The organism is Allotabrizicola aquatica (SeqCode), assembly GCF_965194375.1.
Taxonomy (GTDB): Bacteria; Pseudomonadota; Alphaproteobacteria; order Rhodobacterales; family Rhodobacteraceae; genus Tabrizicola_A; species Tabrizicola_A aquatica.
In genome coordinates this window covers 54,978-97,614 of record NZ_CBDAEL010000009.1, presented here as the reverse complement: position 1 = coordinate 97,614, position 42,637 = coordinate 54,978, and the positions used below count along the sequence as shown (strand labels likewise).

At 62.7% G+C, this 42,637-nt stretch carries 40 protein-coding genes (1 of these 40 running past the window's edge); 22 read left to right on the top strand and 18 right to left on the bottom strand.

The features are described from left to right. Positions 1-435, top strand: a 435-nt coding sequence (locus AC72UB_RS11660; protein WP_505189936.1) for a transposase, incomplete at its 5' end; no start/stop codon positions are given. 36 nt (positions 436-471) lie between these two features. Here the strand turns inward: AC72UB_RS11660 and AC72UB_RS11655 are convergent. Then, positions 472-801: a hypothetical protein gene (locus tag AC72UB_RS11655; RefSeq protein ID WP_505189935.1), complete on the bottom strand. Its 330-nt coding sequence runs from the start codon at positions 799-801 to the stop codon at positions 472-474. Positions 802-918: 117 nt separating this feature from the next. Between AC72UB_RS11655 and AC72UB_RS11650 the strand changes: the two genes are divergently transcribed. From AC72UB_RS11650 to AC72UB_RS11640, 3 genes are all read left to right on the top strand, one after another. Next, the gene (locus AC72UB_RS11650; protein WP_505189934.1) at positions 919-1,224 is read left to right on the top strand and encodes a hypothetical protein; all 306 of its coding nucleotides are present in this window, start codon (positions 919-921) and stop codon (positions 1,222-1,224) included. A 72-nt stretch (positions 1,225-1,296) separates the two neighbouring features. Beyond that, positions 1,297-2,004, top strand: coding sequence for a HupE/UreJ family protein (locus AC72UB_RS11645; RefSeq protein ID WP_505189933.1), 708 nt, complete (start codon positions 1,297-1,299; stop codon positions 2,002-2,004). Positions 2,005-2,015: 11 nt separating this feature from the next. Next, entirely contained in the window at positions 2,016-2,879 is an 864-nt protein-coding gene (locus tag AC72UB_RS11640) for a hypothetical protein (RefSeq protein WP_505189932.1), read from the top strand. A 91-nt stretch (positions 2,880-2,970) separates the two neighbouring features. On the opposite strand, the gene ptsP is transcribed toward AC72UB_RS11640, so the two are convergent. Further along, entirely contained in the window at positions 2,971-5,232 is a 2,262-nt protein-coding gene (gene ptsP / locus AC72UB_RS11635; protein ID WP_505189931.1) for a phosphoenolpyruvate--protein phosphotransferase, read from the bottom strand. Positions 5,233-5,432: 200 nt separating this feature from the next. Here ptsP and AC72UB_RS11630 point away from each other — a divergent pair, with 200 nt between their 5' ends. Then, the gene (locus AC72UB_RS11630) at positions 5,433-6,188 is read left to right on the top strand and encodes an SDR family NAD(P)-dependent oxidoreductase (protein WP_505189930.1); all 756 of its coding nucleotides are present in this window, start codon (positions 5,433-5,435) and stop codon (positions 6,186-6,188) included. A gap of 76 nt (positions 6,189-6,264) precedes the next feature. Here the strand turns inward: AC72UB_RS11630 and AC72UB_RS11625 are convergent, their stop codons facing one another. Continuing rightward, positions 6,265-7,521, bottom strand: coding sequence for an aspartate kinase (locus AC72UB_RS11625; protein ID WP_463289770.1), 1,257 nt, complete (start codon positions 7,519-7,521; stop codon positions 6,265-6,267). 299 nt (positions 7,522-7,820) lie between these two features. Beyond that, positions 7,821-9,083: a phosphoribosylamine--glycine ligase gene (purD, locus tag AC72UB_RS11620; RefSeq protein WP_505189929.1), complete on the bottom strand. Its 1,263-nt coding sequence runs from the start codon at positions 9,081-9,083 to the stop codon at positions 7,821-7,823. Positions 9,084-9,148: 65 nt separating this feature from the next. On the opposite strand from purD, the gene xseA reads away from it, so the two are divergent. Then, the gene (gene xseA / locus AC72UB_RS11615) at positions 9,149-10,705 is read left to right on the top strand and encodes an exodeoxyribonuclease VII large subunit (RefSeq protein WP_505189928.1); all 1,557 of its coding nucleotides are present in this window, start codon (positions 9,149-9,151) and stop codon (positions 10,703-10,705) included. Positions 10,706-10,709: 4 nt separating this feature from the next. On the opposite strand, the gene AC72UB_RS11610 is transcribed toward xseA, so the two are convergent. Beyond that, positions 10,710-11,117, bottom strand: a complete 408-nt coding sequence (locus AC72UB_RS11610) for a hypothetical protein (RefSeq protein WP_505189927.1) — start codon at positions 11,115-11,117, stop codon at positions 10,710-10,712. Continuing rightward, positions 11,114-12,169 (bottom strand): alkane 1-monooxygenase, encoded by a 1,056-nt coding sequence (locus AC72UB_RS11605; RefSeq protein ID WP_505189926.1) that lies wholly within the window; start codon positions 12,167-12,169, stop codon positions 11,114-11,116. The genes AC72UB_RS11610 and AC72UB_RS11605 overlap by 4 nt, the downstream gene beginning before the upstream one ends. A 169-nt stretch (positions 12,170-12,338) precedes the next feature. Here AC72UB_RS11605 and ftsY point away from each other — a divergent pair, with 169 nt between their 5' ends. Together ftsY and AC72UB_RS11595 are read left to right on the top strand one after the other, a co-directional pair. Beyond that, on the top strand, positions 12,339-13,451 hold the full coding sequence (ftsY, locus tag AC72UB_RS11600) for a signal recognition particle-docking protein FtsY (RefSeq protein WP_505189925.1): 1,113 nt from the start codon (positions 12,339-12,341) through the stop codon (positions 13,449-13,451). A gap of 51 nt (positions 13,452-13,502) precedes the next feature. Beyond that, complete coding sequence (locus tag AC72UB_RS11595) at positions 13,503-14,114, top strand: inner membrane-spanning protein YciB (protein ID WP_463289764.1); 612 nt, start codon at positions 13,503-13,505, stop codon at positions 14,112-14,114. A 60-nt stretch (positions 14,115-14,174) separates the two neighbouring features. On the opposite strand, the gene AC72UB_RS11590 is transcribed toward AC72UB_RS11595, so the two are convergent. The 3 genes from AC72UB_RS11590 to AC72UB_RS11580 all read right to left on the bottom strand — a co-directional run bounded on the left by AC72UB_RS11590 (position 14,175) and on the right by AC72UB_RS11580 (position 16,370). Next, on the bottom strand, positions 14,175-14,930 hold the full coding sequence (locus AC72UB_RS11590) for an EcsC family protein (RefSeq protein ID WP_505189924.1): 756 nt from the start codon (positions 14,928-14,930) through the stop codon (positions 14,175-14,177). 76 nt (positions 14,931-15,006) lie between these two features. Continuing rightward, positions 15,007-15,498 (bottom strand): GNAT family N-acetyltransferase, encoded by a 492-nt coding sequence (locus AC72UB_RS11585; RefSeq protein WP_505189938.1) that lies wholly within the window; start codon positions 15,496-15,498, stop codon positions 15,007-15,009. 101 nt (positions 15,499-15,599) lie between these two features. After that, positions 15,600-16,370 carry a DeoR/GlpR family DNA-binding transcription regulator gene (locus AC72UB_RS11580; protein ID WP_463289762.1) on the bottom strand — a complete coding sequence of 257 codons (771 nt, stop codon included), beginning with the start codon at positions 16,368-16,370 and terminating at the stop codon, positions 15,600-15,602. 284 nt (positions 16,371-16,654) lie between these two features. Between AC72UB_RS11580 and glpD the strand changes: the two genes are divergently transcribed. The 8 genes from glpD to AC72UB_RS11540 all read left to right on the top strand — a co-directional run bounded on the left by glpD (position 16,655) and on the right by AC72UB_RS11540 (position 25,687). Further along, positions 16,655-18,250: a glycerol-3-phosphate dehydrogenase gene (gene glpD / locus AC72UB_RS11575; protein WP_505189923.1), complete on the top strand. Its 1,596-nt coding sequence runs from the start codon at positions 16,655-16,657 to the stop codon at positions 18,248-18,250. Between the two features lie 10 nt (positions 18,251-18,260). Then, positions 18,261-19,472 carry an ABC transporter ATP-binding protein gene (locus AC72UB_RS11570; RefSeq protein WP_505189922.1) on the top strand — a complete coding sequence of 404 codons (1,212 nt, stop codon included), beginning with the start codon at positions 18,261-18,263 and terminating at the stop codon, positions 19,470-19,472. Positions 19,473-19,653: 181 nt separating this feature from the next. After that, complete coding sequence (gene glpK / locus AC72UB_RS11565) at positions 19,654-21,138, top strand: glycerol kinase GlpK (protein WP_505189921.1); 1,485 nt, start codon at positions 19,654-19,656, stop codon at positions 21,136-21,138. Next, the gene (locus tag AC72UB_RS11560) at positions 21,135-22,280 is read left to right on the top strand and encodes an iron-containing alcohol dehydrogenase (protein WP_505189920.1); all 1,146 of its coding nucleotides are present in this window, start codon (positions 21,135-21,137) and stop codon (positions 22,278-22,280) included. Before glpK ends, AC72UB_RS11560 begins: the two co-directional genes overlap by 4 nt. A gap of 42 nt (positions 22,281-22,322) precedes the next feature. Then, on the top strand, positions 22,323-23,177 hold the full coding sequence (locus AC72UB_RS11555) for a carbohydrate ABC transporter permease (RefSeq protein ID WP_505189919.1): 855 nt from the start codon (positions 22,323-22,325) through the stop codon (positions 23,175-23,177). Continuing rightward, entirely contained in the window at positions 23,174-23,953 is a 780-nt protein-coding gene (locus AC72UB_RS11550; RefSeq protein WP_505189918.1) for a carbohydrate ABC transporter permease, read from the top strand. Before AC72UB_RS11555 ends, AC72UB_RS11550 begins: the two co-directional genes overlap by 4 nt. A 209-nt stretch (positions 23,954-24,162) precedes the next feature. Continuing rightward, complete coding sequence (locus AC72UB_RS11545) at positions 24,163-24,678, top strand: Hsp20/alpha crystallin family protein (RefSeq protein WP_505189917.1); 516 nt, start codon at positions 24,163-24,165, stop codon at positions 24,676-24,678. A gap of 295 nt (positions 24,679-24,973) precedes the next feature. Continuing rightward, complete coding sequence (locus AC72UB_RS11540; RefSeq protein WP_505189916.1) at positions 24,974-25,687, top strand: response regulator transcription factor; 714 nt, start codon at positions 24,974-24,976, stop codon at positions 25,685-25,687. On the opposite strand, the gene AC72UB_RS11535 is transcribed toward AC72UB_RS11540, so the two are convergent. Then, positions 25,662-27,410, bottom strand: coding sequence for an ATP-binding protein (locus tag AC72UB_RS11535; RefSeq protein ID WP_505189915.1), 1,749 nt, complete (start codon positions 27,408-27,410; stop codon positions 25,662-25,664). The two genes, AC72UB_RS11540 and AC72UB_RS11535, sit on opposite strands and share 26 nt — an antisense overlap. A gap of 463 nt (positions 27,411-27,873) precedes the next feature. Between AC72UB_RS11535 and AC72UB_RS11530 the strand changes: the two genes are divergently transcribed. Then, positions 27,874-28,716, top strand: coding sequence for a Crp/Fnr family transcriptional regulator (locus tag AC72UB_RS11530; RefSeq protein WP_505189914.1), 843 nt, complete (start codon positions 27,874-27,876; stop codon positions 28,714-28,716). A gap of 45 nt (positions 28,717-28,761) precedes the next feature. Here the strand turns inward: AC72UB_RS11530 and AC72UB_RS11525 are convergent, their stop codons facing one another. Next, the gene (locus AC72UB_RS11525) at positions 28,762-29,409 is read right to left on the bottom strand and encodes a host attachment protein (protein WP_505189913.1); all 648 of its coding nucleotides are present in this window, start codon (positions 29,407-29,409) and stop codon (positions 28,762-28,764) included. A 168-nt stretch (positions 29,410-29,577) separates the two neighbouring features. Here AC72UB_RS11525 and AC72UB_RS11520 point away from each other — a divergent pair, with 168 nt between their 5' ends. The 3 genes from AC72UB_RS11520 (at position 29,578) to AC72UB_RS11510 (ending at position 35,201) form a co-directional block, all read left to right on the top strand. Beyond that, on the top strand, positions 29,578-31,314 hold the full coding sequence (locus AC72UB_RS11520; protein WP_505189912.1) for a type I secretion system permease/ATPase: 1,737 nt from the start codon (positions 29,578-29,580) through the stop codon (positions 31,312-31,314). Next, positions 31,311-32,633 (top strand): HlyD family type I secretion periplasmic adaptor subunit, encoded by a 1,323-nt coding sequence (locus AC72UB_RS11515; protein WP_505189911.1) that lies wholly within the window; start codon positions 31,311-31,313, stop codon positions 32,631-32,633. The genes AC72UB_RS11520 and AC72UB_RS11515 overlap by 4 nt, the downstream gene beginning before the upstream one ends. Before the next feature lie 507 nt (positions 32,634-33,140). Further along, positions 33,141-35,201: a calcium-binding protein gene (locus tag AC72UB_RS11510; protein ID WP_505189910.1), complete on the top strand. Its 2,061-nt coding sequence runs from the start codon at positions 33,141-33,143 to the stop codon at positions 35,199-35,201. Between the two features lie 160 nt (positions 35,202-35,361). On the opposite strand, the gene AC72UB_RS11505 is transcribed toward AC72UB_RS11510, so the two are convergent. Next, entirely contained in the window at positions 35,362-36,285 is a 924-nt protein-coding gene (locus AC72UB_RS11505) for a helix-turn-helix transcriptional regulator (protein ID WP_505189909.1), read from the bottom strand. A 744-nt stretch (positions 36,286-37,029) separates the two neighbouring features. Here AC72UB_RS11505 and AC72UB_RS11500 point away from each other — a divergent pair. Then, on the top strand, positions 37,030-37,185 hold the full coding sequence (locus AC72UB_RS11500; RefSeq protein ID WP_505189908.1) for a DUF3309 domain-containing protein: 156 nt from the start codon (positions 37,030-37,032) through the stop codon (positions 37,183-37,185). 2 nt (positions 37,186-37,187) lie between these two features. Here the strand turns inward: AC72UB_RS11500 and AC72UB_RS11495 are convergent, their stop codons facing one another. Next, positions 37,188-37,424, bottom strand: a complete 237-nt coding sequence (locus tag AC72UB_RS11495; protein WP_505189907.1) for a hypothetical protein — start codon at positions 37,422-37,424, stop codon at positions 37,188-37,190. A gap of 178 nt (positions 37,425-37,602) precedes the next feature. Between AC72UB_RS11495 and AC72UB_RS11490 the strand changes: the two genes are divergently transcribed. Beyond that, a complete protein-coding gene (locus AC72UB_RS11490) occupies positions 37,603-38,355 on the top strand; it encodes a Crp/Fnr family transcriptional regulator (RefSeq protein WP_463289739.1) in 753 nt (250 codons plus the stop codon). A gap of 48 nt (positions 38,356-38,403) precedes the next feature. Here the strand turns inward: AC72UB_RS11490 and AC72UB_RS11485 are convergent, their stop codons facing one another. The 5 genes from AC72UB_RS11485 to AC72UB_RS11465 all read right to left on the bottom strand — a co-directional run. Beyond that, positions 38,404-38,592, bottom strand: a complete 189-nt coding sequence (locus tag AC72UB_RS11485; protein WP_505189906.1) for a hypothetical protein — start codon at positions 38,590-38,592, stop codon at positions 38,404-38,406. A gap of 231 nt (positions 38,593-38,823) precedes the next feature. Continuing rightward, positions 38,824-39,756, bottom strand: a complete 933-nt coding sequence (gene arcC / locus AC72UB_RS11480; RefSeq protein ID WP_505189905.1) for a carbamate kinase — start codon at positions 39,754-39,756, stop codon at positions 38,824-38,826. Then, positions 39,757-40,755 (bottom strand): ornithine carbamoyltransferase, encoded by a 999-nt coding sequence (argF, locus tag AC72UB_RS11475; protein ID WP_505189904.1) that lies wholly within the window; start codon positions 40,753-40,755, stop codon positions 39,757-39,759. It abuts the gene before it with no gap. Between the two features lie 12 nt (positions 40,756-40,767). Then, entirely contained in the window at positions 40,768-41,988 is a 1,221-nt protein-coding gene (locus AC72UB_RS11470; RefSeq protein WP_505189903.1) for an arginine deiminase, read from the bottom strand. 9 nt (positions 41,989-41,997) lie between these two features. Then, positions 41,998-42,637, bottom strand: partial view of a YfcC family protein gene (locus AC72UB_RS11465; protein WP_505189902.1) — the 3' portion only. It continues 776 nt past the right edge of the window; 640 of the gene's 1,416 nt are visible here — the last part of the coding sequence; its start codon lies off the right edge, out of view — the gene reads right to left on this strand; it ends in the stop codon at positions 41,998-42,000.

The following is a 42,637-nucleotide window of genomic DNA, read 5'->3' as shown; positions in this document are numbered from 1 at the left end:
ATCATGGACTGGTATACCCGCAAGGTGCTGGCCTGGCGGATATCCAACACGCTGGAAGCCGACTTCTGCGTGGAGGCTTTGAACGAGGCGATCCATAAGTTCGGCCCGCCCGAGATCATGAACACGGATCAGGGCAGCCAGTTCACGTCCTTCGTCTGGACTGACAGGCTGAAACGGGTTGGCACCCGGATCTCTATGGACGGCAAAGGGCGCTGCATCGACAACATCTTCATCGAGCGCCTGTGGCGGTCCCTGAAGTATGAATGCGTCTATCTGCACGCCTGGGAAACCGGATCGCAGGCACGGGTCGGCATCGGGCGCTGGATCACCTTCTACAACCACCAACGCCCTCACACTGCCCATGGCGGCCAACCGCCCGCCGTGGTCTACTTTAACCGCATTGAAACCGATCAGCAGGTGCAGGCAGTAGCTTAAACAACCCGGAAAGCTGTCCAAGAGTTGGGGAGTAGCTCAATTTGCCAGTATCGGCGCTGCCTCACCCCAGCCCAAGCCTTCGCTGGTCACGTCTGGTTGCCGTGCGATCTTCTGTCGCGACAGCCTGAAGCGGCGGCACATCTTGCCTGCCATGCGGGCCTCTTCGATTATTGTGGACAGTTCTGGGCGCGTCACATGGCGCAAGAGCGCCTTGCCCGCGCCAATGGAGCGCGCGTCAACCTGTAGCGAGCGGGCATCCATGACAGCTCCCGCATCCACCCCAGCCGAAAAGCGCAAGCGGGTCGTGCCACCCGTCACAGTGGCCCAGAACGGCTTGACGGAAACCGATGGCCGCGAGGCTTGCATGGTGGTGCGGTGCTGCCATAAACCTGCGACACTATCTCTTGGGGGATAGAACCAGATGGGGCGCAGGTTCACGCGCTGTGGGGGCAGATGGGCACGGCACGAGTCGTATTGGCGAGGATGGCAGCATTTGTGCTCTTTGGTGCGCTTTCTTTCGCGCCGCTCTTCTTGGCCATCAGTCATGGTCCCGGCCAGCTTGCGATGGACGCCGATCATGCGGCTTTGCACGTGGAACAGGGCGGGCATTGGCACCCGACAGATCACGACCATCACGATGCTGCCGACCACGACCACAGCCCAACCGTGCTCCTGCCGGTCGAGGGTGAGTTGCAACCACGAAGGGCATCCGAAAGCTGGACCGCGCAGGCCGGTCGGTTGTCCGGCACCATCCGCGACGGTCCGCGCCGCCCACCTCGCCTGAGCTGATCGATCCTTCGCTGCGGTGAGCCTGACGGAAGCGCACCGCATGTTCTGTCAGTCAATCAACGGAAACACCTCATGACATTCTTCCATCCGACGCAACCGCGCGTCTGGGCGGTGCTTGCCATCATTGCCGTATCGCTCCTTTGGGCGGGCGCGGCGCTGGCGCATGCCGTCACCCTTGGCGACAAGGGCTACATTCAAGAAATCATCGGACCGCACATCATCCCCTTTCTCTATCTGGGGGCGAAGCACATGGTCACAGGCTATGACCACATCCTCTTCCTCTTTGGGGTGATCTTCTTCCTTTACGGGATGAAGGAGATTGGCCTTTACGTCACCCTCTTCGCCGTGGGCCATTCTGCGACAATGATCCTTGGTGTCTGGTTCAACTTTGGCATCAACGCCTATATCATCGACGCAATCATCGGTTTCTCGGTGATCTACAAGGCGCTCGACAACCTTGGAGCCTTTCGCCTTTGGTTCGGGGTACAGCCGGATACGCGGGTGGCGACGCTGGTCTTTGGCTTCCTGCACGGCTTTGGCCTTGCCTCAAAAATCATCGAATACAACATCGCCGCTGAAGGGCTTTTGGTGAACCTCATTGCGTTCAATGTGGGTGTGGAACTGGGGCAGCTTACCGCGCTCGCGCTCATCTTGCTGTTCATGCAGCGCTGGCGCGCCTCACCCTCCTTTGGCCGTCAGGCCTATACCGCAAACGTTATCATGATCGGCCTTGGAGCCTACCTGATGGGCTTCCAGCTCATCGGTTTGGCACTGGCCTGAGGGAGACAGACATGAACACCAATTCCGACACAACCCACACGCCACAAACCCCGTTGCGGGCAGACCGCCGGGCGAACCACGATGGGGCGGGACGGCTCCGTGGGGTCGAGGCGACCTCAGGCGGCCTGATCCGCTCAACGCTCATTGCAAGCGGGGCGGCAGTGGCCGTGTTGACCGTGGTCTATTTGCCCGCGGAATACGGGATCGATCCGACAGGGTTCGGCGCGGTTCTGGGGCTTACAGAGATGGGGCAGATCAAGCAGCAACTCTACGCGGAAGCCGAAGCAGATGAGGCAGGCGCGCGCGCAGTCGCGACACTTGACCCCGCCACATTGGGCAGGCTGGACCGGATCGAGGCGCAGTTGGCCGCAATTGGCGCGGTGATCGGCGCGCCTGCGGCCCTGACCGAAGCCCCGGCTCAAACTGTAGAAGAAGTCGCGGCAGCGCCGGCACCCGAACCAGAACCCTTCCCTGTGCCTGACACGGCCCCCGAGCTGACGGCCGAACCTGCCCCCGGCGAAACGACGGAAGCAGTCGATGCCGCCACCGCCGAGGCTACTTCCGGCTGGCGCGACGAAGTCAGCTATAGCCTTGCCCCCGGCGAGGGCATCGAGGTGAAGCTGGTCATGCAGGAAGGCCAGACCGCCCGCTTTGAATGGACAGCGAACGGATCGGTGGTGAACTACGATACCCACGGCGACGGCAGCGGTCAGAAGATCAGCTATGAACAGGGTCGCGGTGTGCCAGATCAGGCGGGTGAGCTGACCGCCGCCTTCACCGGAAACCACGGCTGGTTCTGGCGCAATCGCACCGACGCGCCGGTCACCGTTACACTGCGAACGGCTGGTGACTATGCCGAGATGAAGGCGCCATGAAAACAGATTCTGGCGGCTCTAATGGGCCGCCAGATCGGCTTAGACCTGTGCAGGCTTGTGACGAAGGGCTGCGGCAAAGCGACGTCCCCCCTTACGGCGGCAGAAGCGGACCCTTGCTTTGCGGCAGGCTGGCCAGCCAGTCCATCAGCCTTGGCCGCGCCGACATCTCACCCGCCGCGCGGGCCTCTTCGATCACCGCCCGCGCTTCCGCGAGCTTGACCCGGCGCAGAAGGGCCTTGACTGGGCCGATGGAAGCCGGGCGCATCGACAGGCCGCGCAGCCCCATAGCGGCGAAGGCGAGGGCTTCAACCGGGCGGCCCGCGTCCTCGCCGCAGAACGACAGCCGGGTGTTTGACACCGCACAGCGCTGCACGATCTGTTCAAGGAACGACAGGAACGACAGGTTCAGGCTGTCATAGCGTTTGCGCACACGCTCATTCTCGCGGTCGGCGGCAAAGAAGAACTGCTTGAGGTCATTGCCCCCGATCGAAATGAAATCGGTCAACTCAAAGAAGGCTTGCGGGGCAAAGGCAAGGCTGGGGGTTTCCAGCATGGCGCCAATTTCCAGCGTTGAGGGCACCAGATGGCCCAAGGACCGCTCCCGATGGATCTCTCGCAGAACATGCGAACGGGCCTCTTGGAACTCGGCATGTTCGGTGATGAAGGGGAACATGATCGACAGCGGGCGGCCGTTGGCGGCACGGATCAGGGCTTGTACCTGCATCCGCAAGACGCCCGGCTTGTCCAAGCCCACCCGAATGGCACGCCAGCCCATGGCGGGGTTCGGCTCATCCTGCGGCTTCATATAGGGAAGCACCTTGTCCGACCCGATGTCGAGCGTGCGGAAAGCGACCGGGCGGCCTTTGGCGGCGTCCATCACACGTGTGTAAAGCTGTGCCAACTCGCCGCGCTGGGGCATCTTGTTGCGGATCAGGAATTGCAGCTCGGTTCGGAACAGGCCGACGCCTTCGGCGCCTGATCCTTCCAGGCTGGGCAGATCGGCCATAAGGCCTGCGTTCATGTGCAAGGTGAGAGACACCCCATCGCGGGTGGTGGCGGGCAGATCGCGCAAGCTCGCATAGCGCTTTTGCGCCTCGGCCTGCATGGCGACCTTGTCGCGGAAGCTGCGCGAGACGGTGTCTTCGGGGCGCAGATGCACGATACCTTGGTCGCCATCGACCAAGATGGCATCGCCGTTCAGCGCCTCGGAGGTGATGTTGCGGGCGTGGATCACCATGGGTATTGCCAGCGCGCGGGCGACGATGGCGGCGTGGGAGCCAACAGATCCCTCTTCCAGCACCACGCCCTTCAGCTTGCGCCCATAGTCCAGCAGCTCCGCAGGTCCAATGTTGCGCGCCACCAGCACCGGGTTGTCGGGCATCTGCGCGCCCGTGTCCTTGCCCTGCCCTGTCAGAATGCGCAGCAGGCGGTTGGACAGATCATCCAGATCATTCAGCCTTTCGCGCAGGTAAGCGTCTTCCACCTGCTCCAACCGATTGCGGGCCGTGGATTGTTCTTTCTCCACCGCCGCCTCGGCCGAAAGGCCACGCTGGATGTCTTCTTCCATCCGGCGCAGCCAGCCGCGCGAATGGGCAAACATGCGATAGGCCTCAAGCACGGCCTTTTGGTCTTTATCAAGGCTTTCGGCGGCCAGAAGATCATCGACCGAGACGCGCAACACGCCCACAGCCTCGCGGATGCGGTCGATCTCGGTCAGGGGGTCATCGGCCACGGGGTTGGTGACCACCACGCGCGGCTCGTGCAACCAGACCCGGCCCATGGCGGTGCCTTCCTGCCCGGTGCCGCCGCGAAACATCACCGGCTTTTTGTGGAGCGCCTGCACCCCGTCCCCGGCAAAGGCGCCAAGCTCGGTCATTTCGGCCAGCACCATGGCAACCACGTCCAGCGCGTCGATCTCGTCTTCGGAATAGCTGCGCGCGGTCTTGGACTGCACGACAAGAACGCCCAGTTTCTCGCCCACCCGCTGGATCGGCACACCAAGGAAGGAGGAATAAATCTCTTCCCCGGTTTCCGGCATAAAGCGGAAGCCCTTTTCCGATGGCGCATCGGCGGTGTTCACGGGCTGACCGGTGCGGGCCACGCGACCCACCAACCCCTCGCCCAGTTTCATCCGGGTCTGGTGAACGGCCTCGGGGCGCAGGCCCTCGGTGGCGCAAAGCTCCAGCGTTTCGGCATCGCGGAACAGATAGATCGAACAGACCTCGGTCTTCATGCTGTCGGCAATGAGGTGGGTGATGCGGTCAAGCCGCTCTTGCCCCTTGGCAGGGGTGGCAAGCACATCGCGCAAGCGCCGCAAGAGCTTGCGGCTGTCGCTTTCACTGCGGTCTGACATGGGTCAAGGGCTCCTCGACCCAGCTATAGGACCAATGCGTACCAAAGGGGAGTGACTTTTGGCCAAGTCTGCCGGCCAGATCGGGGTTTTCGCGCAGAATTTCGACATCTGCCCAAGATATGGGCAGTTCGCGCGCGAAACCTTGCCCTTGCGGGCAGGCTGCGTCAGATAGGGCGCACCCCAGACCAGCCGAGGCCATTATGACCCAAGAGTTCGCCATCTATCCCAGCCTGCGCGGCAAGACCGTGTATATCACCGGGGGGGCGCAAGGAATTGGGGCCGAGATCGTGCGGGCCTTTGCCGCGCAAGGCGCGCGCGTGGGCTTTTTGGACCGCGACGCAGAGGCCTCGCGCGCCTTGGCCGCGGAGGTGCCCGGCGTGGCCTTTGCCCTGTGCGACCTGCGCGACATTGCCGCGATGCAGGGCGCGCTGGTTGACCTGAAGGCTCAGATCGGGCCTGCGTCGGTCTTGGTCAACAATGCCGCGCGCGATGACCGCCATGGCTGGAAAGACGTGACGCCCGAGTATTGGGATGAACGCCAAGCCACCAATCTGCGCCACATGTTCTTTGCCATTCAGGCGGTTGCGCCTGACATGATTGCCGCCGGCGGCGGCTCGATCATCAACATGGGGTCGAATTCGTGGTTCGAGGCGGGCGGCGGCTTTCCCGCCTATGCCACGGCAAAGGCCGCCGTGCATGGGCTGACGCGCACCATGGCGCGCGATCTCGGTCGCCACCGCATCCGCGTCAATGCCGTGGTGCCGGGCTGGATCATGACCGAGCGGCAAAAGACGCTTTGGGCCACGCCCGAGACGTTGGAGGCGCACCGCAACCGCCAGTGCCTGCCAGATCTGATCGATCCAGTCTATGTGGCGCGGATGGTGCTGTTTTTGGCCTCGGACGATGCGGCGATGTGTTCGGCCTCGAATTACATGGTCGAGGCAGGGTCAATCTAACCCGCGACGCGGGTGCAAAGAAAACCCCCCGGTCGCAGCGCTGCGACCGGGGGTTTTCACTGCAAAGCGGCTGGCCTCAGGCCTTGTCCAACTCGAACACGTCATGCAGCGCCTGCACGGCAAGTTCCATATACTTACGGTCGATCAGAACCGATATCTTGATCTCCGAAGTGCTGATCACCTTGATGTTCACATTCTCAGCCGCCAAAGCGGCGAACATCTTGGCGGCCACCCCAACTTGGCTGCGCATACCAATGCCGACGACGGAAATCTTGGCCACATCCGTGTCGGTTACCAGCTTGCCATAGGTGAATTTGCCAGCCCCCTTGGCTTCTTCCATGGCCTTGCGCGCGCGCTCCACCTGATTGGTGGGCAGGCTGAAGGTCATGTCGGTATAGGCGCGCTTGTCGGAGGGGTCGTCCAACTCCGAGATGTTCTGGACAATCATGTCCACATTCACCCCAGCCTCGGCCAAGGGGCCGAAGATGGCCGCGGCGATGCCGGGGCGGTCTTCAACCTTAACCAGCGTCATCTTCGCCTCGTCGCGGCTGTAGGCGACGCCAGAAACAACTTTCGATTCCATGATTTCGTCCTCGTCGCAGACCAGAGTTCCAGAAGTCTCATCCGTATCCTCGAATGAGGACAGCACCCGCAGGCGCACCTTGTAGCGCATGGCAAGCTCGACCGATCGGGTCTGCAAGACCTTGGCACCCAGCGAGGCCAGCTCAAGCATCTCCTCGAAGGCGATCTTGTCCAGCTTGCGCGCCTTGTCGCAGATGCGCGGGTCGGTGGTATAGACACCGTCGACATCGGTGTAGATGTCGCAGCGCTCGGCGCCAAAGGCGGCGGCAAAGGCCACAGCGGTGGTGTCAGAACCACCCCGGCCCAACGTCGTGATGCGGCCCTCGGCCGAAAGGCCCTGAAAGCCCGCAACCACCGCCACCTTAAAGCCTTCGGCAAACTTGGCAGTGATGTTGTCAGCCGGGATCGACATGAAGCGGGCCGAGCCATGGGCGGAGGTGGTGTTGATCGGCACCTGCCAGCCCTGCCATGACCGCGCTGGAATGCCCATTTCCTGCAACCGCAGCGCCATCAGGCCCGCCGTCACATTCTCACCCGAGGCCACAACGGCATCATACTCGCGCGCATCATAGAGCGGCGAGGTCTTTTCGACCCAGCCCACCAGCTCGTTGGTCTTGCCCGACATGGCGCTGACGATGACGATCACGTCATAGCCGCGTTCCACCTCGCGCTGCACCTTCTGGGCGGCATTGGCGATGCGGTCGAGATCCGCCACCGAGGTGCCACCGAATTTCATCACCAATAACGGCATGGGTATCTCCCGCAGCCAGCAAATCCGGCGCTTCTTTAGGGCCCCCGCACGCCCCCTGCAAGAGGCCAAACCTGCCCATCTGCCACGCCTTGGGCCCTTTCTTTCCGGTGTTGCACCCTTTTACCGCCGGCGTAGGGGGGCTTTACCCCCCTCGCGCGTGCCGCGCTCACCCCCCAGAGTATTTCAAAAGGCGCAAATCAGGGGCTGAGCCGATCTTTGATTTGCGCCTTTCCAAATACTCTCGGGGGGTGAATGGCCGCAGGCCAGAGGGGGGCAGACGGCCCCCCTGCCCGGTCTGGTCAAAGGGCGCGCCACCCGATGTCCGAGCGGCAAAAGCCCTCGGGCCAGTCGAGGTGGTCGATCATGGCATAGGCGCGGTTGCGGGCTTCGGCCAGGCTGTCGCCGCGCGCGGTGACGTTCAGCACGCGGCCACCATTGGCACAGATGCGGCCGTCTTTCTCGGTGGTGCCAGCATGGAAAACCATATGGCGGCTGTCTTCGGGCAAGCGGGTCAGGCCGCGGATCTCACTGCCTTTCTGATAGGAACCGGGATAGCCCTTGGCGGCCATGACAACGGTGATCGCGTGATCGTCGGCCCAGTTCACCTGCGCCTGATCCAGACGGCCCTCGGCGCAGGCCAGCATCATATCCAGCGCCTGTGCGCCAAGGCGCATCATGAGGACTTGGGTTTCCGGATCGCCAAAGCGGGCATTGTATTCCACCAGCCGCCCTTGCCCGTCCTTGATCATCAGGCCAGCATAAAGGACGCCCTGATAGGGCGTGCCGCGCCGGGCCATTTCACGGATGGTGGGCAGCACGATTTCTGACATTGCGCGGGCTGCAATCGCATCGGTCAGCACCGGCGCAGGAGAATAGGCCCCCATTCCGCCGGTGTTCGGCCCGGTGTCGCCGTCGCCCACACGTTTGTGGTCTTGGGCGGTGCCGATGGGAAGGGCGTTTACGCCATCGGTGAGGATGAAGAATGACGCCTCTTCGCCGGTCATGAATTCCTCGATCACGACTTCGGCCCCGGCCGCGCCAAATTCGCCACCGAACATGTCGTCGATGGCGGCAAGCGCCTCGTCCAGAGTCATCGCCACGATCACGCCTTTGCCGGCGGCCAAGCCATCGGCCTTGACCACAATCGGCGCGCCTTGAGCCGTGACATAGGCCCGTGCCGCAGCGGCTTCGGTGAAGCGAGCATAGGCGGCGGTGGGGGCAGCGCAGGCGTCGCAGATTTCCTTGGTGAAGCCCTTGGAGGCCTCAAGCCGCGCGGCGGCGGCAGACGGGCCAAAGGTCAAAAGCCCCGCCGACCGGGTGGCATCGGCAACGCCTGCCGCCAAGGGGGCCTCGGGGCCTATGATAACGAAGTCGATGGCATTTTCTTCGCAAAAGGTCACGACGGAGGCGCCGTCAAGGATATTGATATCGGCCACCTCAGCCAGTTGCGCGATCCCGGCATTGCCCGGCGCCACGATCAGCCGGTCGCATTTAGGGTTTTGCTTGACCGCCCAAGCCAGCGCATGTTCGCGCCCGCCGCTGCCGAGGATCAGGATATTCATCGGTCGCCCCTTTGCCTTTGCCGTGCCCGCGTCATAAGGTTCCCCCCCAAAGGAGGCAAGCGCCGATGGACATGTTCGAAGACGCCGCACCTGTGAGCAACCAGCCCGAATACACCGTGTCGGAACTGTCAAGCGCGGTCAAACGGGTGATCGAGGGCGAGTTTGGCCTGGTGCGCGTGCGCGGCGAGGTGGGGCGCGTCAGCCGTCCGGCCTCGGGGCATTTGTATTTCGACCTGAAGGATGATCGCAGCGTGATTGCCGCGATTTCATGGAAGGGCCAGCTTGCCAAGATGCAGACCCGGCCTGAGGAGGGGATGGAGGTTATTGCCACCGGCAAGATGACCACCTTTCCGGGTCAGTCGAAGTATCAGTTGATCGTCGACGATGTGGTGCCAGCCGGGGCGGGTGCCTTGATGGCCATGCTGGAGAAGCGCAAGGCGGCGCTCGGGGCCGAGGGGCTGTTTGACGCAGGTCGAAAGAAGCCTATCCCCTATTTGCCCAGCGTGATTGGGGTGGTCACATCACCCTCGGGCGCGGTGATCCGCGATATCCTGCACCGCTTGCGCGACCGGTTCCCGCGCCACGTGCTGATCTGGCCGGTCGCCGTGCAGGGTCAGGCCTGCGCGGCTGAGGTTGCAGCGGCCATTCGCGGGTTCAACGCGCTGGAGCCGGGAGGGCCGATCCCGCGGCCGGATCTTTTGATCGTAGCCCGGGGGGGCGGCAGTCTGGAGGATCTGTGGGGGTTCAACGAGGAAATCGTGGTGCGCGCGGCGGCGGCCTCTCGGATTCCGCTGATCTCGGCTGTGGGGCATGAGACCGACACCACGCTGATCGACTATGCCGCCGACCTGCGCGCGCCAACCCCAACGGCGGCGGCGGAACTGGCGGTGCCGGTGCGGTTGGAGCTGTTGGCGGGGCTGGATGCCTTGGGCGCGCGGCAAAGCCGGGCTGTGGCACAGGGTGCCAATGTTCGCGGCCAGCGCCTGCGCGATCTGGCGCGCGCCCTGCCACGGCTGGAGACGCTTTTGGCGCAGCCCGCGCAGCGGCTGGACCTGTGGTCCGGCCGCCTCGGGGGCGCTTTGGGTATGGCGGCGGCGCGCAAGCGCGCGGCCTTTGAGCGCGCGGCGCGGCTGCGGGTGGAGACGCTGGTCGGTCTGATCGCCATCAAGACCACTGATTTGCAGACCCGCGCCCAGCGGCTTGGTGACCGCGCCGCTTTGGCGGTGGAGCGCAAGCACGGGCAGATGGACAAATGGGCCTCGCGGTTGGAGCCGGCACTGGCGCGGCTGATGTCGGGCGCGGCGCGGGATATCGGGCGCGACCGTGAGCGGCTGGCGGCGTTGGACAGCCGGTTGCACGCAGCACCGGCGCGGCGGCTGGTCGATCTTGTCGCGCGGTTGGAGCAGACCGACCGCACGCGGCTCACCTTGGGTTACCGCGAGACCCTGAAACGCGGCTTTGCCGTGGTGCGCGGCGAGGGCGAGGTGGTGACGACCAAGGCCGGGGCCGAGCGCAGCGCCAGTCTTGAGATCGAATTTGCCGATGGCAAACTGGCGCTGGGTCCGCGCGCGCCGCGCAAGGGCAAAGCTGAGGGCGGGCCGGATCAGGGCAGTTTGTTCTAGGGGCTTATGCCCCCACAAACTCGCACTGCATGGGGCTATTGGCCGGGACAAGGCGCACGACCGGGCCGTCGTCCCTGCCCTCATACCACCCCCACAATTCGCCTTGATGGATGTTGTAGATCCAGCAGTCGGGCTCATCTGGGCGGTCTTCGTAGGAAAAGCAAATCTGTTCGCCGACCTGGTCCCAAATGGCTGATTTGCAGCCCGTGGCGTCTTTCCAGATGGCGCGCTGACCGGGCAGGAATTCTTCGATGCCGTAGAGCGTGAACGGGTCGTAAGTGTCCATCCGCTTGCCCAAGGTCAGGGCATCAAAGGCGCGGGCGTCAAGCGGTGGGCCGCCGGGAAGGGCGGTCTCGGCAAGCGCAGGGGCGGTCAGGCAGGCCAGACAGGCGAGAAGGGTTGCGCGCCTCATACGGCTTTCCATTTCGCCAGATGCGGGCGGATCGCGCGTTTCCACAGCGGCGGGAACAGCGCCAAGGTACAGGCCACCGGCAAGGGCCAGGGCAGGTGCGGGGCGTCGGTGGCGTCAGGCAAGCGCAATGCGGGATAGGGCCGCGCGGGGTGGGCGTGGTGGTCGGAATGGCGGGGCGCGTTCAGCATCATGGCCGAGGAAAACCACTGCGGCGCGTTCCAGGAATGGCGCCCGGCGACGGGTTCCAGCCGCCCATCGTCACGGGTTGCACGGGTCAGGCCGTAGTGTTGCACGTAATCTGACAGCATCAGTTGCAGTTGCGCGTGAAGCGCCAGCGCCACCCAGACAACAAGGCCCCAGCCCCCCGCCAAGAACGCTGCAACCGTCAGTGTCAGCGCCGCGCCGCCCAGATAAACAGCGTAAGGATGCAGCCCGCGCCCTGCCTTCGACCGCGCCCGTAGCGCGTTTTCCTCGGCCCAGCCACGCAGGAAACTGCCGCCCCATGCGCGCAGGAAAAAGCGGTAGAACCCCTCACCCGCACGGGCCGAGTTGGGGTCGGCGGCGCTCGCGGCGTGGCGGTGATGCACAAGGCGGTGGGCGCTGGAATGGTGGCCGAAAAGCAGGCTCGTGTAGACCGTAACACCAAGACCATAGAGCGCGCGGTTGCCGCGATGGATCAACTCATGCGCCATGGGGTTTGAAACCTGACCGAACCACAGCCCCGCCCCCAGCATCAGCGCAGCGCGCTGCCAACCCGACAACCCGCTGTCCCCGGCGACAGCCCAGACGACGATGGGCAGCGCGATGAGGTGGCCGCAGGCCAATCCGAAGAGTAATCCGTCAGCGGCGGGAAACTCGGCGCCTGCGGGCGCATCCCCCATGAAAAGGCCCTTGATCTGGTCAAGCACCGCCACAAGCGCGGTCATATAGACAAGGCCCGCAAAGGCCCAAAGCCCACCCGCCCCGATACCAAGCGCAAAGAGCAGCAGCGGGCTGGCAGAGGCCAGCGCGAAAAGGATCATCGGCAAAGGGTTTTTCGTCAAATCACGCATTTGGCCAAAGCTAGCATGGTCAATCGGGGCGAACAGCCGGGAATTTGCCGCAAGGTGCGGAAAAATGCCATGGCCCTGCGCGGCCAAGTCCCAGCACTTTGCCGCCGAGACCCTTTCCCTTGGGGCGCAAATTGACTAGGTGATGACAAACAGCCAAAGGCACCTGCCCATGTCCTTCTTCAAGAAACTCAAGGAACGGATGTTCCGATCCTCGGACAAGATCGGCGAGGGGCTGGACGCTTTGGTGGCCGAAGCGCCTGAGCTTGCGGAAGAGGTCGTGCCAGAGGTCCCGGGTGAGGTTGCGGCTGCGGCGGCCGATGTGGTACCGCCCCCTGTCCCGCCCACTCCCCCTATGCAGGCGTCCGCAACTGCCGCTGCACCGCAGTCCGCCGCCGAGCCGGCCAAGCCAAGCCTTCTGGGGCGCCTTTTTGGCAAGACCGAAGAACCGCGCCGCGTCTTGGATGATGCGATGCTGGAAAGCCTTGAAGATCTGCTCATTCAGGCCGACTTGGGGGTCGAAACCGCCACCCGCGTCACGGCCAATATCGCCGAAGGGCGCTTTGGACGGAAGATCGGCGCGACCGAGTTGCGGCAGGCCTTGGCCGATGAGGTGGCCCGCATCATGGAACCCGTGGCGCGGCCCTTGCCGCTCTATCCGCAAAAGCCGCAGGTGGTTTTGGTGGTGGGGGTCAATGGCTCTGGCAAGACCACGACCATTGGCAAGCTGGCCAGCCAATTCCGCGCCGCCGGGAAAAAAGTGGTGATTGCCGCCGGAGACACCTTTCGCGCCGCTGCGGTGGAACAGTTGCAGGTTTGGGGCCAGCGCGCGGGCGTGCCGGTCCTGACCGCGCCCGAAGGATCGGATCCCGCAAGCCTTGCCTTTGACGCGCTGACCCAAGCGCAGGCTGAGGGCGCGGATCTCTTAATGATCGACACCGCAGGTCGCTTGCAAAACCGCGCCGATCTGATGGAGGAGCTCGCCAAGATTGTGCGGGTGATCCGCAAAGTCGACCCCAGCGCGCCGCACAACACGCTTTTGGTCTTGGATGCTACCACCGGGCAGAACGCGGTGATGCAGGTCGAGATTTTCCGCAAGATCGCCGATGTTTCGGGTCTGGTGATGACGAAGCTCGATGGCACGGCCAAAGGTGGGGTTCTGGTGTCTTTGGCCGATAAGTTTGGCCTGCCGATCCATGCGATTGGCGTGGGCGAGCAGATTGACGATCTGTCGCCCTTTGATCCGCAGGAATTCGCCCGCGCGCTGGTGGGCTTAGACACCTAACGCCCCGCCCGTGGCGGTGTGGCGCATTTTGACATCAAGGGAACGGACGCGATGGCTGAAGTCAGGAAGATCAATCCGCTGGTGAAAACGGCGCTGGAACTGGGGCCGGTCCTTTTGTTCTTTATCGGTTTCACCATGACGAAGGGCCAGACCTATCTGATCGGTGGCTCCGAATACTCGGGCTTTTTGGTGATGACGGCAGCCCTGATCGTGATGATCATGATCACCTCTGGCATCTATTGGGCGCTGACCGGGACGCTGTCGCGGATGCAGATCTTAACGCTGGTGCTGGTGGTTGTGCTGGGTGGGATTTCGGTCTGGTTGAAGGATGAGCGCTTTCTCAAGATGAAGCCGACGCTGGTTTACGTGGCCTTTGGGACCATTTTGGGCATCGGGCTTCTGCGGGGCCAGTCCTATCTCTCGCTGGTGATGGACCAGGCTTTGCCGCTGCAGCGCGAAGGCTGGATGATCCTGACGCGCCGTCTGACCGCGTTCTTTTTTGTGCTGGCGGCGGCCAATGAGGCGGTCTGGCGGCTGATGTCGACCGAGGCTTGGGTCAATCTGGAGACCTTTGGCACGCCGGTGGTGATGTTCGCCTTCTTCATGGCGCAGGCGCGGGTCATTGACCGCTACAGTATCAACGACGACGACAAAGCGGCTTGACTGTGACGCGAAGCGCGGGCGACGGCGGCGTCTAAGGGCGTCTGCGCTGCTCAGACCGGATCAGCGGTTCCGGCTTAGGCGTGGGGCGGCGGTGGCTTCGGCAAAGCGGGCGGCCACGGCGGCCCCGCCGTGCTGCACGGCAAGACGCATGAGCGCAAAGCGGATGCGCGCCACTTCGCGGTAATAGCGCAGGAAGGCGGCATTCAGCGCCGCCCCACTGACCGCGCCCAGCACGGGTACCGCCTGCGCGGCCAGTTTCTGGCCCAAGGCGGCGGCCAATCGCGGGGCGACGGTGGCGATCACCCCTTGCAGCGCGGGACCGGTCAGGGTCAGACGCGCCGAGAGAAACGAGGTGTTCACCCCGTCATCGGCGGCCAAGGGGCTGCCGGCGGCAAAAACCTCCAGACAGGCGGCGCGCACGCCCGGCTCATTCGGGTCAAAGCCGGCCTTCACCGCCTCGGCGCGGATGGCGCGCAGGATGACGGTGATCGTGACCGGCAATTCAGCGATGGATGTGACAAGCCCCCCTGCCCCGCCTGCCGCCCCGGTGGCCATAACAGCCATCATGGTGCCGCGCCCGCCCGCCTCACCGCCAAAGCCCGCAAGACCGTGCGCCGCCATGAGTGCGGCAGATGTGACGCGTTCGACCTCAGCCCTTAGGCTGGGGGGCAGGAGGGCCAATTGCTGATCCACGCTGCCGCCAAGCTTGTTCACAAGCGCCATCAATGGGCCATTGGCCCGCTTGGCGGCACGCGCAAGGGCCGCGATATCGCGGTCAAGGTCAGGGCTTGGCAGGGCGGGCAGGTTTGCGGTCATGAGGGCAATGTGGCCCCGGTCGGCACCCCTTGCAAGATGATGGCCGTGAATAACCACAAGCGCGACAAGTTGGGGATCAGACCCCGGTCGCCTTGGTCACCGGGCCAACAACCCCCGCCCAAGCGCCGGTTTTCAGTGCAAGCCCCAGAACCCGGTCGGGGTTGGTGGGGGGCGGCATAACGACACCCGTCAGGATGGCAAAGCCAAAGCGGCCGTAATAGGGCGCATCACCCACCAAGACCACCCGCTCCCAGCCCAGACGCCGGGCCTCGGCCAGACTTTCGTTGATGAGCAGACCGCCCAGCCCCTCACCCTGCCGTGTGGGGTGAACCGCCACAGGACCAAGCAGCAGCACATCCTCACCCGCCACCTCGACCGGCCAATAGCGGATGGCGGCGGCCAAGGTGCCATCATCGTCGCGCAAAACCAGACACAAGGCGGCCACTGTGGGCACTCCGTCGCGCAGACGGTAGGACGACAGCGCCGTGCGCCCCGGCGCGAAGCACAGGTCGTAAAGCGCCTCCACCTCCCACCAGTCGGCGTCGGTCTCTTCTTCCAGCTTGTACACGCGCAGCCGCCCCGGGGAATCAATCGCACAAGGGGCTAACATGGGGGGGCGGGGGGATCAAACGGCGATTTTGGCCGCAGAATTTCCAGCGGGCGCAGGGGTTAAATGGGGGAGGTTGCGACCACCACCTCGGTGCCCCATTCGCTGCATTTCAGCGCCAGATCGCGTGGCAAGGGTTGATCGGTAAAGACCGTGGTGATTTCCGACAGCGAGGCCAGTCGCGCAGGAGCCGAGCGGTCCAGTTTGGAATGATCGCAGACCAGAAACACTTTGCGCGCCTGCCGGATGATCGCCTTGGACACCCGCACCTCGGCCAGATCAAAATCCAGCAGATCGCCGTCGCGGTCCAGCGCCGAGGCGCCGATCACGGCATAATCGACCTTGAACTGTTCAAAGAACTGGGTGGTCAATTCCCCCACAAGCCCGCCGTCCGACCGGCGAAGCGCCCCACCCGCCACCATGATCTCGCAGCCCGAGTTGGCGGCAAGGATATTGGCGACGTTCATGTTGTTGGTCACCACGGTCAAATTGCGGTGGCCCAAAAGCTCACGCGCGACGGCTTCGGTCGTGGTGCCAAGGTTCATGATAAGCGAGCAGTTCTCCGGGATCGCCGCCGCGCAGGTGCGGGCAATGGCGGTCTTGGCGGCCTCGTTCATCCGGCGGCGCTGTTCATAGCCCAGATTTGCCACGCCGGTTTTTGGCACCGCCCCACCATGCACGCGGTCAAGATGCCCCAGATCCGCCAGTTCAGTCAGGTCACGGCGGATGGTCTGCAGCGTCACATCGAAACGTTGGGCCAAATCCTCCACCACCACGCGGCCTTCGGCGCGGGCAATTTCCAGAATCTCACTTTGGCGAAAGCTGAGCGCCACGGAATGTTCCTTTTACTTCGCTCTTGGTCGTCGAGTTTCGCCAAACCGAACCGGACGATCAAGCTGGAAATTTCGCCGCATCTGCACGACTACCCTCGCTGCATCGCAGCGCGTAGAGATGCGAAAATAGGCGCTTCGCGCAGAAGTGGTGCTGTTTCAGGAAATTACCTGTAACTTGCAATCGAAAATGTTCGGTTTTAGTCCATTTTATCAGAAACGAAAAAGAATGATTGACGACGAAGCGCGATTCGCCCCATCTTGACGCCGCAGGGGAGGAAACCGGAGTGTCCACGAAGACCAGGCCCGATGTGGCCGATCTTTTCATTATCGGCGGCGGCATCAATGGCTGCGGGATAGCCCGCGACGCCACGGGCCGGGGTCTGTCGGTGGTGCTGGCCGAACAGGGCGATCTGGCGCAGGCAACCTCGTCGGCCTCGACCAAGCTGTTTCACGGCGGATTGCGCTATCTCGAGTATTTCGAATTCCGCCTCGTGCGTGAGGCGCTAGAGGAGCGCGAGACCCTCTTGGTCGCCATGCCCCATATCTCATGGCCGATGCGCTTTGTGCTGCCCTATCACCCCGATATGCGGTTTGAGGGCGACACGCCCACCGGGCGACTGATGGCGCGGCTGATGCCGTGGATGAAGGGACGGCGGCCGTCTTGGCTGATCCGGCTGGGGCTGTTCTTGTATGACACGCTGGGCGGGCGGAAGATTTTGCCCGCAACGCGGACGCTGGACCTGACGCGCGATCCGGCAGGCGCAGCGCTGCAAACGCGGTTCCGCCATGCCTATGAATATTCCGACTGCTGGGTCGAGGACAGCAAGCTCGTCTCGCTGAACGCCCGCGATGCGGCCGAGAGGGGGGCGCAGATCATGACGCGCACGCGCGTCATTTCGGCCAACCGGCTTGACGGTCTGTGGCAGATCGAAACCGAAGGGCCGCAGGGGCGGCACCACTATCGCGCCCGCGCCTTGGTCAATGCCGGCGGGCCTTGGGTCGAAGACGTGATCCGCAACGTGGCGCGGATCAATTCGTCCGAAGGGGTGCGGCTGGTGCGCGGCAGCCATATCGTGACGCGCAAGCTTTATGACCACGATCGCTGCTATTTTTTCCAAGGCACCGATGGGCGGATCATCTTTGCCGTGCCCTATGAGCAGGACTTCACCCTGATCGGCACCACCGACAAGGATCATCAGGGCGCGCCCAAAGACGCTGTGTGCACCGATGAAGAGCGCGATTATTTGCTGAACTTTGCCAGCCAGTATTTCGCCAGACCGGTGACAGTCGAGGATGTGGTCTGGACCTATTCCGGGGTGCGGCCGCTGTACAATGACGGGGCGAAATCGGCCACGGCGGCGACACGCGATTATGTGCTGTCGTTGGACACCAACGGCGCGCCCTTGCTGAACGTGTTTGGCGGCAAGATCACCACCTATCGGCGTCTGGCGGAATCGGCCTTGGAAAAGCTGCAGCCGTTCTTTGCGCAGGCCAAGGGCCCGTGGACCGCGCGGGTGGCGCTGCCGGGGGGCAATTTTGCCCATGACGGCGTGCCTGCGCTGACAGCATCGCTCAAGGCGCGGTTCGGGTTCTTGACCGACTATTGGGCAGCACGGCTGATCCGCGCTTACGGCGCTGAGGCGGCGGCCGTCTTGGGCGATGCGCGCAAGGCCACCGATCTGGGCCGCGACTTTGGCGCGACGCTGACCGAGGCCGAGGTGCGCTGGCTGATGGCCCATGAATTTGCCTGCACAGCCGCCGATGTAGTCTGGCGGCGCACTAAGCTGGGCCTGCGGATGACCCAAGATCAGATGGCCGCGCTGGATGCCTATATGGCCAGCGCGGAAGGTCACGGGGCGGTCAGCCCCGCGGCGGAATGAAGGGGGACGGATGGCGCTGGAATTGCAATCAGTCAGCCGGGTGGTCAAGGGGCAGGTCCATATCCAGCCCACGACCCTCACGCTGGAGAAGGGCACGATGAACGTGCTTTTGGGGCCGACGCTGTCGGGCAAGACCTCGCTCATGCGGCTGATGGCGGGGCTGGATGTGCCGTCCACCGGGCGGATCTTGTGGCATGGGGCCGATGTGACGGGCCAGCGGGTGCAGGACCGCAAGGTGGCGATGGTCTATCAGCAGTTCATCAATTATCCGGCCATGACGGTTTACGACAACATCGCCTCGCCCCTGCGGTTGATGGGCAAATCCAACGCCGAGATTGACCGCGCGGTGCGCGAAACCGCCGAAATGCTGAAGCTGACACCGATGCTGACGCGCAAGCCCTTGGAGCTTTCGGGTGGCCAGCAGCAGCGCTGCGCGCTGGTGCGCGCTTTGGTCAAAGGCGCAGGACTGGTCCTGTTGGATGAGCCTTTGGCCAACCTCGACTATAAGCTGCGCGAGGAATTGCGTGCCGAAATCCCCCGGATCTTTGAAGCCTCGGGCGCCATCTTTGTCTATGCCACGACCGAGCCGGAAGAGGCGCTGTTGTTGGGCGGCCAGACTGCCACCCTGTGGGAGGGGCGCATCACCCAGTTCGGACCAACGCCCGAGGTCTATCGCCAGCCTGCGGATGCCACCACGGCGCGGGTGTTCTCGGACCCGCCGATGAATTTCGTGCCATGCACGAAGGCCGGCGCGCAAATGACCTTGGGGCTGGATGCCACAGCCCCGGCCAAGGGCGCTTTTGCCGGGCTTGCCGATGGGGGCTATCTTGCGGGCTTCCGAGCCAATCACCTGCATCTGAACCGCCCCTCTGCCCAAGCGGTGGAGTTTCGTTGCACGCTGGGGGTGACGGAAATCACCGGGTCTGAAACCTTTTTGCACCTTCATCATGGTCCCGACCGCTGGGTTGGGCTGGTGCATGGGGTGCATGATCTCGCGCCGGGGGCCGAGCTTTCGGTCTGGCTGGACCCCGCAAGAAGCACTGGATGCCCTGTGCGAGGAGCAGGAAAAGGTGCTCGAGCGGATCGAGCGTGCTGGCGTTCAGGGCGACATCGGCCCGAAGATGAACGAACCGCAGGACGCACAGGTCTGGCTGGACGAACCCGGTTCGCCGGTTGCCAAGTTGGAAAACGAAAAGCCCCAAGGCGAGACCATCGCGTATGACGAGCTGATCAAGTCCTGGCAGAACTGATGTTTTAGGCGGGCGGGCGCATTTTTGCGCCCGCCCCTCTTTCTTTCCTGTCAATCTTGTCGAACCACTGGCTGCGGATGCGCGGCTTGCGCCGCACCCGACATCTGGGCAAGTGTTTCCACCAGCATGACAGCAGACCGGACCGATCACAGCATGACCCATATCCTTGCCATCGATCAGGGCACCACCTCCTCGCGGGCGATCCTGTTTGACGCCAATCTGAAGGTGCGGGCGGTCGCCCAAGAGGAGTTTGCCCAGCATTACCCGGCCTCGGGCTGGGTCGAACATGACCCGTCCGATCTGTGGTCCACCGTTGCTGGCACGGCGCGGGCGGCCATAGAAAAGGCCGGGATCAGTGCGCGCGACATTGCCGCCATCGGCATCACCAACCAGCGTGAGACAACCCTGATCTGGGACCGCGCCACGGGTGAGCCCATTCACCGCGCCATCGTCTGGCAAGACCGTCGCACCGCCGACACCTGCGATGCGCTCAAGGCGGCGGGCCATGAGCCGATGATCACCGCGCGCACCGGGCTTTTGCTGGACCCCTATTTCTCGGCCACCAAGATCAAGTGGATGCTGGACCATGTGCCAGGTGCCCGCGACCGGGCCAAGCGGGGCGAGTTGGCCTTTGGCACGGTGGACAGTTACCTGATCTGGAAGCTGACCGGCGGACGGGTGCATGCGACCGACGCCACCAATGCGGCGCGCACGATGATCTACAACATCGCCACCAATGAGTGGGATGCCGAGATTTGTGGGCTGTTGGATATTCCGATGGCGCTGTTGCCAGAGGTGCGCGATTGCGCGGCCGATTACGGCGTCACGCGGGCGGATCTTTTTGGCTATGAAATCCCGATCCTTGGGGTGGCGGGTGATCAACAGGCGGCCACTGTCGGCCAAGCCTGTTTCCGCCCCGGCATGATGAAATCGACTTATGGGACGGGCTGCTTTGCGCTTTTGAACACCGGTCACCAGATGGTGCCGTCGACCAACCGGCTCTTGACCACCATTGCTTACCGCCTGAACGGCCAGACGACCTATGCCCTGGAAGGGTCGATCTTCATCGCCGGCGCCGTGGTGCAATGGCTGCGCGACGGGCTGAAGATCATCCGCGAGGCGAAGGAAACCCAGCCTTTGGCGGATGCGGCGGACCCGTCGCAGGATGTCATTCTGGTGCCAGCCTTCACCGGCCTTGGCGCGCCCTATTGGCGGCCCGATTGTCGGGGCGCGATTTACGGGCTGACGCGAAATTCCGGCCCGGCGGAACTCGCACGGGCGGCTTTGGAAAGCGTGGGCTACCAGACGCGCGATCTGCTTGAGGCGATGCGTGCCGATTGGGGCACGTCGGCCGAAGGGATCTTGCGGGTCGATGGCGGCATGACCGCCTCAGATTGGGCGATGCAGTTTCTGTCCGACATTCTGGGCGCGCCGGTAGACCGCCCGGTGGTGACCGAAACCACGGCACTGGGTGCGGCCTATCTGGCGGGCCTTCAGGCCGGGCTTTGCGCGCCGCCGGAGGAATTCCAAAGTTCGTGGGCGCTGGAGCGGCGCTTTACCCCCGCCATTGACCCCGCCATCCGCGATGCCAAATACGCGCGCTGGGGGCGGGCGGTGGCTGCGACCATGTCGGTATGACGCCCTTTGCGGTCACCAGCCCCGGTCGCATTTTGTTCGGGCGCGGTGAGGCGGGTAAGGCCCCGGCCCTTCTGCGCGGCTTTGGCACGCGGGGGCTGATCGTGCATGGCGCGAACCCGGCCCGGTTGGCGGGGCTTTTGGCCGATCTTGGCGTGGGGCAAGACGGCATTCTCACGATCAGATGCGCTGCCGAACCAAGCCTGCCCATGCTGGAAGAGGCGCTGATGCTTGCGCGGGCGCATGCGCCCGATTGGGTTTTGGGGTTGGGCGGCGGGTCGGTGCTGGATATGGCCAAGGCGCTGGCCGGGCTGATCCCGGCCAAAGCTGGGCCGATGGACCATCTGGAGGTGGTGGGCCGCGGCCTGCCCCTCACAGAAGTCCCCCTGCCCTTCATCGCGATCCCCACCACAGCAGGCACCGGATCCGAGGCCACGAAAAACGCTGTGATCGGCCTGCCCGACCATGGCCGCAAAGTCTCCTTGCGCGATGACCGGATGCTGGCGCGGCTGGCGATTGTGGATCCTGCCTTGACCGATGGCACGCCTTGGGCGGTGACGCTGGCCTCGGGGCTGGATGCGGTAACGCAGGTGATTGAGCCTTTCGTGTCGGTGAAGGCCACGCCCTACACGGATGCGATTTCTGCTCCGGCGATTGGCGTGGGACTGATGGCGCTGCAACGGCTGCGGCAGGGTGAGGACAAGGGCGCGCGCGACACGCTGGCATGGGTCAGCCTGTCGGGCGGGCTGGCCTTGGCCAATGCGGGGCTTGGTGCGGTGCATGGGCTGGCAGGGGTGATCGGCGGGCTCTGCCCTGCCCCGCATGGGGCGGTATGCGGCGCGCTGCTCGCCCCGATCCTGCGGGTCAATCGCGACCATGCCGAGGCGGGAAGCGAGGCCGCGCGGCGGCTGGACGTGGTCTTTGCCACGATTGCCGAGCACTTGGGCGGTACCGCCAAGGACGCCCCTGACACGCTGGCGCATTGGGCCAAAGCGGCCGGGCTTCCGGGGCTGACCGCGATGGGCTTTGCGCCAGACTGGCAAGAGAAAACCGCCGAGGCCGCCCTTGGCGCCTCCTCCACCAAGGGCAACCCCGTGGTGCTGCCCCATGCGGCGCTGTTGGATGCTTTGCGCCGTGCCGCCTGAACCGCCGCGCATTTGGCTTGGTCAACGGCCGAGGTGCCTGTGATGCAAAGCCAAAGCAAATGGGCGCTGATCCTTGTGCTTCCAGCCTGCCTGCTTCTGGCGGTGATCGGGCTTTTGCCGCTGCTTGCTGTGGTGAATTACGGCTTTCACGACATCTTTTCGCTGAGCGATGTGCATTGGGTGGGCTTCGATTGGTTTGCTGACATTCTCGGGTCTGATCGGTTCTTGGCCTCGCTGGGCCGCAGCCTCTTGTTTTCGGCGCTGACGCTGGCCATCCAGCTGCCCTTGGGGATTGCCGTTGCGCTGATGCTTTTGGGCTTTGGTCGCTTTGCGATCTGGGGATTGATGCTGTGCGCGCTGCCCTTGGTGGTGCCGTGGAACATGATCCCGATGCTGTGGCTGGGCATGATCGACACGCAGTCGGGCCTACTGGGGCCGGGCTTGGCGGCGGTGGGGTTTGATTACAAGTTCACCGCGCTGCACACATGGGCGCTTATCTTGGTGATGGACACGTGGCACTGGCTCGGGCTGGTGGTGATCTTGTCCTATGCCGGGCTGTCGGCCATTCCACCGCAATATCGGCAGGCAGCCGTAATTGACGGGGCCTCGCGTTGGGCCATCTTTCGCCACATCGAATTGCCGCGCCTGTCGGGGGCCTTGGCGATCGTGATCCTGATCCGCTTTGTTGACAGCTTCATGATCTACACCGAGGCCTTTACGATCAATGCCGGGGGCCCGAATGACGCGACGCGGTTCTTGTCCTTGGAACTGGGCGAAGAGATCAAGGGCTTTTCCTATGGGCAGGCGGCAGCGCGGGCGACGCTGTATTTTCTAATCGTGCTGGCGGTGACCTATGTTTTTGTGGTGGTCACCCGCAGACAGGAAGATCGGCCATGATGCGGGTGCTGGGCGGGGCGGCGCTGGCCGTGTTTATCCTTCTGCCACTGGTGCAGGCGGTGCTGCTGAGCTTTACCGTCACTTTGGAAAAGGACGGAGTTGCGGCGGGCGCGGTGGGGCTGATGAACTATGCCGACGTGCTGGCCGCACCAGAACTGCGCGCAGCGATGATCAATTCTGCCGTCTACGTCTGCCTGAACGTGGCCTTGTGCATCGGGGTGGGTCTGCCAGCCGCCTATGCGCTGGCGCGGTTCCGCTTTCTGGGAGACCGCCACTTCCTACTCGCAATGCTTGTCTTTCGCATGACACCGCCGGTGGTGCTGTCCTTGCCGATCTTCATCCTGTTTTCAAAACTGGGGCTGGTGAATTCGCCCCTTGGCATTGCGTTGGTGCATTGCCTGTTCAACCTACCCATTACGATCTGGATCTTGGAAAGCTTCATTCGCGCCGTACCCAGCGCCTTTGATGAAACCGCCTTTATCGATGGCCATTCCGGACCTTCGTTCTTTTTCCGCCATCTCGTGCCGATGATCGCGCCGGGCATCGGAGTGGCGGCGTTTTTCTGTTTCATCTTCAGCTGGGTCGAGGTGGTGTTCGCCCGCATTCTGACCGTGACGGCGGGCAAGCCGATCACCATGGCGATCAATGCGATGTTCACCTTCCAGACCGATATCGGGATGGTGATGGCGATGACCTGCCTGTCGCTTGTGCCGGGGGTGGCGATGATCTGGCTGGTGCGCAACCATCTGGCGCGCGGGTTTACCTTGCGCGCCTAAGGTCCGGTGGACGCATCACACCTGAGCGGCGAAGAATTTGCTCCGCCATTGTCGGTCATCAATGAAGGGCCCAATTAAAGCCGAAACACTTGGGTTCTTGTGACACATCGCACAGTTCGAGAACGCGCGCCCGGTTCGGCCTTTTGCGATGTGGACGGTGGGCCCGTGGCTTCAACTTGGCGCGAGAGCCAAGCAGAAAGGACACCAAGATGGCACAACCCAGAACCTCTGACACCCGGCAAGACCCCCTTCCCCAGCCAAGCCGCGCGACGGGTCTTGCCCCTTGGTCGCCCCTCATCGGGCTGCGCGACGAGATTGATCGGCTGTTCAGCGGCCAGGAATTGGGCCGGTGGTTCGATCAGCCCAAGCTGGGCTTGGCTGGCGCAGAACGACTGGTCCCCGCCATGGATGTCACCGAGACCAGCACCGCCTATGCCGTACGGCTCGAGATTCCGGGCATTGACCCGGTCGGCGTGACCATCACCATCGCCAATGGCATGCTGGTGATTGCGGGCGAGAAGACCGAAGAGTCCGAGGACACGGAGCAAGATTATCACGTCAGCGAACGGCGCTGGGGCAGCTTTCAGCGCGCGATCCGCATGCCAGAAAATGTCGATGAGGCAAAGATTGAGGCGACATCAGCCAAGGGCGTGCTGACCGTGTCACTGCCGAAATCTGCCAAGGGCCGCAGTGCGGATCGCAAGATCCCAGTCACGGCTGGCTAGGGTGACCGCGGCGTATCGCGTCAGGTTGGTCCGGCGTTGAGACTTGAAGTCGAGGCCATGAGCTGTGTTAATGGTTTTATTGCTCGGGCTGATGGGGTGGACGTATTGGGGCCTGATCTGGGCTCGTGAGTTGTTTTTGATGCTGACTTTGCGCTGATCTGCCGTCATGCGACATCAGGGTTGCGGTAAATCTGCGAATTGAGTGTCTGTTTCCAAGTGATCTGCGTTGTTTTGAAAGGTGTATTTTCGATTGTCCGACAACAGTCGGGGCTTCAAAATGAATAGGACGAACGCGATGACAGCCGGCAGGATTTTGGTCGTCGATGACGACGCCGCAATTCGCAATGTGTTGCGCGCAGGACTGCAAGCGGAAGGTTGGGAAGTGGCCGAGGCCGCCGACCGCGCGGGCATGATCGGCTGTCTTGAAACGCTGGACGTGGATCTCATCACGCTGGATTTGGCGCTGGGCGCAGATGACGGGTTGGCCATCGCGCGCGAACTACGCAAACGCTGGAACATCCCGATCCTGATGATCACCGGAAAGGCCAATCCAATTGACCGCGTCACCGGACTGGAGCATGGGGCCGACGATTACATCGTGAAGCCCTTTCACATCCGCGAAGTGGTCTTGCGCATCCGCAACACACTCGCCCGCTATCGCGGCGCGTTGAACCGCGACAAGCCAGCGGTGCCAGACCTTGAGATCGCGGTGGCACCGTCCGGTGTTGTGTCACAATTCGCCGAGGTGATCGCCGAGTTGACCGGGCTTGAACGGCGGTTGCTGGATCTTTTTGCGCGCTTTCCCGGGCGTATTCTGACCCGGGACGAGATTTCGCAAGCCCTGCATGGCCGCGACTGGTCGCCTTACGACCGAACGATCGATGGCCATATCGCCCGGCTGCGCCGCAAGCTGGAGCAGTGCCAGACCGCACCCTCAGTGATCCGGTCTGTACGGGGTGTGGGCTATGTGCTGGACGGATTGGTCACATCGCCTCACGAACCTGCCTAAGGGCTTGGGCCACGGCTTCGGCCATGTCGCGCAGCGAATAGGGTTTGGACAAGAGCCTGACCTTGGGATCCGCCGCATCCAGATCGCGCAGCGCGGCTGAGACGTGGCCAGAGGTCAGGAGCGTTGCGATCCCGGGATACTTGGCCTTGACCTTGCGGATCAGATCATAACCGGACAAGGCCCCCGGCATCACCACATCTGACAGCACAAGGTCAAAAGGTTCGCCGGATTCGATCAACTTCCAGCCAGCTTCGCCATTCGCAGCCTCAAGCACCGCATAACCGATGGCCTCCAGCCGCTGCATCACCGCCTCGCGGACATGGGGGTCATCCTCGACCACCAGCACCAACTCGCCATTGCCGAAGGGATAATCCTCGCTGCGGCTCTGCACGGCGGCCGCGGGCACATCGATCACCGGCAGGCAAACCGAAACTTCGGTGCCGACGCCGAGGGTGGATTGGATGTCGACGAACCCACCCGCACGTTCAGCCGACAAGACCACGCTGGTCAGGCCCAACCCATTGCCATGGCTCCCGCTTTTGGTGGTGAAGAATGGCTCTATCACCCTGTCGAGGACCTCTTTCGGCATGCCGACACCGTGATCGCGCACTGTGATGCGGATAAAGGGACGTTCCGCAGGCTTTGGCCGTCTGGCCGAGGCCGAAGGGGACAGGACGCAGCTTGTCTCAAGCGTGATGGTGCCACCTTGCGGCTGGGCATCGCGGGCATTCATCACCAGATTCAGAATGGCGCCGTCAATCTCGGCGGGGTCGATGGCGACCACGGCATTGAGAGCGCCGGGGTGAAAGACCAAAGATAACTCATCACTCAGCACCCTTTGGAACACCGCCCAAGTTCGGGCAATGTGTTCATCGACCGCCACCGGCAGCGCAGCCACCTGTGTCCGGTGCCCACCCGCCAGCGCCAAAAGCCGCTTGTTAAAGCTGGCTCCCATTTCGGCGGCATTGGTGGCATTGCGCAAGAGCTGGTGCAGTTCGGGGTCTGCCGTGCGCAACTCAGCCAGTTCGATATTGGCCAAGATCACGGTAAGGATGTTGTTGAAATCATGCGCCACCATGCCGGCCATGCGGCCCACGGTCTCTTGCCGTTGGGCGCGCGACAGGGCCGCTTGCATGCGCCGGTTCTCGGTGTGATCGACCAGCATGCCAAACATCCGTTCGGGCTGCCGCACGGGGCCTTGGCCAGAGAAGCGCACGTGCGCCTGCAACTCCATCTGCCGCTCTTGGCCATTCACAAGCGGACGCACTTCGAAAGAGAACCGCCCCTCGCCTTCTGGCGACATAGCGCGCTTCCACTGTTGCCAATAGGCGTCCGGATCAAGTGGGCGCAAGAGATCAAACCAGTCCACGGGCGTGGCAGGCAGGTGATCCCGCGTCAGGTTTAGGGATGCCAGATGCTCATCAGAAATGATCGAGATCCCGGTCTTGAACTCATACTCGAAAATGGCGACCGACATGGCCGAGGTGACCTGCCGCAAGCGGTCATTCAATCTGTCGATATCCTCCTTGGCTTGCGGGGGGGGAGACATCGAGTCGATGAAGACCGCTACGGCGAAAATGGTGCCCGACGAATCGCGCAAGGGCCGGACATGCCAGCCCGGACCCGGTGATTGACCGTTGGTCCAACACGCGTCACGGCGGTCATAATCCAGCGTCTCACCGGCAAGCCCACGGCGGATAACCTTGATCCAGGGTTCCGGCAAATCCGTCGGAGACGGGTTGCGCGCAGGGAGAGCGGACGTGGACGACGCCGTGTAAGGCACTAATTCAGAAGGAAAAACGGCTTCTTTCCGGTCAATCCAATGTGGCGAGGACGCCAAGACCCGCAGGCGGGGATCTACCAGAGCCACCGCCCATGGTGTCTGATCCACCAGCGCGGCCAAAGCCGCGCACCAAGGGTCAGCGTCCTGTAGAGTCTGCATCGTTCCCCCCAGTCCACCAAGTGTGAAAAATGAAATATCGAAAGGCGTTATCAAGTATCCCGAAAGATAGATCCCTTGGCAATATCGCCCAGCGCGTACAATTCTGCACAATTCCCAAATTGCCGATCCACCCCGCAATCTGGCAGGTTGCATTCAATTCGCGGAATCTGTTTCCAGCCTAAGTTTCACCCTAGTGCTTACAGTTAACGGTTGCGGGCTGCTTTTCTGTCCTTTGGGGGATACAATGAATATTTCAAAACAAACGTTTGCCGCCACGCGCGGCTGTGCTGCCTCATGCCCTGTTCAGCAAGCCGGTCTTTGCAGTTGGTTCGAGGCGCCGCTCTCGGATGAAATTGCCGCGCGCAGCACTCAGTCGCAGTTCGCCCCGGGGGTGCCAATCCTGCGCCAAGGGGAGGCCGCCAACCGCGTGGGCATCATTCAGACGGGGTTGGTGAAGATCGTCCTGAACGACACCAACGGCGAGGAACATCTGATCCAGCTGTTGTATCCCGGAGAAATGGTGGGCGACCCCTTTACGATTGACTCTGCCTTTTCGTGGCAAGCCGCGACCCAGACCTCGCTGTGCTGGATGCCCCGCGGCCTCTTGGCCGAGGCAATGCGGACATCGCCCATGGCGGCACGGCGCCATAGCGAGGCGACAAACCGGCTTTTGCAAGAGCACCACTTTGCCCAAGCGGCCCTGCGGTCACGCAATGCGGTGCAAAAGGTTGCCCATTGGCTGTTCCTGCAAATGCCAGCCCGGCGCGGGCCGGGGAATGTGCGTATGCGGCTGGTCTTGTGTCGGCGCGATCTGGCCTCGCTTTTAGAGATGACCGTAGAAACGCTGTGCCGGTCTTTGCAGCAATTGCAGGGGCGGCGCGCGATTTTGTTGCTGGCGCCGGATCTGGTGGAGATTTGCGACCCGACGCGGCTGCGTCTGTTGGCCAAGGGCTATGACGATGAACGGCTGCAAGAGACGCTTTTGGCAAAGGGCTGGGAATGGGGAGCACGGGCGCTTGGGCCCAAGCTGACCGCGCGTCCGGCCTCGGATCTGAAGCCGAATGGAGCAGCCGTTCGGGTGTCCTAAAGCCGGATCGCCGCATCGAAAGACCCACCACCAGCCGCCGCCCGGTCAACCGGGCGGCGCAACTGTCTTGGGCGTGTCGCGCAGCACCTCGATCAGGTCATGGGCCGACAGATGGATCAGATTCTTGCGCAGCTCGGCCCGGATCACCGAGGCCAAGGGCTCGTGCAGCGCCTGACGCCAAAGACCGATTATTTCGGCTGGGGCCACCACCACCAAAGTGTCAAAGGCATTGGCTTGCCGCTCTCCAGCCAGAAAATCCTGCACATCGTGCAAAAACCGCAAGAGGTCCTCGCGCAGCGGATCAGACGAAGGTTCCACCGCCGAACGCCGTCCGGGCGAGCCGGAGGAAAAGCTGCGCGTCGGCTTGTCTTGCAAATGATCCCGCAGCCTCAGGTGACGCGATTGCAAAGACAGCTCAGACGCCGCGGGCGCGTGCGGTTCGGGCAAGCCACGCAGAATGCGGGCGCGGTTGGAATTCATGACCACATACCAGATACGTTCTTGATCCATCGCGTTACCATCTCCTGTTACCAACGGGCAGGCGGGACCCACCTTAAGGTCACGCCGGCCCGATGCGCCCTTGCCAAAGACACCCCGCACTGAGGACACCGTCGCCCCGCCATATCCGGGCAGCATGGTCGCAGCGTCGCAGGATAGGTCGGACAGGCGGCTGGAATCATTGATGTTCGACAATCGGGTGGCATGGCTTCAGCGCCTTAGAAACAAGGGGCCAAATGGCCCGTCACCTTGGCTATGGCGCGAAGGGCGAAGGGCATTGTTGGCCGTCAATGCCCGACCAGATCGGGCCCGGCATGGTGCAACCAAGGCGGAAACCGCCAGCAGTCTGGGAAAGGTTTGTCTATGGCACGGGAACACAGCGAAGGGCTCGCGGAACTGCAAGAGGTGCGCCGTAAGCTGCGCGGCACGGTGCTGACGGTGGGTCTCTTCAGCATGTTCATGAACCTGTTGATGCTGACCGGTCCCTTGTTCATGTTGCAAACCTATGACCGGGTGCTGTCGGCGCGGTCCGAGGCGACTTTGCTGGCGTTGGTTATGGTGATGGCGTTTCTGTTCGCCATCATGGGGGTGCTTGACTGGGCGCGCGGGCATCTCTTGACGCGGCTTGGGGCAGAATTTCAGGCCAAGCTGGACCGCCGGGTGTTCGACGCCATTCTCAAACGCTCGGTGCGGGATGCGCGGGTGGACGAAAAGACCGCTGCAGGCCAGCAGTTGAAGGATCTTGAGGCGGTCAATCGGTTCTATGCCTCCCCCGTCTTTGCCTCGCTGTTTGATGTCCCTTGGACGCCCGTGTTTCTGATCGGCTTGGGGCTCTTCCACCCTTGGATCGGCATCTTTGCCGTGGTGGGCGGTCTGCTTTTGGCGCTGACGGCGGCGATGAACCAGTTTTCAACCCAAGCCTACAGCGTCAAGGCGGCGGTGTCGGGCTATGTCTCGGACCGGTTTGCCGACCAGCTGCGCGATGAGGCCGAGACGATCCGCAGTTTGGGGATGCAGTCCAATGCCTTTGAAAAATGGCTAAAGGCGCGGCGCAAAGCGCTGGCCATGTCGGTGCGGGCAACCGGGGTTGGGGCGACCTATTCGACCGTGTCGCGCACGCTGCGATTGTTCCTGCAATCGGGCATGTTGGGGCTTGGCGCATGGCTTGTGCTGCGCGGCGAGATTGCGCCGGGGGTGATGATCGCCTCATCGATCCTGATGGCGCGGGCACTCCAGCCGGTGGAAACGCTGGTCAGCCAGTGGTCGATGGTGCAGCGCGCCAAGCGCGGTTGGGACAACATCGGCGCGCTTTTGGAAGAGGTCCCGCCCGACCGCGACGTGGTCGATCTGCCCCGGCCCAAGGCGCGGCTTGAGGTGCAGGGGATTTCGGCGATGCCGCCACGGGGCACCGCCGCAACCCTGAAGAACCTGAGCTTCGCGATCAAGCCCGGCGAGGCGATCGGGGTGATCGGGCCAAGTGGCGCGGGCAAATCGACGCTGGCGCGCTGTCTGACGGGGGTCTGGCCGCTGCAGGCGGGCAAGATCACGCTGGATGGGGCGGCGCTGGACCAATACGACCCCGAGGCGCTGGCCAACTATATCGGCTATCTGCCCCAACATGTGGCCCTGTTCGATGGCACGGTGGCCGAAAACATCGCCCGGCTGTCCCAGACCCTTGACGCGACCCGCGTGATGGAGGCCGCCCGCCGCGCCGATGCGCATGAGATGATCCTCAAGCTGAGCGATGGCTACAACACCCGCGTGCAGGCCGTGGGCACGCAGCTTTCAGGCGGTCAGATCCAGCGGATTGGTCTGGCGCGGGCGCTTTACAGCGATCCGGTGCTCCTGATCTTGGATGAGCCAAACGCCAACCTCGACAACGACGGTTCTCTGGCGCTGAACCGGGCGGTGGGGGCGATGAAGGCGGCGGGCAATGCGGTGTTGATCATGGCGCACCGGCCCTCGGCCATCAAGGAATGCGACAAGCTGTTGGTGCTGGAGGATGGGCTATGCAAGGCTTGGGGACCGCGCGACCAAGTGATGTCGGAGATGCTGCAGAACGTGCAGGTCATCCGAAAATCGGCCGGGGGTCTGGCATGACCGCGCCCGAGCGGACCGAGGGGGAACTGCCCTCACGCCGCAAACCCATCTTCGTGGGGGTGCTGGCGCTGGCGGCTTTGGTGATTGGCCTTGGCACATGGGCGACCTATGCGATGATCGACGGGGCTGTGGTGGCAGCCGGTCGGGTGATCGTAGAGAGCAACCGGCAAGCGGTGCAGCACCCCGATGGCGGCGTCGTGGCCGAGGTCTTGGTCAAAGAGGGCGCGCGGGTGAGCCAGGGCGATGTGCTGGTGCGGCTTGACCCGACACTGGCGCAGTCGGAACTGGGGATGGTCGAGAACCAGCTTTACGAGGTGATCGCCCGACGCGGACGCCTTGCCGCCGAGCGTGATGGGGCGGATCAGATCACCATTGATCCGGAACTGGTGGCAGCGGGCAAGACCGATCCGGCGATGGCCGAGCTTGGTGCCGGGCAAGAGGCGTTGTTCCAAGCCCGGCGCGACAGCCTAGAGCAGGCCACGACCCAGTTGGAAAACCAAAAGCTGCAGCTGACCAATCAAGTGGCCGGGATTGACGCGATCAGCGCCGCCTTGACCAGCCAGATCGCCCTGACCGAAGAGGAGTTGCGCGGGCAGCAGGGGCTCTTGGAAAAGGGCCTGGCGCAGGGCAGCCGGGTCTTGAACCTGCGACGCGAGGCGGCGCGACTGGCCGGGGCCATTGGCGAGGCCAAGGCCCAGCGCGCCCAAGCGATGGAGCGGATCGCCGAGATCGAGATCGAGCGGTTGCAGTTGCACGGCCAGCGGCGCGAAGAGGCGATCACCACGCTGCGCGACCTGAAGGTGACGGAGTTGGACCTTGAAGAGCGCCGCGCAGCGCTGCTGACACGGTTGGAGCGGATGGACATCCGCGCGCCATTGACCGGGGTCGTCTATGATGTGCGGATGGCGGGGGAATGGTCGGTTCTGAAACCGGCCGAACCCGTCCTTTTCATCCTGCCCACCGACCGCCCCTTGCTGATCGAATCCCGGGTCAGCCCGCTGCATGTCAACAAGGTGCATTCCGGCCAAGAGGTGATCGTGCGGTTCCCCTCCTTCGACATGCGCGAGACACCAGACCTGATTGGCCGCGTGCGACAGGTTTCACCGGACACCTATTCCGAGGCCGAAACCGGTGCTGCATTTTACCGCGCCGAAGTGGAACTGTCGGAAACCGAGTTGCAAAAGCTGTCAGAGGGTCAGGTGATTTTACCGGGAATGCCGGTCGATACGTTTATGCGAACCGGAGAATATAGCCCGCTGACTTATCTTTTACGGCCGCTGACACGGTTCCTGAATACCGCCATGCGGGAGGGGTCTTAAAACTCGGCAGGTCCGATGCGGTTTTCCTGATAGGCCGAACCCGTTCAGGGTTTGGCCTCTGTCCAGATGTATCGAGGTCGGCTGCAGACATGCCGGGCGAAGTTCTGCTATCCATATGATAGAGTTCATATTTTTTACAGTCATCTTGCAGGCCGGCCTGAGCCAGAACCTGGCGAAATGGGTCGATCGCAGCCCATCGCCTTGCAGATCTGCCCATGCCAGCGGGTCGGGGTTTGTCGCTCCGCTCGGAATGCGTCCCTGAGAAGAAATCCAGCCTATCATCAGTTTTGCGCGGCGCGCGCGTGATTTTACCAAAGCACAGGACTGCACCCTTTCAAAATCGAATAAAATTTTCCAAGCCCCCCCATATGAGGGTATCTGCGAGTCGGCTCTGGTGACCAAATTGACCCTGTCCAGACCGTTTGTGTCGGGATCCGAAGTGGTCAGGCGCATATGCGCCGGACAATCGGCAAAGGTATTTTGAAACAACCATTTATGGAGACGATCATGACCGTCATGAAAACTCAATCCGCCGCATGGGCCGCAATCGCCGGGGGAACTTGGCTTGGTGGCACGCCCGGCACGGACAACGGCGATTTCAAAGACATCCCCGGCGTCAACAAAGGCCGTGGTCTTGCCGGCAATGATCACATCGCGGGCAACAACAACGCCAACACCATTGTGGGCGACGCGGGACATGATTTCCTGCGCGGCGGTGGCGGTGGTGATTATCTGTTCGGTGGCACCGGCAATGACATCCTTTTGGGCGACGAACTCGGCGCGCCCGGTGGCAATGACGAGCTGACCGGTGGCAGCGGGTCTGATGTGCTGGCTGGCGGCGCAGGCGATGACAAGATGGATGGCGGCAGCGAGGACGACCTGTTGATCGGCGGTCAGGGTGATGACTGGGGCAATGGCGGCACCGGCAATGACATCGTCTTGGGCGGGTCAAACGATGATCGCCTTATGGGCGGCGACGGCGACGACTGCATGGCAGGTCAAGGCGGCGACGATGTCATGTTTGGCGGTAATGGCCATGACAAGATGACCGGTGGCGCAGGCGACGACGCGCTTTATGGCGACGCGGGCAATGACATCATCGCCGGCAACGCTGGGGCGGATTACATCAACGCAGGCACCGGCGACGACATCGCCTTTGGCGGCTCGGACGAAGATACGATCCGCGGCTTTGATGGGCATGACACCCTCTATGGTGGCAGCGGCGATGACGCCATCTTGGGTCAGCGCGGCCGCGATCATCTGCACGGCGATGCCGGAAACGACAACCTGCAAGGCGGCGCAGACGACGATAAGGTGTTCGGCGGCGCCGGTGATGACGTCATGGAAGGCAATGACAACGCTGACTGTCTGTCGGGCGGCGATGGCAATGACCTGATCTATGGCGACAATGCCGATGGTCAGATGACCGTTGACGAGGCGAGCGACACGATCTCGGGCGGCACCGGCAATGACACGATCTATGCCGGTGAAGATGACGACATTGTCAGCGGCGATGCTGGCAACGACAAAATCTGCGGTCAGGACGGCAATGACACGCTGGCCGGCAATGATGGCGATGACTGGATGTCGGGCGGCAATGGTAACGACCATATCCGTGGCAACATGGGGGCTGACCGCATTTATGGCGACGCGGGCGATGACCTGATCGCTGGGGATGACGGGAACGACTGGTTGTACGGCGGCGATGGCGACGATTGCGTGTCGGGCGGGGCCGGGCGTGACGTTCTTTATGGCGACAGTGGCCACGACAAGCTGAACGGCGGTGCGGGCAATGACATCATGGACGGCGGCCTTGGCAATGACTTCCTGATGGGAGCCGAAGGCGATGACGTCTTGCGCGGCGACACCGGTCAGAGTGGTGGTGGCAGCGACCTTTTGGTCGGCGGGCTTGGCAATGACTCACTCTTCGGCGGCAAGGATGGCGACTGCTTGGTCGGCGACGAAGGCAATGACGTGCTGACCGGCGGTGCCGATGGCGACAACTTCGTCTTTGGCCATGGCATCGACCGCAATGGCGATGGTGTCTGCGAAGTTGTCAACAAGGTGATCGGCCATGACGTGATCACCGACTTTGACGCTGACCAAGAAGATCGCGTGATCTTCCACACCGCCTTTGAGGGCACGCTCTCGGCCACACTGGTCAATGGGAACCGCGATGTGCTGATCAGCTCCAGCCTTGGTGGCACGGTGTTGATCGTGGGCTTGGTGGCCGAGTTGGAAGGCATTGACCCGACCGACCCGTTCTTCGACCCGTCGGCCTTGATCGAGTTCCTGACCAAGCCCGGCATCGACGGCGATGGCAAAGGGATCATCACCTTTGAGGACAAGTGCATCACGCCCTTCACCTGCGAGCCTGATCAGGCGGTTGCGGTCTGCAAGCCGGATCATGTGATGGTCAAAGGCTGCATCTTCGATCTGGATGATGACCGGGTGGGCAACACCACCATCTCGACCACCGAGGCACGGATCGCCGACATGTTCGTCGAAGATGATGCCAACGTCTGGGTGTCGAATGGCATGCTCCACGTCAACCTGCTGGCAGAATAACAGCATCCCCCCTGCAAGCAGTTGAAAGGGGCGCCCCGCAAGGGGCGCCCTGATTCATGCGCGACCTTGGGATAAGTCGCGGGTCGCGTCGACGGTCGGCATGGGGCCAAACGCGACGACCGCCCCGAGGGGCGCTTTACATCGGGCTGCGCGGATCAGATTAGGCGGAAGGGAGCCCCAGGGCGGCATCGGCGGCAAAAGCTGGCGCGACCGGGATGATGCAAGAGTAATACAGCGCCACCAACTCGCTTTGCCGATGCGTGTTGGTTTTGGCCATGATCTGCTTGAGATAGCTGCGCACGGTCGCCAAAGACAGGCCCGTGGATTGCGCCATTTCGGTGGGGGTCTTGCCGTTCAGCACCTCGCAGGCAATCAGGCTTTCCGACCGGGTCAAGGCATGCGCCTTGAAGAAATGCAGCCGCAGGGCGCCATGGTCGGTCTGGCGGGTATCAAACAGCACCAACGCCATGCGAGCCCCTCCCGGCTGGCGAAGCGGGGTGACGGCCACCAGACTGACCTGACCGGTCTCATTGGCCAAAGGCACGATGGACAGGCGTTGACGGTCCGACACGGCATCTGCAACCGCCTTACGCAGCGCGGCGCGATCCGCCTCGCGCGGTAGCGACAGCTTGCCTTGGATCACTCGCAAAGGTCCGGAACGTTTGGCCTCTTCGCCGCAGCCGTCGTGAACCACCCGGCCCTGTGCATCCAGAATGATGCAGCCGATGGACAGCATACGCAGAGTCGCTTGGGCGGCCTGTTCAGGATGGACAGGTGCAAGATCAGCCGACCCCGGCCGGATCTGCGCCAAATAGGCAAGACCAAGGCCCAAAAGCGGCTCAAGCTCGGCGCGGGGGCGGGTCGTGGGAGGGCGGCAGGCCAAGACGGGCCAGCGACCGTCGTCCAAAGCGCCTATCCCGATGAGCATTCCTGCCTCGCCATACCAGACCGGCGCATTCGTCGCCGGGCCCTTCCCTTGGCCCCGCGGGCCGTCCTGCAGCCTTGCGTGAACCGCGGCCCGTGCCGTGGCGCGGCGCACAAGGTCTTCGGCCTGATCACGACCAAGGCCTTGGGCCGCGGCCATTCGCAGCCCATCTAGGCGGCCGCTCTCAGGGCGAAACAGCCCGCCAACCACACAGGGTAACCCAACGGCTTGGCGCATCCGATGCATGAAGTCATCAGGCTCCAAAGCGGGCAGGTCCAGTGTCGGGGCGGCAGCCATAGGGTTCATTTTGGTTTCACGCCGTTTGGGTTTTTGAGGCTGGCGAATGGCCACAAACGGCCGCTCCTCTAGCTAGCGCAGGGACAGGCGGCAGGGCATTGATGGCAGTCAACCATCGGGCTGAGGTGGTGAAAGGCGTTTGCCGCGCGGGGCCTTTCTGGACAGCGTGGAGCGGTCGAAGACGCGGCCCAGAACGCCGCATTTTCCCAGCTGACCCCCGTCACAAGATCTGCGCCAAGCCTCCGACCAGAACTTAGCTTGCGTAGCGGACGGTGCGCTTGCGCTGGTGTAATCCCTGGAGGTGTTGGCCTGGCGCCTAGGTGGCGACCAACCTTGGGGCGCATCATGAAGCAGCTGACTTAATCTCCTCGGCCATGCCGCAAGGTGTTCTCGTCAGTCACAAACCAGTCGCCCCCAGATTAGCCGTCGCATGTGGCGCTCCCACACGCAAAAGAGCTTTGTACTGCCTTGGGTTAGTGCAGGGCGATGCCTGAGGTCTAGCATTGGATCACTGGGTCATTTGTCTGCTGCGCGGACCTTTGGCCTGCATTCAGACGCTTTCACGCTCAAGGCCTAGGCGCATCCACGTAAAGGAAAACTTCTCTCATGTTGACCAACATTCTGATCGTCGTTCTCATTCTGATGCTGATTGGCGCGCTCCCCAATTGGCCGCACAGTGCCAATTGGGGTTATCTGCCCAGCGGGACGCTTGGGGTTGTCTTGATCATCCTTGTGGTCCTTTTGGTGACCGGGCGGATTTAATCTCAGAGACGGCGGACCGAATTTCCGCCGTCGATGATCTTGTGGATCAGCTCAGCCACAGCTTTGTGCATCGCATGGGTGCCTTCACCCGGCGGAGCGTTTTCGTGGGTTGAGGCGGCATCCTTCAACACGCCCATGATCTCGCGTTCCGGCAGGATCTTGTGATCGTTCAGCGCCAAGAGGAGCGACTCGCAAATCGCAAGGGCGGCAGTTCCGGCAATATCGGGCAATCCTGACATCTGGTTTCGACTTTCTTCCGGGGGTGGTCGGGTGTGATCTTTGTCGTGGGTCTTGCGCTTCATCATTGCAGATCAATCTGGCCATGCGCTGATATGGGTCAGCTTTCCACGCGCTCTTTCGTCGGACACTGCCGGGGCGCTGCGGACATCCGCTCAACGCCCTCAGGAGATGTGAACCATGCGCGAGCTCACTGCGGAACTTGCCATTCAAGACAGCCCGTTCGCGCGCAAGCTGGCGGCATTTGTGCGCCTGTCGCACCATGATCTTTCCGTCATGTCAGAGCTTTATGGACGGCGGCGCAGATTTGCGGCGGGTATGGACATGATTCATCAAGGTCAATCGGACCAATGCGCCTATGTCTTGGCATCGGGCTGGGCCTATTCTTACAAGATTCTGCCCAGTGGATCACGGCAGATCGTGGATTTTCAGATTCCGGGTGATTTTCTTGGTCTGCGGTCGGTGTTGTTCCGCACGTCGGACCACAATGTCGAGCCGATCACGGCCGTTCAGGCCTCAGAGGTCAAACGCCGTGATTTGCTCGATGCCTTTGCCAACAATCCCCGGCTGGCCACGGCGGTTTTGTGGGCCGCGTCGCGGGATGAGGCGATGGTGGTGGAGCACCTTGTCGATCTGGGCCGACGATCGGCCACCGAACGCATGGCGCATTTCCTGTTAGAGCTTGGCGCCCGGTTGCGGCTGATCGGCGCAGCAGACAAAAAGGGGTTTGACTGCCCCTTGTCACAATACCTTTTGGCCGATGCCCTGGGTCTAAGCGCGGTTCACGTCAACCGGGTGCTGCGCGAATTGCGCGAGGAGGGGCTGGTGACCTTTCAAAAGGGGCGCGTCACCTTTGACGACTACGACGCAATGATTGAGTTTTGCTCTTTTGATCGCGGCTATCTGGATCATGACGGACCCTTGCTAACCTAGGGCGGGTGCCCCTCCGGGACGAAAAGACCCGGAGGGGCGAGGCGTGGCTTAAGCCAGCGCGTGGGTGGCCGCATCCAGCTCTTTCAGGCATTCGGCGTCATTCTTCGCCGTCTGTGCCTTTTCCGCTGCCTGGTAATGGGTCAGGGCCTTTTCCTTCTTGGGTCCAGCCGGGGCTTTGTCCCAAGCGGCCTTGACGGATTTCATCTTGTCGACCGTGGTGGTGAAACTGGTGGTCATGATGGTTCCTTTCAGCAGCCAGTTCCCGCATGCCGCCAAGGTCCCTTGCGCAACAAGGAATTGGAAAGCAAAGGTATTTCAACGGAATACAGGATCTGAGATTTGAATGAACGGCGGGTATTCGCCGTTCATGACCAACGATGCCCGAGTCGTCAGGGCGGCACACTGATACAGGTTTGCGTGATGCTGGGGCCGGGAAATCCTTGACCGAAACCGGCGATGAACCGCCGATCAGAGCGGCAGATTCGGCGCGCTTGTGTTGGAAATGCGGGTGCCCGCACGGCCTTCAACGATGGCACGTGCATCGGTCAGGCGGCCGACCCCCGCCATGGTTCCACCGGCGCGCACAAAGCTGCAAGCGCTGGCCACCTTTGGCCCCATAGAGCCTGCGTCAAAGCTGAACGCCTCAAGCGCCTCGGGCGTGATGTCGTCCAGCGCGCGTTGGCTGGGCTGACCCCAATCGGCGAAGATCGCCGCGACATCGGTCAGCATCAGCAGCACGTCAGCCTGCAGTTCCATCGCCAAAAGCGCGGCGGTGCGGTCCTTGTCGATCACCGCCTCAACCCCTTCCATGCCGCCTGCGGCCTTGCGCATGACCGGAATTCCGCCACCACCAGCGCAGATCACGCAGACCCCACCATTGACCAAGAGGCGAATGGCATGAAGGCCGAGAATGGTCCGTGGCAAGGGCGAGGGCACAACCCGGCGCAGCTTGCCATGGCCCGCATCCGTCATGGGCCAGTCGTGATTGGCCTGCAGCGCCTTGGCTTCTTTCGCCGTATAAACCGGGCCGATTGGCTTCGTCGGGGTCAGAAAGGCAGGATCGTCGCGATCCACCTCCACCCGCGTCAGGAGCGTGGCGCAATTGGCCCCCGCGGGCAAAGCGTTCACCAGCTCTTGTTCGATGAGATAGCCGATCATGCCTTCGGTTTCGGCACCCAAGATATCCAAGGGCCACGGGCTTTGCGGGGCATAGGCCGCCGCCTGCAGCGCCATCAGCCCAACCTGCGGGCCGTTGCCATGGGCCACGATGATCTGATGATCGTGCGCCAGATCGGCCAGCGCCTGTGCGGCAACCCGCACATTGGTATGCTGCGCCTCGGGCGTCATCGGCTCGCCGCGCCGCAACAGCGCATTGCCGCCCAAAGCCACCACGATGCGCATTCAACCCCCCAAAGTGGCGACCAAAACCGCCTTGATCGTGTGCATCCGGTTTTCCGCTTGATCGAAGACCACCGAGGCCGGACTTTCGAACACTTCGTCGGTCACCTCCATGCAGTCGATGCCATGCGCGGTGTGCATGGATTTGCCTACCTCGGTGGCAAGGTTGTGAAAGGCGGGCAGGCAGTGCAGAAACTTGGTATGCGGGTTGCCTGTGGCTTGCATGAGCGCAGCCGTCACGCGGTAGGGCGTCAGCACCTTGATACGCTCGGCCCAGACGCTGTCTGGCTCTCCCATGCTGACCCAAACATCGGTGTAAAGAAAATCACAGCCCCGAACCGCGCCTTGGTCATCGGTCGCGGTGATCTTGGCCCCAGTGCGGCTGGCCAAGGCTTCGCATTGCTCCAGCAGCCCCACATCAGGCCACAACCCGCGCGGGGCGCAGAGGCGAATGTCGATGCCCATCAACGCCGCCCCCGCCATGAGGGATGCCGCCATATTGCCACTGGCATCTCCAAGATAGCACAGCGACATGTCCAGAAAATGCTTGGGGCTGTGCTCGCGCATGGTCAACAGATCGGCCAGCACCTGCGTCGGGTGAAAATCATCGGTCAGCCCGTTAAAGACCGGAACCCCGGACAGGCGCGCGAGAACCTCGACATTCTCTTGGCTGAACCCCCGGTATTCAATGGCATCAAACATCCGGCCCAACACGCGGGCGGTGTCGGCAATGCTTTCCTTATGGCCGATATGGCTTCCCGATGGCCCCAGATAGGTGACATGCGCGCCTTGGTCATGGGCGGCCACCTCGAACCCGGCACGTGTGCGGGTGCTGTCTTTCTCGAAGATCAGTGCAATGTTCTTGCCCGCAAGGCGCGGGCGCTCGGTCCCCGCGTGCTTGGCAGCCTTGAGCTCACGCGACAGGGTCAACAGCATGTGAATGTCGGCGGGTGCAAAATCCAAAAGCTTGAGAAAGCTGCTGCCGTGCAGATTGGCGGGCATCGGAATGACCTTTCACAAAGGATCGCGGATCAGCGGGCAGGACATGCAATGCGACCCGCCCCTGCCCCGGCCAAGCTCACTGCCGGGAATGGTGATGACCTCAACCCCTGCCTTGCGCAAAAGGGTGTTGGAATGGGTGTTGCGGTCATAACCGATCACCACGCCGGGGCTAAGGCACAGAAGGTTGTTCGCATCATCCCATTGTTCGCGCTGGGATTCATAGGCGTTGCCGCCCGTCGGGATGGTGCGCAGGAATTTCAGCCCCAAGGCGAGGGCGACAACATCAAGGAACGGCTTGGTTTCAGTTTCCACCCAGACGCCACCCTCGCCTTCGGGGCGCAGGGTGTAGGTTTGAATGGCGTCGGTCACCTCGGCAAAGACTGTCACCAGATCGCGGTCGCAAAAGGTGAACACGGTGTCCAGATGCATGGCCGAACGGTCGCGCGGGAACTGACAGGCGATGACGCGGTCCACCTCACCGCCCTGAAACAGCGCACGGGCCAGTTGCCCCACTGCCTGCGGCGTGGTGCGTTCACCCATACCGACCAGAACCGCGCGGTTGCCAATGGGCATGACATCGCCGCCCTCCAGGTTCGCCGCGCCATGGTCCACCATCGGATCGCCATACCACACCTGCGCCGCCCCGGCGAAATCGGGGTGAAAACGGTAGACGGCGGCTGCGTTGAGCGTCTCCCACCGCCGCGCGGGCCAGAACATCGGGTTTAGTGTGACACCGCCGTAAATCCAGCAGGTGGTGTCGCGGGTGAAGATCTGGTTCGGCAATGGGGCCAGTAGAAAATCCTGCGGTCCCAGCATGGGGGCCACGACGCCTGCCGCCGGAATCGGCAATTCCGCCCGGTTCATGCCGCCGATCAGGATATCGGCCAGCTCCTCGGGCGGGGCCTCTGTCGCCCAAGCCCGCAGGTCTTCGGCCAGACCGACACCCACGGTATCTTCGCTGATCCGCTTGGCCAGCACCCAATCACGCGCCTGCGGGTTGGCCAGCGTTTCGACCAAGAGGTCGCGGAAGATCACCACCTCAACCCCCCGCTCGCGCAGGGCATCGACAAAGGTCATGTGATCCACCCGCGCCTGTTTGACCCAGAGCACGTCGTCAAATAGCAAGGCCTCGCGGTTGGCGGGGGTCAGCCGCGCCATCTCGCGGCCCGGGGCATGCACCATGACACGGCGCAACTGCCCTGCTTCGGAATGAACGCCATATGTGGGGGGCATGGGACTGTCCTAGATCAGGGTGGCAAGGGTCAGCGCGCCCATCACGATGACCGTCAGCACCAGCAAAAGCGGCCAAACAAAACGCAGCCAGCGCTGATACGGCACCCGGCCGATGGCCAGCCCCCCCATGACAACCGCCGAAGTGGGGGTGATGAGGTTCACCCAGCCCGAGGCGGTGGCAAAGGCGGTGACGACCAGACTGCGGGGCACCTCCGCAAAGTCCGCCACCGGCGCAAGGATTGGCATGGACAACACCGCCAGCCCCGAGGTGGAAGGCACAAAGAACGACAGCCCCAGTTCAACCAGATAGATCATGCTGATGAACGCAGCCCCCGGCAGGTCGGCCACAGTGACCTCGGCGCTGTGCAGGATGGTGTCAGTGATCTGGCCCGCGTCCATCACCACAACGATGCCCCGCGCCAGCCCGATGATCAGCGCCACCCCCAACAGATCCCGTGCACCCGCAAGGAATGCTTCAACCAGCCGCGGCTCTCCTAGCCGCCCGACGATGCCGATGACAATGGCGGCAAACAGGAACAGTCCAGACATCTGCGCCATCCACCACCCACCGACCGAGACGCCCCAGATCATCACGGCGAAGGTGGCGGCAAAGAGGATCAGCACGATCTGATGCAGGCCGGTGAACGCT

Bases quoted from the DNA above. Each gene is read 5' to 3' on its own strand.
- AC72UB_RS11630 (WP_505189930.1), top strand. From the start codon at position 5,433: ATGACCCAAGAGTTCGCCATCTATCCCAGCCTGCGCGGCAAGACCGTG.
- AC72UB_RS11610 (WP_505189927.1), bottom strand. From the start codon at position 11,117: ATGAGGCGCGCAACCCTTCTCGCCTGTCTGGCCTGCCTGACCGCCCCT.
- purD (WP_505189929.1), bottom strand. From the start codon at position 9,083: ATGAATATCCTGATCCTCGGCAGCGGCGGGCGCGAACATGCGCTGGCT.
- AC72UB_RS11590 (WP_505189924.1), bottom strand. From the start codon at position 14,930: ATGACCGCAAACCTGCCCGCCCTGCCAAGCCCTGACCTTGACCGCGAT.
- AC72UB_RS11540 (WP_505189916.1), top strand. From the start codon at position 24,974: ATGACAGCCGGCAGGATTTTGGTCGTCGATGACGACGCCGCAATTCGC.
- xseA (WP_505189928.1), top strand. From the start codon at position 9,149: ATGGACATGTTCGAAGACGCCGCACCTGTGAGCAACCAGCCCGAATAC.
- AC72UB_RS11470 (WP_505189903.1), bottom strand. From the start codon at position 41,988: ATGCCCCCCACATATGGCGTTCATTCCGAAGCAGGGCAGTTGCGCCGT.
- AC72UB_RS11555 (WP_505189919.1), top strand. From the start codon at position 22,323: ATGCAAAGCCAAAGCAAATGGGCGCTGATCCTTGTGCTTCCAGCCTGC.
- glpK (WP_505189921.1), top strand. From the start codon at position 19,654: ATGACCCATATCCTTGCCATCGATCAGGGCACCACCTCCTCGCGGGCG.
- AC72UB_RS11645 (WP_505189933.1), top strand. From the start codon at position 1,297: ATGACATTCTTCCATCCGACGCAACCGCGCGTCTGGGCGGTGCTTGCC.
- AC72UB_RS11485 (WP_505189906.1), bottom strand. From the start codon at position 38,592: ATGACCACCAGTTTCACCACCACGGTCGACAAGATGAAATCCGTCAAG.
- AC72UB_RS11570 (WP_505189922.1), top strand. From the start codon at position 18,261: ATGGCGCTGGAATTGCAATCAGTCAGCCGGGTGGTCAAGGGGCAGGTC.
- AC72UB_RS11495 (WP_505189907.1), bottom strand. From the start codon at position 37,424: ATGTCAGGATTGCCCGATATTGCCGGAACTGCCGCCCTTGCGATTTGC.
- AC72UB_RS11650 (WP_505189934.1), top strand. From the start codon at position 919: ATGGCAGCATTTGTGCTCTTTGGTGCGCTTTCTTTCGCGCCGCTCTTC.
- AC72UB_RS11655 (WP_505189935.1), bottom strand. From the start codon at position 801: ATGCAAGCCTCGCGGCCATCGGTTTCCGTCAAGCCGTTCTGGGCCACT.
- AC72UB_RS11530 (WP_505189914.1), top strand. From the start codon at position 27,874: ATGAATATTTCAAAACAAACGTTTGCCGCCACGCGCGGCTGTGCTGCC.
- ftsY (WP_505189925.1), top strand. From the start codon at position 12,339: ATGTCCTTCTTCAAGAAACTCAAGGAACGGATGTTCCGATCCTCGGAC.
- AC72UB_RS11625 (WP_463289770.1), bottom strand. From the start codon at position 7,521: ATGCCGTTATTGGTGATGAAATTCGGTGGCACCTCGGTGGCGGATCTC.
- ptsP (WP_505189931.1), bottom strand. From the start codon at position 5,232: ATGTCAGACCGCAGTGAAAGCGACAGCCGCAAGCTCTTGCGGCGCTTG.
- AC72UB_RS11545 (WP_505189917.1), top strand. From the start codon at position 24,163: ATGGCACAACCCAGAACCTCTGACACCCGGCAAGACCCCCTTCCCCAG.
- AC72UB_RS11505 (WP_505189909.1), bottom strand. From the start codon at position 36,285: ATGGCCGCGGCCCAAGGCCTTGGTCGTGATCAGGCCGAAGACCTTGTG.
- AC72UB_RS11640 (WP_505189932.1), top strand. From the start codon at position 2,016: ATGAACACCAATTCCGACACAACCCACACGCCACAAACCCCGTTGCGG.
- AC72UB_RS11490 (WP_463289739.1), top strand. From the start codon at position 37,603: ATGCGCGAGCTCACTGCGGAACTTGCCATTCAAGACAGCCCGTTCGCG.
- AC72UB_RS11510 (WP_505189910.1), top strand. From the start codon at position 33,141: ATGACCGTCATGAAAACTCAATCCGCCGCATGGGCCGCAATCGCCGGG.
- AC72UB_RS11500 (WP_505189908.1), top strand. From the start codon at position 37,030: ATGTTGACCAACATTCTGATCGTCGTTCTCATTCTGATGCTGATTGGC.
- AC72UB_RS11595 (WP_463289764.1), top strand. From the start codon at position 13,503: ATGGCTGAAGTCAGGAAGATCAATCCGCTGGTGAAAACGGCGCTGGAA.
- argF (WP_505189904.1), bottom strand. From the start codon at position 40,755: ATGCCCGCCAATCTGCACGGCAGCAGCTTTCTCAAGCTTTTGGATTTT.
- AC72UB_RS11520 (WP_505189912.1), top strand. From the start codon at position 29,578: ATGGCACGGGAACACAGCGAAGGGCTCGCGGAACTGCAAGAGGTGCGC.
- arcC (WP_505189905.1), bottom strand. From the start codon at position 39,756: ATGCGCATCGTGGTGGCTTTGGGCGGCAATGCGCTGTTGCGGCGCGGC.
- AC72UB_RS11605 (WP_505189926.1), bottom strand. From the start codon at position 12,169: ATGCGTGATTTGACGAAAAACCCTTTGCCGATGATCCTTTTCGCGCTG.
- AC72UB_RS11515 (WP_505189911.1), top strand. From the start codon at position 31,311: ATGACCGCGCCCGAGCGGACCGAGGGGGAACTGCCCTCACGCCGCAAA.
- AC72UB_RS11550 (WP_505189918.1), top strand. From the start codon at position 23,174: ATGATGCGGGTGCTGGGCGGGGCGGCGCTGGCCGTGTTTATCCTTCTG.
- AC72UB_RS11560 (WP_505189920.1), top strand. From the start codon at position 21,135: ATGACGCCCTTTGCGGTCACCAGCCCCGGTCGCATTTTGTTCGGGCGC.